General features: G+C 59.2%; 47 protein-coding genes and 1 pseudogene (1 of these 48 only partly in view). 35 read left to right on the top strand and 13 right to left on the bottom strand.

What is annotated here, in order from left to right; genetic code table 11:
- The first annotated feature begins 62 nt into the window (after positions 1-62).
- The 14 genes from VF629_RS05265 (at position 63) to VF629_RS05330 (ending at position 19,065) form a co-directional block, all read left to right on the top strand.
- Complete coding sequence (locus VF629_RS05265) at positions 63-308, top strand: FeoA family protein (protein ID WP_331057406.1); 246 nt, start codon at positions 63-65, stop codon at positions 306-308.
- Positions 309-396: 88 nt separating this feature from the next.
- Complete coding sequence (gene feoB / locus VF629_RS05270) at positions 397-2,487, top strand: ferrous iron transport protein B (RefSeq protein ID WP_331057407.1); 2,091 nt, start codon at positions 397-399, stop codon at positions 2,485-2,487.
- A 283-nt stretch (positions 2,488-2,770) separates the two neighbouring features.
- Entirely contained in the window at positions 2,771-5,188 is a 2,418-nt protein-coding gene (locus VF629_RS05275; protein WP_331057408.1) for a TonB-dependent receptor, read from the top strand.
- A 225-nt stretch (positions 5,189-5,413) separates the two neighbouring features.
- A complete protein-coding gene (locus tag VF629_RS05280; protein WP_331057409.1) occupies positions 5,414-6,556 on the top strand; it encodes a PepSY-associated TM helix domain-containing protein in 1,143 nt (380 codons plus the stop codon).
- 156 nt (positions 6,557-6,712) lie between these two features.
- Positions 6,713-7,957: an efflux RND transporter periplasmic adaptor subunit gene (locus VF629_RS05285; protein ID WP_331057410.1), complete on the top strand. Its 1,245-nt coding sequence runs from the start codon at positions 6,713-6,715 to the stop codon at positions 7,955-7,957.
- Positions 7,958-8,034: 77 nt separating this feature from the next.
- Positions 8,035-8,484 carry a carboxypeptidase regulatory-like domain-containing protein gene (locus VF629_RS05290; RefSeq protein ID WP_331057411.1) on the top strand — a complete coding sequence of 150 codons (450 nt, stop codon included), beginning with the start codon at positions 8,035-8,037 and terminating at the stop codon, positions 8,482-8,484.
- 39 nt (positions 8,485-8,523) lie between these two features.
- On the top strand, positions 8,524-10,029 hold the full coding sequence (locus VF629_RS05295; RefSeq protein ID WP_331057412.1) for a TolC family protein: 1,506 nt from the start codon (positions 8,524-8,526) through the stop codon (positions 10,027-10,029).
- A 285-nt stretch (positions 10,030-10,314) separates the two neighbouring features.
- Positions 10,315-10,983, top strand: a complete 669-nt coding sequence (locus tag VF629_RS05300) for an ABC transporter ATP-binding protein (RefSeq protein WP_331057456.1) — start codon at positions 10,315-10,317, stop codon at positions 10,981-10,983.
- 48 nt (positions 10,984-11,031) lie between these two features.
- Positions 11,032-12,294 (top strand): ABC transporter permease, encoded by a 1,263-nt coding sequence (locus VF629_RS05305; RefSeq protein ID WP_331057413.1) that lies wholly within the window; start codon positions 11,032-11,034, stop codon positions 12,292-12,294.
- A gap of 93 nt (positions 12,295-12,387) precedes the next feature.
- Positions 12,388-13,587: an ABC transporter permease gene (locus tag VF629_RS05310; protein WP_331057414.1), complete on the top strand. Its 1,200-nt coding sequence runs from the start codon at positions 12,388-12,390 to the stop codon at positions 13,585-13,587.
- Between the two features lie 146 nt (positions 13,588-13,733).
- Complete coding sequence (locus VF629_RS05315) at positions 13,734-14,438, top strand: head GIN domain-containing protein (protein WP_331057415.1); 705 nt, start codon at positions 13,734-13,736, stop codon at positions 14,436-14,438.
- Positions 14,439-14,691: 253 nt separating this feature from the next.
- Positions 14,692-16,086: a sigma-54 dependent transcriptional regulator gene (locus VF629_RS05320; RefSeq protein ID WP_331057416.1), complete on the top strand. Its 1,395-nt coding sequence runs from the start codon at positions 14,692-14,694 to the stop codon at positions 16,084-16,086.
- A gap of 180 nt (positions 16,087-16,266) precedes the next feature.
- The gene (locus VF629_RS05325) at positions 16,267-17,577 is read left to right on the top strand and encodes a sensor histidine kinase (RefSeq protein WP_331057417.1); all 1,311 of its coding nucleotides are present in this window, start codon (positions 16,267-16,269) and stop codon (positions 17,575-17,577) included.
- Positions 17,578-17,697: 120 nt separating this feature from the next.
- The gene (locus VF629_RS05330) at positions 17,698-19,065 is read left to right on the top strand and encodes an ammonium transporter (protein WP_331057418.1); all 1,368 of its coding nucleotides are present in this window, start codon (positions 17,698-17,700) and stop codon (positions 19,063-19,065) included.
- 110 nt (positions 19,066-19,175) lie between these two features.
- Here VF629_RS05330 and VF629_RS05335 read toward each other — a convergent pair whose 3' ends face one another.
- Positions 19,176-19,886 (bottom strand): SAM-dependent methyltransferase, encoded by a 711-nt coding sequence (locus tag VF629_RS05335; protein ID WP_331057419.1) that lies wholly within the window; start codon positions 19,884-19,886, stop codon positions 19,176-19,178.
- 104 nt (positions 19,887-19,990) lie between these two features.
- On the opposite strand from VF629_RS05335, the gene VF629_RS05340 reads away from it, so the two are divergent.
- On the top strand, positions 19,991-20,704 hold the full coding sequence (locus VF629_RS05340; RefSeq protein WP_331057420.1) for a TVP38/TMEM64 family protein: 714 nt from the start codon (positions 19,991-19,993) through the stop codon (positions 20,702-20,704).
- Between the two features lie 49 nt (positions 20,705-20,753).
- On the opposite strand, the gene VF629_RS05345 is transcribed toward VF629_RS05340, so the two are convergent.
- From VF629_RS05345 to VF629_RS05355, 3 genes are all read right to left on the bottom strand, one after another.
- On the bottom strand, positions 20,754-22,121 hold the full coding sequence (locus VF629_RS05345) for a hypothetical protein (RefSeq protein ID WP_331057421.1): 1,368 nt from the start codon (positions 22,119-22,121) through the stop codon (positions 20,754-20,756).
- A gap of 235 nt (positions 22,122-22,356) precedes the next feature.
- A complete protein-coding gene (locus VF629_RS05350) occupies positions 22,357-23,139 on the bottom strand; it encodes an alpha/beta fold hydrolase (RefSeq protein ID WP_331057422.1) in 783 nt (260 codons plus the stop codon).
- Between the two features lie 198 nt (positions 23,140-23,337).
- Positions 23,338-24,243, bottom strand: coding sequence for an NAD(P)H-binding protein (locus VF629_RS05355; protein WP_331057423.1), 906 nt, complete (start codon positions 24,241-24,243; stop codon positions 23,338-23,340).
- Between the two features lie 196 nt (positions 24,244-24,439).
- Between VF629_RS05355 and VF629_RS05360 the strand changes: the two genes are divergently transcribed.
- From VF629_RS05360 to VF629_RS05390, 7 genes are all read left to right on the top strand, one after another.
- A complete protein-coding gene (locus VF629_RS05360) occupies positions 24,440-24,802 on the top strand; it encodes a helix-turn-helix domain-containing protein (protein WP_331057424.1) in 363 nt (120 codons plus the stop codon).
- A gap of 120 nt (positions 24,803-24,922) precedes the next feature.
- Positions 24,923-25,648 carry a head GIN domain-containing protein gene (locus tag VF629_RS05365; protein ID WP_331057425.1) on the top strand — a complete coding sequence of 242 codons (726 nt, stop codon included), beginning with the start codon at positions 24,923-24,925 and terminating at the stop codon, positions 25,646-25,648.
- 182 nt (positions 25,649-25,830) lie between these two features.
- Positions 25,831-26,778: a ketoacyl-ACP synthase III gene (locus VF629_RS05370; protein ID WP_331057426.1), complete on the top strand. Its 948-nt coding sequence runs from the start codon at positions 25,831-25,833 to the stop codon at positions 26,776-26,778.
- Between the two features lie 82 nt (positions 26,779-26,860).
- Positions 26,861-27,265, top strand: coding sequence for an alternative ribosome rescue aminoacyl-tRNA hydrolase ArfB (gene arfB, locus VF629_RS05375; RefSeq protein ID WP_331057427.1), 405 nt, complete (start codon positions 26,861-26,863; stop codon positions 27,263-27,265).
- Between the two features lie 196 nt (positions 27,266-27,461).
- Positions 27,462-28,781 carry a hypothetical protein gene (locus VF629_RS05380; protein WP_331057428.1) on the top strand — a complete coding sequence of 440 codons (1,320 nt, stop codon included), beginning with the start codon at positions 27,462-27,464 and terminating at the stop codon, positions 28,779-28,781.
- Positions 28,778-30,328: a tetratricopeptide repeat protein gene (locus tag VF629_RS05385; protein ID WP_331057429.1), complete on the top strand. Its 1,551-nt coding sequence runs from the start codon at positions 28,778-28,780 to the stop codon at positions 30,326-30,328. Before VF629_RS05380 ends, VF629_RS05385 begins: the two co-directional genes overlap by 4 nt.
- A 25-nt stretch (positions 30,329-30,353) precedes the next feature.
- Positions 30,354-31,001 (top strand): helix-turn-helix transcriptional regulator, encoded by a 648-nt coding sequence (locus VF629_RS05390; protein WP_331057430.1) that lies wholly within the window; start codon positions 30,354-30,356, stop codon positions 30,999-31,001.
- A gap of 38 nt (positions 31,002-31,039) precedes the next feature.
- On the opposite strand, the gene VF629_RS05395 is transcribed toward VF629_RS05390, so the two are convergent.
- The gene (locus tag VF629_RS05395) at positions 31,040-31,984 is read right to left on the bottom strand and encodes an IS481 family transposase (RefSeq protein ID WP_331057431.1); all 945 of its coding nucleotides are present in this window, start codon (positions 31,982-31,984) and stop codon (positions 31,040-31,042) included.
- A 92-nt stretch (positions 31,985-32,076) separates the two neighbouring features.
- Here VF629_RS05395 and VF629_RS05400 point away from each other — a divergent pair.
- Positions 32,077-32,831 (top strand): annotated as a pseudogene (locus VF629_RS05400) (IS5 family transposase).
- 6 nt (positions 32,832-32,837) lie between these two features.
- On the opposite strand, the gene VF629_RS05405 reads toward VF629_RS05400, so the two are convergent.
- The 3 genes from VF629_RS05405 to mgtE all read right to left on the bottom strand — a co-directional run bounded on the left by VF629_RS05405 (position 32,838) and on the right by mgtE (position 36,047).
- Entirely contained in the window at positions 32,838-33,560 is a 723-nt protein-coding gene (locus VF629_RS05405) for a hypothetical protein (protein WP_331057432.1), read from the bottom strand.
- A 6-nt stretch (positions 33,561-33,566) separates the two neighbouring features.
- On the bottom strand, positions 33,567-34,484 hold the full coding sequence (locus VF629_RS05410; protein WP_331057433.1) for a CorA family divalent cation transporter: 918 nt from the start codon (positions 34,482-34,484) through the stop codon (positions 33,567-33,569).
- Positions 34,485-34,664: 180 nt separating this feature from the next.
- Positions 34,665-36,047 carry a magnesium transporter gene (gene mgtE / locus VF629_RS05415; RefSeq protein ID WP_331057434.1) on the bottom strand — a complete coding sequence of 461 codons (1,383 nt, stop codon included), beginning with the start codon at positions 36,045-36,047 and terminating at the stop codon, positions 34,665-34,667.
- A gap of 172 nt (positions 36,048-36,219) precedes the next feature.
- On the opposite strand from mgtE, the gene VF629_RS05420 reads away from it, so the two are divergent.
- On the top strand, positions 36,220-37,041 hold the full coding sequence (locus VF629_RS05420) for a cyanophycinase (RefSeq protein ID WP_331057435.1): 822 nt from the start codon (positions 36,220-36,222) through the stop codon (positions 37,039-37,041).
- Between the two features lie 59 nt (positions 37,042-37,100).
- Positions 37,101-38,135, top strand: a complete 1,035-nt coding sequence (locus tag VF629_RS05425) for a hypothetical protein (protein WP_331057436.1) — start codon at positions 37,101-37,103, stop codon at positions 38,133-38,135.
- 26 nt (positions 38,136-38,161) lie between these two features.
- Here VF629_RS05425 and VF629_RS05430 read toward each other — a convergent pair whose 3' ends face one another.
- Together VF629_RS05430 and VF629_RS05435 are read right to left on the bottom strand one after the other, a co-directional pair.
- The gene (locus tag VF629_RS05430) at positions 38,162-38,521 is read right to left on the bottom strand and encodes a YraN family protein (protein WP_331057437.1); all 360 of its coding nucleotides are present in this window, start codon (positions 38,519-38,521) and stop codon (positions 38,162-38,164) included.
- A 621-nt stretch (positions 38,522-39,142) separates the two neighbouring features.
- Complete coding sequence (locus VF629_RS05435; RefSeq protein WP_331057438.1) at positions 39,143-39,700, bottom strand: acyltransferase; 558 nt, start codon at positions 39,698-39,700, stop codon at positions 39,143-39,145.
- A 289-nt stretch (positions 39,701-39,989) separates the two neighbouring features.
- Here VF629_RS05435 and lipB point away from each other — a divergent pair, with 289 nt between their 5' ends.
- The 10 genes from lipB (at position 39,990) to gldN (ending at position 50,471) form a co-directional block, all read left to right on the top strand.
- Entirely contained in the window at positions 39,990-40,808 is an 819-nt protein-coding gene (lipB, locus tag VF629_RS05440) for a lipoyl(octanoyl) transferase LipB (RefSeq protein WP_331057439.1), read from the top strand.
- Positions 40,809-40,840: 32 nt separating this feature from the next.
- Complete coding sequence (locus tag VF629_RS05445) at positions 40,841-41,257, top strand: hypothetical protein (RefSeq protein ID WP_331057440.1); 417 nt, start codon at positions 40,841-40,843, stop codon at positions 41,255-41,257.
- 53 nt (positions 41,258-41,310) lie between these two features.
- The gene (locus tag VF629_RS05450; protein WP_331057441.1) at positions 41,311-42,393 is read left to right on the top strand and encodes an MraY family glycosyltransferase; all 1,083 of its coding nucleotides are present in this window, start codon (positions 41,311-41,313) and stop codon (positions 42,391-42,393) included.
- A gap of 58 nt (positions 42,394-42,451) precedes the next feature.
- The gene (locus tag VF629_RS05455) at positions 42,452-43,591 is read left to right on the top strand and encodes a DUF4271 domain-containing protein (RefSeq protein WP_331057442.1); all 1,140 of its coding nucleotides are present in this window, start codon (positions 42,452-42,454) and stop codon (positions 43,589-43,591) included.
- Positions 43,592-43,666: 75 nt separating this feature from the next.
- Positions 43,667-44,497: a uroporphyrinogen-III synthase gene (locus VF629_RS05460; protein ID WP_331057443.1), complete on the top strand. Its 831-nt coding sequence runs from the start codon at positions 43,667-43,669 to the stop codon at positions 44,495-44,497.
- 160 nt (positions 44,498-44,657) lie between these two features.
- Positions 44,658-45,653, top strand: a complete 996-nt coding sequence (locus VF629_RS05465; RefSeq protein WP_331057444.1) for a PorP/SprF family type IX secretion system membrane protein — start codon at positions 44,658-44,660, stop codon at positions 45,651-45,653.
- 249 nt (positions 45,654-45,902) lie between these two features.
- Positions 45,903-46,922 carry an SUMF1/EgtB/PvdO family nonheme iron enzyme gene (locus VF629_RS05470; protein ID WP_331057445.1) on the top strand — a complete coding sequence of 340 codons (1,020 nt, stop codon included), beginning with the start codon at positions 45,903-45,905 and terminating at the stop codon, positions 46,920-46,922.
- 113 nt (positions 46,923-47,035) lie between these two features.
- Positions 47,036-47,803, top strand: coding sequence for a gliding motility protein GldL (gene gldL, locus VF629_RS05475; RefSeq protein WP_414653849.1), 768 nt, complete (start codon positions 47,036-47,038; stop codon positions 47,801-47,803).
- Positions 47,804-47,853: 50 nt separating this feature from the next.
- Positions 47,854-49,431 (top strand): gliding motility protein GldM, encoded by a 1,578-nt coding sequence (gene gldM / locus VF629_RS05480; RefSeq protein WP_331057447.1) that lies wholly within the window; start codon positions 47,854-47,856, stop codon positions 49,429-49,431.
- A 77-nt stretch (positions 49,432-49,508) separates the two neighbouring features.
- Positions 49,509-50,471: a gliding motility protein GldN gene (gene gldN / locus VF629_RS05485; protein ID WP_331057448.1), complete on the top strand. Its 963-nt coding sequence runs from the start codon at positions 49,509-49,511 to the stop codon at positions 50,469-50,471.
- Between the two features lie 62 nt (positions 50,472-50,533).
- On the opposite strand, the gene uvrC is transcribed toward gldN, so the two are convergent.
- From uvrC to VF629_RS05500, 3 genes are all read right to left on the bottom strand, one after another.
- Positions 50,534-52,369: an excinuclease ABC subunit UvrC gene (gene uvrC / locus VF629_RS05490; protein WP_331057449.1), complete on the bottom strand. Its 1,836-nt coding sequence runs from the start codon at positions 52,367-52,369 to the stop codon at positions 50,534-50,536.
- Positions 52,370-52,492: 123 nt separating this feature from the next.
- Positions 52,493-54,832: a penicillin-binding protein 1A gene (locus VF629_RS05495; RefSeq protein WP_331057450.1), complete on the bottom strand. Its 2,340-nt coding sequence runs from the start codon at positions 54,830-54,832 to the stop codon at positions 52,493-52,495.
- 84 nt (positions 54,833-54,916) lie between these two features.
- Positions 54,917-57,671, bottom strand: the 3' portion of a protein-coding gene (locus VF629_RS05500) for a hypothetical protein (protein ID WP_331057451.1). 350 nt of this gene lie beyond the right edge of the window; 2,755 of the gene's 3,105 nt are visible here — the last part of the coding sequence; the start codon falls outside the window, past its right edge; it ends in the stop codon at positions 54,917-54,919.

Here is a 57,671-nt window from a genome sequence, read left to right on the forward strand (position 1 = left end):
TCTAAATAAGCAGTTAACCGTTTTCGCCCGTGGCATTATTCCGTCGTACCAGTCAAGTCCCATTGTCCGCTACCGCCGTTCGGCGCACGGCCAAGGATTTGCGGGTGGGCGAGACGGGTACCATTTGCTGCTTGGAAGACCCCGAAATGGCGTTGAAGCTCTTGGAAATGGGCTGCGTGCCCGGGGTGCAAGTGCGGCTAAGCGGCCGGGCGCCTTTGGGCGACCCGCTGATGCTGGTACTGGGCAATCAGGAATATACGTTGTCGGTGCGAGCCAGCGAGGCGGCCACCATTTTGTTGAAGGAGTAGGGCGCAGCGTATGGCGGCGATAGAAAGCAACTTAGCGACCGCAGTTCCCGCTGCACCGCAAACAGGACCAACTACCACAGCCCGGCCCTTGCGTATAGCCCTGATTGGCAACCCCAACAGTGGCAAAACCTCCCTGTTCAACCAACTCACGGGGCTCAACCAAAAGGTGGGCAACTTTCCTGGGGTCACGGTTGACCGGAAATCTGGTTTTGCGCAGCTCACGCCATCGCAGCGAGCCGAAATTGTGGACTTGCCCGGCACGTACTCGCTCTATCCCAAGAGCCTGGACGAAAAGGTGATTACCGACCTGCTCTACGACAAAACCGCTGACGGCTACCCCGACTTTGTGGTGGTGACGGTAGACGCCAACAACCTGCGGCGCAGCCTGCTGCTGTTCACGCAGCTCGGCGACCTCGGCCTGCCCGCCGTGCTGGCCCTCAACATGATGGACGTGGCCGAGCGCCACGGTGTCAACATTGACTTGCCGGCGTTGGAGCAGGAACTGGGCGTGCCCATCATCCCGATGAATGCCCGCAACGGCAGTGGAGTGGCCGCGCTAAAAATTGTGATGGCACAGCGGCTGGACGCCGCACCGGTGCGTTTCTGGGAGCCCGACGAGAAACTGCTGCCGCTAGTGCGCCAGATTCGTTACTACTTCGACCTGCACAACGATTACCTGGCCCTGCACTACGCCCAGCAGTTCCGCCAGATTAGCTTCTTGAGCGCCGACGACAAGGCCCACTTGCAGGAGCTGACTCACAAGTACAGCTTCGACGCGACGGCGCAGCAAGCGGCCGAAACCATTGCCCGCTACTCGCGCATCAACGAGATACTGCTCGAGACGGTGACGGTGACGCGCACCGAAACGCGCGAGCCCATTAGCAACCGCATCGACAAGGTGCTGACGCACCGCGTGGGCGGCTACCTGATTTTTCTGGGCATTCTGTTTCTGCTGTTTCAGGCCATTTTTGCCTGGGCGCAGTACCCCATGGACTGGATTGACCAGGGAATTTCGGCCTTGAGCGGCGTCATTCAGGACAACTTTTCGGGGCCGCTGGTGCGGCTCCTCACCGAAGGTGTGCTGGCCGGCTTGGGCGGCGTGCTGATTTTCATTCCGCAGATTGCCTTGCTGTTTGGCTTCCTGGCCGTGCTAGAGGAAACGGGGTACATGGCTCGCGTAACCTTCTTGATGGATAAGCTGATGCGCCCTTTTGGCCTGAGCGGCAAAAGCGTGGTGCCCCTCATTTCGGGCCTGGCCTGCGCGGTGCCGGCCATCATGGGGGCGCGCACCATTGAGAGCTGGAAAGACCGGATGATAACCATTTTCGTGACGCCGTTAATGTCGTGCTCGGCGCGCATTCCGGTGTACACGGTGCTGGTGGCGCTGGTGGTGCCGGACGAGGCGGCCTGGGGCATTTTCAACCTGCGCGGCGTGGCCCTGATGGGGTTGTACTTGCTGGGGCTGTTCTCGGCCTTGGGCTCGGCCTGGGTGCTGAAGAAGGTCTTGAAAGCCCGCGAACGGAGCTACTTCATCATGGAATTCCCGGTATACCAGTGGCCGCGCTGGAAAAACGTGGCCCTGACCATCTACCAGAAAGTGCAGGCCTTTGTCTTTCAGGCGGGTAAGGTGATTATTGCCATTTCGGTGCTGCTGTGGGTCCTGGCCAGCTACGGCCCTGGCCAACAGCAGGAAACGGCCGAAGCGCAAGTGCGCCAACAGGCCACCGCGCAAGCCTGGGACGACGCCGAAACCAGCCGCCGGGTGGCTTCAGCGCGCCTGGAGAATTCCTACGCGGGCTCGTTTGGGCGGGCGCTGGAGCCGGCCATTCGGCCCCTGGGCTACGACTGGAAAATTGGCATTGCGCTGCTCACGTCGTTTGCGGCGCGGGAGGTATTCGTGGGCACCATTTCCACCATTTACAGCGTGGGGCAGGATGCCGACATGGGCACGCTACAACAGAAGCTGAGCGCCGAAAAGGACGCCAACGGACAGCCGTTTTTCACCCCGGCCCGGGCGTTTTCGCTGCTAGTGTTCTACGTATTCGCCATGCAATGCATGAGCACGCTGGCCGTAACTTACCGCGAAACCAAGAACTGGAAGTGGCCGCTGGCGCAACTTGTATACATGACGGGCTTGGCCTACGCGGCGGCTTTTGTGGTGTACCAGGTATTGGCGTAAGGGCAGAAGGCTAGTCAAGCAAATCTTACTACCGATAAGAAATGACAAGGTCCCGTTCTATGCTGAACGGGACCTTGTCATTCTATTAAGGTTGCTCTAGGGTGGCGACTGTGCTGATGTTAAAGATTAGAGATTTCCTTATTTAGAATTTGTCTAAATAAAGTTGGAAATGCCGATTTACTGCCGTTGCTTTGCACCATCAATTGCAAACCAACGACCCATGACTCTGTCTCGACCTAGCCTCTGCTTCCGCGCTATTCTATTGTTTATTAGTTTGTTTGCTTTGGCAAGCACCACAGCATACGCCCAAAACACGGGTGCCGTGCAGGGCAAAGCCACGCAAGCTTCAGGCCAGCCCCTCATTGGGGCATCGGTTGTGGTAGCGGGTACCACCATTGGTGCTAGCACTGATGTTGAGGGTAACTACAGCTTGGTTGACGTACCGGTTGGGGCGCGTACGCTGACCGTGCGGTTGGTGGGTTATGCTACCCAAAGCCGCCGTGTGCAGGTGGGCGCAGGCGAAACATTGACCCAGAATTTTTCGCTGGCAGAAAATGCCGAAGAGCTAGGCGAAGTGACCGTGACTGGCGACCGCACCAACAAGTTTGCTCGCAAGAATTCGGAATACGTGAGCAAGATGCCGCTCCGTAACTTGGAAAACCCGCAGGTGTACGCCACGGTGGGCAAGGAATTGCTGACCGAGCAACTGGTGTTTTCGGTGGATGACGCCACCCGCAACGTACCCGGCCTGCAAAAAATGTGGGACGCCACTGGCCGCGGCGGCGACGGCGGCGCCTTCTACGCCAGCCGTGGCTTCGTGACCTCTAGCCAGCTGCGCAACGGTGTGGCCGGCAATGTGACCAGCGACATCGACGCCGTGAACCTAGAGAAGCTTGAAGTCATCAAGGGGCCGTCGGGTACGCTGTTTGGCAGTGCGCTTACGTCGTACGGCGGCCTGCTGAACCGCGTGACGAAGAAGCCCTACGAGAGCTTTGGCGGAGAAGTAGCCGTGTCGGCGGGCAGCTACGCCTTCCACCGCATCAGCGCCGACGTGAACACGCCGCTCAACGCTTCAAAGAGTTTGGCTTTCCGGCTGAACACGGCTTACAACTACGAGGACAACTTTCAGAACGCGGGCTACACGGGCTTCAACAAGAGCCTGGCCATTGCGCCGAGCCTGCAGTTCCGGCCCAACGAGAAGCTGACCATCAACCTGGACGCAGAAGTGTACCGCGGGACCAACGTGGGCAAGCAGATGATTTTCTTCTATGAAACGTCGCAAGCGCTGGGCGTGTCACGAGCCGATGAAGTGCCGCTTGATTACCGGCAGTCGTACCAAGGGCCGGGCCTGACGCAGGACTCGCGGAGCACCAACCTGTTTGGGCAAGTGCAGTACCGCATTTCGCCGGCCTTCACCTCGACTACCTACCTCACGTCGAGCCACAGCTACTCCAACGGGTTCGGACCCTACTTTTACCTAGTGTCGGACGCTACGGCCAGCCAGGGCGCCGTCACCACGCCGGGCACCCACTTGCTAGCCCGAGCCGACCAGTCCACCGATAACAGCCGCCGGCAAATCTTCGAGGTGCAGCAGCTCTTCAACGGCGACTTTCAGGTGGCTGGGCTGCGCAACCGCGTGGTGCTGGGGCTTGATTTCCTGCGCCTCGATTCCGACGTGGACTTCCTGGGCGGCGGCTTCGATACGGCCCCGCTAAACGTGCCGGGCTATGATTTCCGCAACTTCAGCGGCACGACGGTGAACCAGCTCTACGCGGCCACCCCGCCGCCGCATTACCTGGTCACGACCAAGTCGAATACCTACAGCGCCTTCGTGTCGGATGTGCTGAACCTGACCGAGCAGCTGAGCGTGTTGGCAGCTTTGCGCGTCGACCATTTCGACAACAAAGGCGGCATCTTCTACACGCCGACGGAGCCGTATACGCAGACCGCACTTTCACCCAAGTTTGGTGCCGTGTACCAGCCGGTGAAAGACCGGGTGGCCGTGTTTGCCAACTACCAAAACAGCTTCAACAACCTGGGCAGTTACACCGGAACCGACGGCATTGGGCGCATTGCTAAGCCTGAGCAAGCCAACCAAGTAGAGGCCGGTGTGAAGCTGGACGCGGCCGACGGCCGGGTGAGCGCCACGGTGAGCTACTACAACATTGAGGTGAAAAACCGCCTGCGCTCTACGCCAATCGGCGAAAGTAGCCCGGGTGCCAACGACGCCATCCCAAACGCCAGCACGCAAAACGGCACCCAGGAAAGCCGCGGCGTAGAGCTGAACTTGATTGCCACCCCGCTGCCGGGCCTGAACGTGGTGGGCGGTTTCGCCTACAACCACTCGGTCCTAGTGAACGCAACCGAGGACGTGAACGGCCTGCGTCCCAATACCGCCTCCTCGCCCTACCTAGCCAATGCTTGGGTGAGCTACCGCCAGCCCGAAGGCGTACTCAAGGGCTTGGGCGCCGGCTTCGGGGGCAACTACGCCAGCGACAACAAAGTCCAGAACACCAAGACCAACGTGTTCACGCTGCCGGCCTACACCATTTTGAATGCCAGCGTGTTCTACGACCAGCCCAAGTACCGCATCTCGGCGCGGGTAGACAACCTGACCGACCAAAAGTATTGGATTGGCTACACCACCATGAGCGCGCAGAAGCTGCGCAGCATCGTGGGTAGCGTGGCCTATAAGTTTTAAGCAAACAACGGTAGTTACCGGCATTAGCAAGGCCTGCCCTGTGTGTCTGGCATCGGCGTAGCCGAAGCATCTCTGCTGCACTGCGCATGGTTCGCTGCAATGAATGAGCGCAACACTTTCTTCGGCTGCGGTGGTGAGTCGTGGCGGAGAAGGGGCGGGGATGCTTCGCTACGCCAACGCCAGTTGCGTGCCACGGTAGTATTTTCTGTCATTGACAATCTTCCCATGACCATTAAGCAAGCCGTTGGTAAAGTGCATCTTTGGCTGGGCCTGGCTTCGGGGCTGGTGGTGTTCATCGTGAGCCTGACGGGTGCCATTTTCACGTTTCAGGACGAAATCCGGGACTTGACGGAACCATGGCGCAAAGTGGAAGCGCGGGCGTCGGCGCCACTGCTGCCCTCGCGCCTGCAGGCGGCGGCGCTGGCGAAGCATCCGGGCGTGGAAAAAGCCGCGACCTGGGTGACCTATTTCGGTCCTGAACGCTCGGCCACGGTGTTTTTTACCGACCCGGTCGGGGTGCCCACGCAGGTGTACCTGAACCCCTACACCGGCCAGGTGCTAAAGGCGCAGGATTTGCGCTGGCATTTCTTCAGCATCGTGCAGGCTATTCACATGACCTTGCTGCTGCCCGAAGCGGTGGCGAAATGGGTGGTGGGCGGCAGCGTCATCATTTTTCTGCTCATGCTAGGCACGGGGCTGGTGCTGTGGTGGCCCAAGCGCAAGCAGGAATGCAAACAGCGCTTCACCGTGAAGTGGGGTGCCCGCTGGCGGCGCGTCAACTATGACTTGCACAACGTGTTGGGCTTTTACGTCGCTAGCATTGCCGGGCTGCTGGCACTCACGGGCCTGTTCATGATTTTTCCGGTGCTGCTCGACTCGGTTATGTTGGCGGCCAACGGCGGCCGGACCTATCCGCAAGACACGGCGGTGGCCAAAATAGATACCCTGCAGGCCGTAACGGCCGCCGCTCAGCCGTTGCCCGATGTAATTTACCGCACGGTGCAGCGCGACTCGCCGGGGGCCGAGATGATGATTATCGGGCCGGCCGGTAATGGCAAGGCGCCCGCGCAATGTTGGGCTTACCAAAAGACGTTGCACTACTACCACCGCGACGAGTATGCGTTTCATCCGGTGTCGGGGCAATTGCTGATGAGCCAGCCGCACGCCGCCAAGAGCAACGGCAAGAAGTTGGGCGACATGAACTACGACATCCACACGGGCCTAATTCTGGGCTTGGGAGGCAAAATTGTGGCCTTCCTCGCCAGCCTGATTTCGGCCAGTTTGCCCGTGACGGGTGCCCTGCTGTGGTGGGGCCGCAAGCAGAAAAGCAAGAAAGGCGCGAAGGCTCTGCGTCCGGTGGCGCAGTAAGGAGCCGTTCAGAATGGAACAGGCTGTTCAAAAGTGGACACTTTTTGCGCAGACCTTACGGGTGTATTCTGTATATTTTATTGATAATTAATTAGTTATTGAGTTGGCACGCGGCTTGGCATTACCTGTAGGAACCTTACTACTTCCTGCACGAAAATGGACAGAGCCATACCCCTTGCCACGCAAAATCAGCGAACGCGCCGTCGATGGTTGCTAGCCGCGGGTGCCGTGGCGGTGCTGCTGGCCGCAGTGCTGGCGTTTCGCTCGGTGTTGAAGCCCGGCATCCGGCGCAGTGACTTGCTCACCGCCACTGTAGAAACCGGCGACGTAGATGCCACTCTCACAGCTGCGGGTACCGTTATTCCGGGCCGTGAGGCGGTGATTACTAGCCCCATCCAAAGCACCATCCGGCGGGTGGCCGTGGCGGTGGGCGCGCGGGTACAGCCCGGCGAAACCATTCTGGAGCTGGACAAAGAACTCGCCAACTCGGCCCTGGCCAAGCTGGACGATGAGCAACTGCGCAATCAAAACAAGAATTCGCAGCTCCAGCTCACGCTCGAGCGCAGCCTCAACGACCTCCGGGCGCAGGCCCAGGTGCAAGCCGTGAAAGTGCGCAGCCTGCAGTCGGCGCTGCGCGACGAGCAGCAGCTGTTCGAACTGGGCGGCGGCACGGCCGAAAACGTGCGCCAGGCCGAGCTAAACCTCACGGTGGCGAAGCTGGAAGCCAGCCGCTTGGAACGCCAGATTCAGACGCAGCAGCGCTCCAATGCGGCCGACGTGCGCGAACTAGGCTACACCGTTTCGATGCAGCAGCGCAGCATCTCGGAGCTGGCCACCAAGCTGCGCCAAGCCAACATCAGCAGCCAGCAGTCCGGCGTGGTGACCTGGGTGAATGAAAACCTGGGCGAAACCGTGCAGGCCGGCGACGCCCTGGCTCGAGTGGCTGACCTGCGCAGCTTCCGGGTGCGAGCCACCGTGTCGGACTCCTACGCTGACCAGCTGCGCCCCGGCGGCCCCGTGAAAGTGCGCCTCAACGGCACCGACCTGCCCGGCAGCATCAGCACCATCAGCCCGGCGGTGGAAAAGGGCGTCGTGACTTTCTACGTGACCCTGGAGCAAGCCAACCACCCGGTGCTTCGCTCCAACCTGCGGGCCGATGTATTCGTGGTGACCGATGCCCAGCGCCACACGCTGCGCCTGAAAAACGGCCCCTATTACCAAGGCGGGCGCGAGCAAGCCGTGTTCGTGGTGAACGATGGAGTGGCCACGCGCCGCACGGTGCAGTTCGGGGCCAGCAACTTCGATTACGTGCAAATAACCGCGGGCTTGCGGTCGGGCGAAGAAGTCATCGTGTCCGACATGAAGGACCACGCCGACACGCCTGAACTGGTGCTCCGCTAGCTCCCCATTCCCCTTTAGGCTTTTCTCCCTTTTTTCTGCCGGTTACCCTACACTCTTACCTTTTTTCTGACAAAACCATGAAAACGAACAACTTCCTGTTTGCCAAAATCAGAATTGGCTTGGTGGCCCTCGGTTGTGGGCTGGGAGCCGGCCACCTGTCGGCTAGTTCGGGCGAGGCCGGAGCCTTGGCCGGCACGCTGCGCGAAAAGTGCACCAACGCGCCCCTTACCCACGTGCGGGTGACCCTGGTGCGGCCCACCAACTATACCGTGGTGGCCAGTGGCCGCACAGATGCTGCTGGCGCCTTCCGCCTGCGCGGCATTCCCGCGGGCACATACCAGTTGCGCACCGACTTGCTGGGCTACGAAGCCCTGGGGGAGAGAATCAGCATTGGCCGGCGGCGGGCGTCGCAGCAATTGGGCACCGTGGCTGTGGCGCCGGTGGCCGAGCAGCAAGTGGTGGTGCGGCCCGACGTGAACGAGCCCGTGGCCCAGGTGAGCCGCGGGGTAGCCGTGGGGCGGTGGTAGCAACAAGCAGCATCCGCGAACTGGAATTCTAACGCCATCATGTCGAACACAAGCCCTTTCTTTTTCCGTCAAGCGCGGCAGCTCCTGTGCGGTGCTTGGCTGCTGGCTGGTGCCCACGTGGCCGCCGGCCAGCAGCCAGGCACCGCACCGGGGGCGACGCTCACGCTGCCCGAAATTATTGCTTTGGCCCAAGACAACTCGGTGGCGGGGCAACAGACGCGCACCGACCGGGAGCTGGGCTACTGGCAATGGCGCAGCTTTCAGGCCAACTACCGGCCGCAAGTGGGCCTAGCGGGCACGCTGCCCAACTTCAACCGGGTGGTGACGCCCGTGGTGCAGCCCGATGGCACCACCGATTTTCGGGCGGTGCGCATCAACAATTCCAACGTGGGGCTGACCGTGACGCAGAACGTGGGCCTGACGGGCGGGCAAGTGTTTGTGGGTTCCGAAGTGCAGCGCTTCGACGACTTCAACGGGCAGCTGCGGCGTTACAATAACCAGCCATTCACGGTGGGCTTTACGCAGCCGCTGGGCCAGTTCAATTCGCTGGTTTGGGCCCGGCGCATCGAGCCACTGCGCTACCAGGAGAGCCAGCGCCAGTATGTGGAAAACCGCGAAACGGTGGCTCAGCGCGTGACGGAGCTGTACTTTGACTTGCTGCTGCAACAGGTGAACGAGGCCGTGGCCGACCAAAACGTGCAAGCCAGCGCCGAGCTGCTCCGCGTGGGCCAGGAAAAGCTCAAGCTGGGCCGGCTCTCGCAAAACGACTTATTGCAACTGGAGCTCAATTACCTGAACGCCCGCCAAGCCCGGGCTCAGGCCCAGCTCGAAGCCGAAAACGCCGCCCTCGACCTGCAGACTTACACCGGACTGCCCAACTCCGAAGCCCAGCCTGCCCTGGCAGTGCCCGCCCCGGCTCCCCTCATGGCCGTGGCGCCGGAGCAAGCCCTGGCGCAGGCTCGGCAGAACCGCAGCACCACCTTGGCCTTGCGCCGCCGCTTGCTCGAAGCCGAGCGCGGCGTGGCCCTGGCCCGCGGCACCACCGGCCTGCAAGCCAGCTTGAGTGCCACCACGGGCTACGTCAACCAGGCGCCCAACTTCGGTGATACTTACCTGAACCTGCAAAACCAGCAGCAGTTGCGCCTGGCCTTCAGCATGCCGCTGGTGGACTGGGGCCGGCGCCGCGCCATCACGCGCACCGCTGAGCTTACCCGCGACCAAACCCAGCGCGCTGTGGCGCAGGAAACCCAGACCTTTGAGCAAACCGTGCGCACCCAGGCCTTACAGCTACCACGCCTGGCCGAGCAAGTGGCCCGCGCCGCCCGCGCCGACTCGCTGGCCCAGCAGCGTTATGCCATCACCCAAGCCACGTACCGGGTGGGCCGCCTCAGCCTCACCGACTTGACGCTGGCGGCTGCGGCCAAAGACGTGGCCCGGCGCGATTACGTCGCCGCCTTACGGGCCGCTTGGGTGGCGCATTACCGCCTCCGAGCCCTGACGCTGTACGATTTTGAACGCCAGGCCTTGATTGAAGCGCCTAAATAATTGACCTGCCACATCCGAACACCCTGTCCAGTTCTGGACATCATTTGCAAGGGGGTAATTTCGGTTGATTGATGCAATTTACTGATTATAAAAGCTTTATTTAATTGGCACGCTGCTTGGCTTCTGCCTAACATACTCGCCGCCGATGGCTTCAAAATCGGACACCTGCCCCACCTTTTTTCTCGCCACATCAAACCGCCGCTTGCCATGACTCCGACGACTGCTTCTTCCTCTCAACCGACTGCTACCGCTGAAGCCCTGCAGGGCCCCACCGCGGCTACGCCCGTGCTGAAGCTTACCGACATCGAGAAAGTGTACCAGACCAAAACCATTGAGACCGTGGCGCTGAACCGCGTGAACCTGACCATCAATCGGGGCGAGTTTGTGTCGGTGATGGGGCCCAGCGGCTGCGGCAAGTCGACGCTGCTCAGCCTGATGGGCCTGCTCGACGAGCCCACCAGCGGCGTAGTGGAAGTGGACGGCCGGCCAGTGCAGTCCTACTCCGACCGGGAACTGGCCCACTTGCGCAACCTGAAAATCGGCTTCGTTTTCCAGAGCTACCACCTCATAAACGACCTCTCGGTGGTAGATAACGTGGAAGTGCCGCTGCTGTATCGCCGCGGCCTGAGCGGCAAGGAACGGCGCCGGCTGGCCCTCGATGCGCTTGATAAAGTGGGCCTCAGCGCCCGTACCGGGCATTTCCCTGGCCAGCTCTCGGGCGGGCAGCGGCAGCGGGTGGCCATTGCGCGGGCCCTGGCCGGCGGCCCCGAAATCATTCTGGCCGACGAACCCACCGGCAACCTCGACTCGGTGATGGGGGAGGAGATAATGGACCTGCTGCTGGGCCTGAATAAGCGCGAAGGCGTGACCATTGTGATGGTAACCCACGACGAGCAGCAGGCCCTGAAAACGGAGCGCGTAATTCGCTTCTTCGACGGCAGCCAGGTGGGCTAAGCGCTGCGTGACCTCCTTTTTTCTGCTCAAGACTTACTGCCTGAAACCATGCTGCTCTCATACCTGAAAATTGCCTGGAAGGTGCTCATGCGCCGGAAGTTCTTCACCTTCATCAGCCTGTTTGGCGTGAGCTTCACGCTGATGATTTTGCTGGTGGTGATGGCGATGTTCGACCACTTGGTGGGGCCCAGCACGCCCACCAAGCGCGTCGACCGGATGCTGTTCGTGAACTCCATTCGGCACGAGATGGTGGACAACCACGGCTGGATGAACATGCCGGCCAGCATCCACTTCGTGGACGACTACGTGCGGAAGATGAAAACCCCCGAAAAGGTGGGCATCATGACGGCTTCTTCTAATGCCACGGCCTTCACCAAGAGCAAGTTGCTGCCCCTCGACCTTGCGTACACCGACGGCAACTTTTGGCAAATCATGGACCATGATTTCCTGGGCGGCCGGGCCTTTACCGACGCCGAAGTGAAAGCTGCGCAGCACGTGTGCGTGCTCAACGAAGCCACCGCCCGCAGCTACTTCGGCACCACCGACGTGGTGGGCCGCACCATCGAAATCGACCTGAAGAGCTACCGAATTGCGGGCGTGGTGCGCAACGTGTCGGCCGCGCAGGTGTTCGCCTACGCCGACGTGTGGGTCCCCTACACCCTCAGCCCGCAGTATTTTAAGGACAACCGCATCAGCGGCGAGTTTCTGGTGGTGCTGTTGGCGCCCTCGGAGCAAGCAGTGCCTGCCGTGCGCGAGGAATACCAGCAGATGATGAAGCGCGTGGAAATTCCGAATCCCAAGGAGGTGAAGGCCATCTACTCCCACGCCGACCCCCTGGTGGCCGGCTTCACGCGGGCCATACTGAACTTCAAGAACCAGGCCGTGGATGATGACAACCTGGACACCTTCTACCTCATCGTGAGCGGACTGGCGCTGCTGTTTATGCTGTTGCCGGCCCTGAACCTGGTGAACCTGAACGTGACGCGCATTCTGGAGCGCTCGGGCGAGATTGGGGTGCGCAAGGCCTTTGGGGCGGCGGGCCGCGATTTGGTAGGGCAGTTTTTGGTGGAAAACGTGGTGCTGGCCTTGGTGGGCGGCCTGCTGGGGCTGGGATTGGCCGCCGGGGCGCTGGCCCTGGTAAACGAGGCCCACACCGTGGCCTACGCGCATTTCACGCTGAGCTGGGGGGTGTTTGGCTGGGGTATGGTGCTCACCCTCATTTTTGGGTTGATGAGCGGCGTGTATCCCGCCTGGAAAATGTCGCGCCTCAACCCCGTAGCCGCCCTGCGCGGCGGAGGCGACCAAAAGTGAGATGGTGAGGTGGTGAAATAGTGAGTTTGATGTTTCGCTCGCCACTTCGCCACTTACCGCCGCTCACCATTTCACCATTTCACTATCTCACCCATGTTCCGCCACTTATTCACCCTCATCTGGAATCGCAAGCGGGCCAATCTGCTGCTCATTTCCGAAATCTTCTTTTCGTTCGTGGTGCTGTTTGGGGTGGGCGCGGTGCTCATCACCAACGCCAAAAACTACCTAGCGCCCCACGGCTTCAACTACGAGCAGGTGTGGCGGCTGCAGGTGCGTGCCGGCCAAGGCCTAAAAATGCCCCGCGCCGAACTCGACGACGTGCTGCGCCAAGTGAAAGCCCTGCCCGGCGTGCAAACCGTGGCCCTCACCAGCGGCAACACGCCCTTCATTTTCATGACCAATAACTCGGAGTTTCGCTACAAGAGCAAACTCACGCCTTATGCCAACGTGTACGACGCCGACGACAAGTACGCGGCGGTCATGCAGCTGCAATTGCGCGAAGGCCGCTGGTTTACGCCCGCTGACGACGCCAGCAATCATCGTCCCGTGGTCATCACCCAAGACATGCGCGAAATGCTGTTTGGCAACGAGCCCGCGTTGGGCAAAATCTTCACCTACGGCAAGCCGGGCAAGGATATCAAGCCGGAGGACGAATTCCTAGTGACGGGCGTGGTGGACAACGTGCGCATGGAAAGCGACTTCTCGGCGCCCATTCCGTCGGTGTGGAAGCGCCTCATTCCCTACGACACCACCCACTGGGAAACGGCCAACGTGCTGGTGCGCGTGGCCCCCGGCGCGGGCGGCGAGCTGCAGGAGAAAATAGCCCGCACCGTGGCCAGTGTCACCCGCCAGTGGACCACCGAAGTGCGCGTGTTGGACGACCAACGCCTCAGTCGGCGCCGCTACACGCTGGTGCCGGTGGTGGGGCTGGCCATCATCGGGCTGTTTCTCATCATCAACGTGGCGCTGGGGCTGTTCGGGGTGCTGTGGTACAACATCAGCCAGCGCCGGGCCGAGATTGGCTTGCGCCGGGCCATGGGCGCCACTGGCGCAGGCATCGGCTGGCAGTTTTTGGGCGAGATGATGGTGGTGACCACCTTCGGCGTCTTGTTGGGTGGGCTGCTGGCGGCGCAGTTCCCGCTGCTCCATGCCTTCGACCTGCCCGCGCAGCCCTACTTGCTGGCCATTGCGGCGGCCACCGCCGCGGTGTATTTCATCACGGCACTGTGCGCCTGGCAGCCCAGTCGGCTGGCCGCGGCCATTCAGCCTGCTACCGCGCTACGGGAAGAATAAGAGCGGAATAAACCAACTTTTGATTTTATTTTATGAGAAACTGTAACGAAGCGCCGAATGGGCGGTAACCCGGGCAACCCCGGGCAGTCGAGACGCATCTGGGTAAAACGCTGTTACTTTTTCTCATCCCTTTCTCCTTTTTTCTCATGAAAAACATCACTGCACTCGCCCTCGTCTGGTTGTTGGCCCTGGTGCCCGCCCTGGCCCAAACCGCTCCCGAAGTCCGCTCCGTGGGCAACTTCACCTCCGTGGAAGTAAGCAGCGGCATCGAGCTGCGCCTTGCCGCCGGCCAGCCCCAGCGCGTGGAAGCCAGCGCCGACACGCCCGAGATGCTGGCCCGCATCAAAACCGAAGTGCGTGACGGCGTGCTGAAAATCACCTTCGAGCACAAGCTGAACGAGGCCTGGAGCAAAGACAACCGCCCCCGTGGCCTCAAAGTGAACGTGACGGCCGCCGCCCTCAACGGCATCAAGGCCACCAGCGGCGCTCGGGTGGAAGTAGCTAACTCCTACGCCACCACCAACCTGGAAATAGAAGCCTCTTCCGGGGCTGTCCTCAAAGGCAGTTTCACGGCAGATGACGTGAAAGCCCGCGTGAACAGCGGCGGCGTGGCCACAATGGCCGGCACCATCAAGCGCCTCGACGTGAAGGCCTCGAGCGGCGGCATGTTCAAAGGCGACGATTTGAAAGTCACCGCTTGCGAAGCCTCGGCCTCCAGCGGCGGCAACGTGGCCGTGGCCGTGCAAGAAACCCTCACCGCCGATGCTTCGAGCGGCGGCGACGTGCGCTACAGCGGCTCGCCGAAAGTTACCAAGCACACCAGCAGCGGCGGCAGCGTGAAGGGCCGCTAGGCCGGAGCACGGCAAGCCAATGCTAGGTTTTTGACAAATAGAATAGACCGTCATGCTCATCTGGCGTCCGCGCAGCCGAAGCATCTCGCGTGCCACCACTAATCCTTTTCTAACGATTGGGTTACTACCACACGCGAGATGCTTCGGCTGCGCGGACGCCAGATGAGCATGATATTTTCATCATGTCCCGTTGCTTAGTCTTGTGACGGTTTCTTACCCCAAACGTAGCCCTTGTAGCTGCCAGTACTTTCCCATGTTCCTTATCGTCGACGACGACGTGGCCATTCGCACGTCGCTGCAGTTGCTGCTAAAGCAGGCCGGCTACCCCACCAAAGCCGTGGCCACTCCCGCCGAGGCCCTGGCCACGGTGCGCGCCACGCCCCCGCGCCTGGTGCTGATGGACATGAATTTCTCGCTCGACACCAGCGGCCACGACGGGCTGGCGCTGCTGGCCCAGGTGAAGCAGCTGGCCCCGCAGGTGCCGGTCATCCTCATCACGGGCTGGGGCAGCATTGCGCTGGCGGTGGAGGGCATGAAGGCCGGGGCCGCTGAGTTCGTGACCAAGCCCTGGCACAACGAGGCCTTGCTTCAAACCATCCGCACGGTGCTGGCTGTGGGCGAAACCGTGCCGGAAACCGACGCTGCGGATGCCCCCGCCCGTCAGCGTCGGCACCTCGACCAGCAGTTTGAGTTTCGGGACATCATTGGCCATGACCCGCAGCTGTTGCAGGTGTTGCGCAGCGTGGGCCAGGTAGCCGCCACCGACGCCTCGGTGCTGATTGAGGGCGACAGCGGCACCGGCAAAGAGCTAGTAGCCGAGGCCATCCACCGCAACAGCCAGCGCCGCAAGCAGCCGTTTGTGAAAGTGAACCTGGGCGGCATCTCGGCATCGTTGTTTGAAAGCGAGATGTTTGGTCACCGCCGCGGCGCCTTCACCGATGCCAAAACCGACCGGGTGGGCCGCTTTGAGCTGGCCAACGGCGGCACCATTTTTCTGGACGAAATAGGGGAGCTGGAGCTGGCCTCGCAAGTGAAGCTGCTGCGTGTACTGCAAGACCGCACCTACGAGGTACTGGGCGACAGCAAGCCCCGCCGGCTCGACATTCGGGTGATTTCGGCCACCAACCGCAACCTCGCCGAGATGGTGGCGCAGGGCCGCTTCCGCGAAGACCTGTTCTATCGCATCAACCTGATTTCGGTGCGCCTGCCCGCCTTGCGCGAGCGCCCCGCCGACATCCCGCTGCTCACCCAGCATTTTCTCAATCAGCTGCGCGCCACTTACCACCGGCCAGCCCTCAAGGTGAGCACCCGCGCCCTGCACTGGCTGCGCGAACAACCCCTGCCCGGCAACATCCGCGAGTTGAAAAACCTGGTAGAACGGGCCGTGCTGGTGAGCGGCAAAGAAGAGTTGGGCCCTGAGGATTTCCAAGCCAACGCCCAACGGCTGCCCGCCCGCGCCGTGGCTCCTGGCGAGCTGCCCACGCCCGGCACCATGACCCTCGATGAACTAGAAGCGCAGGTTATCCGGCAGGCCCTGAGTCACTATGATGGCAACATCAGCCGTGTAGCCAAGGCCTTGGGGCTCAGCCGCGGGGCGCTGTATCGGCGGCTTGAAAAGCACTCCATTCCGTTTGAGGAAGCTGGCTGACTGGCTGAGTAACAGAGAATGCTACACCGTCTGTCATCCTGAGCGCAGCGAAGGACCTTCTCGCAGTCGAACGATGGGTAGTATTTCCAGCTGGTGCAAACGTGAGAAGGCCCTTCGCTGCGCTCAGGATGACAGATAGGGTGGTATGACGTTCTTTCGATTCGTACCCATCTTATCCTTATGACGCTTCGCACCAAGTTTATCCTATTCGTGGTCATCATCCACGCCGTGCTCATTGCGTTGGCGGCGCAGGTGCGCACCACCAATCCCGTGTTGTTTCTCGGCGCTGAAGCGCTGCTGCTGGTCAGCATCTACCTCACGGTGCAGCTGTACACGGGGTTTGTGCGGCCCTTCCAACTGATTGCGGCGGGCACGGCGGCCATCCAAGCCAAAGACTTCACCATGAAGTTTGTGCCCGTGGGCCAGCGCGAAATGGACCAGCTCATTGAGGTGTACAACCAAATGATTGACGCCCTGCGCGCCGAACGGGTGAGCCAGCACGAAAAAAGCTTCCTACTTGAGCGCCTCATCGAGGCCTCGCCGGCCGCCATCATGCTGCTGGATTTTGAGGGCCGGATTGAAAGCCTAAACGCGGCCGCCGAACGGTTTCTGGACCTGCCAGCCGCGGCCGTGCTCGGGCAGCCACTGGCCGCGCTACCCGGCCCCTGGGGCCCCGCGCTGGTGGCCCTCACCGAAAACCAGCCCCAAGCCCTGCGCCTCTCGGGCCTGAAAACCTACCGGGCCCACGCGGCGCACTTCATCGACCGGGGATTTACGCGCCGTTTCATCGTGCTCGAGGAATTTACCCAAGAACTCATCAAGCAAGAGAAGGAGGCCTACGGCAAGCTCATTCGGATGATGTCGCACGAAATCAACAACTCCATTGGCGCCATCAACTCCATCCTCAACAGCTTTCACCACTACGCTCCCCAACTGGCCGCTGCCGACCAGCCAGATTTCACCGAGGCCCTCGACGTGAGCATTGCGCGCAACACCCAGCTGGCCAACTTCATTGCCAACTTCGCGCATTTGGTGCGGCTGCCCCCGCCCGTGCTCGCCGCCACCGACTTGCACGTGTTGCTGCGGGGCATCTGCCGCCTGCTGCAGCCCCAAAGCGAGGAGCGCGCCATTCGCTGGCACATGGAATTCCCAACCACGCCGCTGGTCTTGCGCCTCGATGCCCAACAAATGGAGCAGGCCTTGCTCAACATCGCCAAGAATGCTTTGGAGGCCATTGGCCGCAATGGCAACATCTGGGTGCGCACGGTGGCCCACCCGCCCACGGTCATTATCGAGAACGACGGCCCGGCCATTACCCCCGAGCTAAGCCAGCGCCTGTTCACTCCCTTTTTCAGCACCAAGCGCGACGGCCAAGGCATTGGCCTCACCTTGATACGCGACATTCTGCTTGCCCACGGCTTCCAATTCCATTTAGAAACTGGAGCGGCAAAGCGCACAGCTTTTACAATTAATCTAGGGGAGCAGGTGTGAATTTAAAGGGGATAATTCGATAAATACCTGATAATTTTCCAAAAATACCCTTCGAGTTGATAGAGTATAGAAAGTCTTGTTACGTAATTTCGCAGGGTAGCCATTAAAAATACCTGCCTTATGTCTCGCAAACAATACTTAGCTACGGCCTGCCTGGGCGTTATTCTATTATTAGCTGGCCTGGCGGCTTTCCTGCCTCAGTCACACCCCGACGCCAAGCCTGATGCCTTCAATCCCGCTGACTTGGCTTGGATGCTATCGGCCTCCGGCCTTGTGCTCTTGATGACACCGGGCTTGGCCTTCTTCTATGGCGGCATGGTGAGCAAGCGCAACGTCATTTCCACCATGTTGCAGAGCTTCATCGCGTTGGGGGTGATTTCCATACTGTGGTACGTGGTGGGCTTTTCACTTTCTTTCGGCGACAGCATCGGCGGCATCATTGGCAATCCGATGACGTTTTTCATGTTCAACAACGTGGGCACCGCACCACACGCTCGCTTGGCCACCAATTTGCCACTGGTTCTTTTCGCGGCGTTCCAACTCAAGTTTGCCATTATCACGCCGGCGCTCATCAGTGGCGCTTTCGCCGAACGCATTCGCTTTTGGGGCTACCTGCTGTTCATGTGCCTCTTTAGTTTGCTCATCTACTGTCCCTTGGCGCACTGGACCTGGCACCCCGATGGCTTCCTGCTGAAGTGGGGCGTGCTTGATTTTGCCGGCGGTACCGTTGTGCACATTTCGGCGGGCTTTGCGGCGCTGGCGGGTGCGCTGGCGCTGGGCCGCCGCCACTCCCACCTCGAAGGCCACATCCACGTGCCGCAAAACGTGCCCTTTATCCTCATCGGCACCGGATTGCTGTGGTTTGGTTGGTTCGGTTTCAACGCCGGTTCGGCACTGGCCGCCAACACGGTAGCCGTGCAAGCCTTCTTTACTACGCACATGGCGTCGGCCGCGGCCATGCTGACCTGGATGATGATTGAGGCCGTGCGCGGGCAGCGTCCGTCGGCTGCGGGTGCGGCCATTGGCGCTGTGGTGGGCTTGGTGGCCATTACCCCAGCGGCGGGCTACGTGGGCTACGGGCCAGCGCTGTTTATCGGTGTGGTTTCGGCGGCCATCAGCGCCGGCGCCGTGGGCTTAAAGAACAAGACGACACTTGACGATACGCTCGACGTGTTTCCCTGCCACGGAGTGGGCGGTATCGTGGGCATGATTCTCACGGCCGTCTTTGCAAAAGAAGGTGGTTTGGCCACCACAGGCACCTGGACGCTGCTGCTGCACCACGTGGGCGCGCTGGCGTTCATCTCGGTGTTCACCTTTGGTGGCTCTTACCTGCTGTATAAATTCACCAACCTGCTCATTCCCATTCGGGTAAATGCCGTGCACGAAGCCGACGGCCTCGACATGAGTCAGCACGGCGAAACCGTGTTACCAATCATACCGGAACCAGTACCCGAGAGCGAGCTGCGTTACGTAGTGCGGGCTTCTTAGAAAGTCGACAGCCCGTTATGCAGAGCACAGCGAAGCATCTCACGTGGAGTAGTAATTAGTGGTGGCACGCGAGATGCTTCGCTGTGCTCTGCATGACAGCTGGTCTTGCGCTACACGCCTAGAACGAATACGGTGGGGATTTTATGTAGCTCCGGCGCGGGCAGGCGGCGCCAGTCCTTCACGGGCAGTGTCTTGATGAATTCGCTGGCGCCCGTCACGTCGGCGGCCACGCACAGGCGGGTACCGGGCTGCAAGTGCGCCAGCAAGTCGGCGAACAGCGCACCATTGCGGTAAGGGGTTTCGATGAAAAGCTGCGACTGCTGCCGCTGCTGGGCCTCGCGCTCCAGGGTTTTGATGGCCGTGGCTCGGGGCGCTTTTTCGATGGGCAAGTAGCCGTGAAATGCGAACTGCTGGCCATTCAGGCCTGAAGCCATTAGGGCCAGTAGCAACGACGAAGGGCCAACCAGAGGCACCACCCGCAGGCCCAGGCGGTGAGCTTCGCGTACCAGCGCTGCGCCGGGGTCGGCAATGCCGGGACAACCCGCTTCGCTCAGAATGCCGGCGTCGAGGGCTTGCTGCACTAATGGTTCGAGGGCGGCGCGCACTTCGGCATCGGTGCTGTCTTTGTCGATGACAGCGAAGCGGATGTCCTCAATTACCCGGCTTGGCGCCACGCTTTTCACGAAGCGCCGCGCCGTGCGGGCGTTTTCCACCAGGAAATAGGGGAGGGCCGATACCGCGGCCACCACCTGCGGCGGCAGCACTTGCGGAGCCGTGTCTTCGGCGAGGGGCGTGGGAATGAGGTACAGGGTGGCGGGCATGGCGCAGCGGGATGAGAGGCGCAAAGGAACGGCACGGTTGGGTTGCATCCCGAACCGTGGCCCGGGCGCCGCGTAGAAAACGCCTCACCCATTCCTCGCCCGCCGTGTCTGATAAACCGCGCTCCAGCCGCTTGCCGTTCTACATTTCTTTGGCCATCATTCTGCCGCTCGTGGGCGCTTACTTTCTGTGGCCTGCATTTCAGGAAGGCGTGCAGGAGGGCTGGAAGGTGCTACGTACCGGCGACCAAGCCAAGGTGGCGGCTTGGGTTCAGCAGTTCGGCTATTGGGGGCCGGTGCTGATTGTAGTGACCATGGTGCTGCAAATGTTCCTGGTAGTCATCAACAACGCCCTGCTGATACTGGTGTCGGTGCTGGCTTACGGGCCCTGGTGGGGCTCGGTGCTGGCCTGGGCCGGTGTGCTCACCGCCTCCACGGTGGGGTATTGGTTGGGCCGGGCCTTGGGCGAGCCGGTGGTGCAGCGCTTGCTGGGCGAGAAGAGCGAAAAGAAGGTGGCCGGCTTTGTGGAGGAGTACGGCCTGGGGGCAGTGGCCGCGGCGCGCCTCACGCCGGTGGTGTCGAACGACGCCATCAGCTTCGTGGCCGGGGCGGCGCGCATGGGCTACCTGAAGTTTATTAGCGTGACGGCCGTGGCCATCGTGCCACTTATTGCCCTGCTAGCTTACTTGGGCCAAGACAGCGGGCGCCTCAAAACCGGCTTGCTCTGGGTATCCGGAATCGGGCTGCTCTTCTTTGGGGGCTACATCTGGTGGAGCAAAACGCACAAAAAACGGACCGCCCAGCGTCGGACGGTCCGTTGAACAAGTAGCAATAAGGCGGCGTCGCGACCACCGAATCACGCGCTGGTATCTAGCGAGGGCTTTCGCTGGCGGGCGGCGACTGAATCCAGAAGCTGGATGATTCGGGTAGCTCTTTCAGGAGCCGGTCGTCGTTTAGGCCCCATTCCTCTGTCGAGAAAGCAGCGCGCTTGCTGTAGCCGGGGCCCGTCTGGTCGGAGGCCGGCGCTGCCGTGGTCAGGATGGGGTCTTGCCCTAGGGGGCGGTACTGGTCGGTGGTGGTGCCGTCGCCCAGTTGGCCATACTTGTTGGCTCCCCAGGCGTAGAATTGGCCCGTGGTCGTGGTGGCCAAGGCGTGAAACGCACCGCTCTCTATTCGAGCCCAGGCGCCGGCATTTTCGGGTGCGGCAATGGTTATGGGCTTCAATCGGAGGTCGGTGGTGCCGTCGCCCAATTGGCCCGTGCAGTTGTTGCCCCAGGCCAGCAAGCGGCCATCGGCGCTTAAGGCCAGCGAGTGCGCTTCGCCGGCGGCTACTTGCTGCCAAACAACATTGGCCAGCGCGGGTGCCAGTTGCAGCGGCGCAGGAGTGCTCTGCTTCACTTCGCGGTCGCCGGCCAACTGGCCGAAGCGGTTGGAGCCCCACGCGTACAGGCGCCCGTTGGTGGTGACGGCCAGGGTGTGGAAGCTGCCCGCTGCCACCTGTGCCCAGCGCAAGCCGGCCAGCTTCTTGGTCATGCCCACCGGTACGGGCACCAGTGAGGTCATGCCCGAGCCGTCGCCCAGCTGCCCGTAGTCGTTCGAGCCCCAGGCGTACAGGCGGCCATCGTTGGTCAGGGCCAGCGTGTGGTTGTTGCCGGCCACTACTTGCGCCCATGAGGTATTGGCCGCGCTGTGGGGCAGGGCCACTTCCACGGGCGTGGCGCGGTCTATGCTGAAGCCGTTGCCCAATTCGCCGTGGTTGTTGTTGCCCCAGGCGAAAAGGCGGCCGTCAGTAGCCAGCGCCAACGAGTGCGAAGTGCCGGCTGCAATCTGCTTCCACCGGGCCCCCGCGGCCGACGGCGGAAGGCGAACCACGGCCGGGCGATGGTGCGGCGTCTTGGTGCCGTCGCCCAGCTGCCCATCGGTATTGCTTCCCCAGGCGTAGAGGCGGCCGTCGGTGGTGAGGGCCAAGGTGTGCGAGCTGCCCACGGCCACCTGCGCCCACTGCGTGCCGGGCGCCTCGGTGGTTACCCGCACCGGCAGGGCGCTGCACTCCGTGGTGCCGTTGCCGAGCTGGCCTTCGTAGTTGATGCCCCAAGCCCAGAGGCTGCCGTCGGGCCGAATGCTAACCGAATGATTGTTGCTGGCCGCGAACGTGTTGACCGGTACTTGCGCGCTGGCAGTACCGGCACTGAAGAGCAGGCAGAGCCCGCCCCACAGGGGGGTGAAATTGAGTCTCATGGCAATTTGCAGAAAAGGTGTAAAGAGGTTGTATGTGTCTTACGCAGACATGGCTATAGATGCGCGGCACCCACCGACCGTTGTCTGAAAGCAGACAAAAAAGTTGCGAAACCCCGTTTTTGGCCAGCCAAGGCCCAATAAAAAAAGCCGCCTCACCCGAAGTGAGACGACTTTTATGCTATGCTTGAGCTTAACCTACTGAAAATAAGTCCACTTGAAGACGGGTCAGCGGGCGCTATTGCTGGGCAAAGGCCTGCACCATCCCGTAGACCTCCTCCGGCTTTTCGGCGTGCACCCAGTGGCCGGCATCGACCACAGTGGCCACTTCCGAGTTGGGGAACAGGGCCGGAATGCTGTGGAGCTTGTCTTCGGTGGTGATGTAGTCGGACTTGCCGCCCCGAATGAACAAGGCCGGTTTCACAAACGGCACCGGGCCGGTGGTGGCTTCACCGATGTCCGCCAGCTCGGCGGCCAGCACGGGCAGGTTGATGCGCCAGGCAAAGGAGTTGTCCTCTTTGCGGTACAAGTTCTTCAGTAAAAATTGCCGGGTGCCCAGGTTGCTGATGTGGGCCGCCAGCGCAGCATCGGCTTCCTGCCGGTTGGTGATGCGGGCCAAATCCACGGCGTGCAGGCCCGCCAGGATGTCGTCTTGGTGGCGCATGTCGGAAAACCCCGGGGCAATGTCGACGACAATGAGCCGGGCCAGGCGGTCGGGGTGGTCGAGCGCGAAGCGCATCGCCACCTTGCCGCCCATGCTGTGGCCCATCAGGGTGGTGTCGGGGCCCAGACCGAGGTGGTCGAAGAGGGCCAGCACGTCTTCTGCCATCAGGGCGTAGGTGTGCTCGTCGCTCTGGAAGGAGCGGCCGTGGTTGCGCAAGTCCACGCTTACCACGCGCAGGCCGGCCTCAGTAGCCCAGCGGCGCGCCAGCGTCTGCCAGTTGTCGAGGGTGCCAAACAGGCCGTGGAGGATAACCAGGGGCCGGCCCTGGCCTTGGTCGAGGTGATGAAGCAAAGGCATGCGACAAAAATAGGGCTTGCCCCGCCCTCCGTCGTCTGCCACCAACTCAGGCGGCCGCTAACGGGAACGAGGCAAGCTGTATAAGTAGGTAGCAAGTAGAAAGTAGCGAGTCGTAAGACCGTGGTGTTGTGCTGTCAATCAGCGAAACAAGGTCTTGCTACTTATTACCTACTACTAAGTACTCAACTACTTACTCCCCTACGCCGTGGCCCGCTGGAATGCGGGGGCAAACACTTCCTGAACAAATTCTTCCAGCGTGGTGGGGGTGGTGTTGGCGGGGGTGCGCGCTTCGTGCACCATGGCCTTTTCCTCGTTCATGGTGCGGGTCATTTCGTCGTACAAGCTGGCCATGTTCTCGCTCAGGCCGGCTTGCATCATGCCCTGCTTGGCGTCTTCGTAGGGAAAGGGCACGTAGGGCAGCTCGGGACGGCCAATGGCTTGGGCGATGGCCGCCGTGGCTTCCTGTTGGGAGTAGTTGCGCGGGCCCAATAGGTAGTGCACCGAGTGGTTCTCCAGGTGCTCACTGTTCAGCAATTCCGCTGCTTTGGCGGCAATGTCCTTGGTGGCCACCATGGGAAACTGCAGGTCGGGGCGCATGGCTCCGCCAGTGATGCCCATGTGCTGCACCATGCCCACGCTGCTGAGCAGGTTGTCCATGAAATAGGCCGGCCGCAAATGCGCAACCGTCAGCCCGTCGATGGCATTGAGGCGTGCTTCTTGGTGTTGCAGGCCAACGACCGGGCCGGTGCCGGCGGGCTGGTCGGCCCCGATGCTGCTGAGGTGCACGGCCACTTTCAGGCCCGACTGGCGCACGGCTTCCGCAGTGGCTTCGCCGATTTGCTGCATGTGGGCCAGCACATCAGGGGCCGTCCCGTTGGGCGGAATCATGAGGAAGGCGGCATCGGCGCCGCGCAATGCGTCGGTCAACAGCGCGACGTCGTGGGCATCGCCGGCTTTGATGGTGGCGCCGGCCTGCTGCAGGGCGTCGAGGCGGGCGCTGGGCCGGGCCAGGGCCACCACGTGGTGCCCCTGGCCGAGTAACTGATGAACCAGAGCCGTACCGATATTGCCGGTAGCGCCGACAACGGTGATTTTCTTGGACATAACGCGAAGAAGTAAGCGAGGACGACGTTGCCAGCCCGCGCAGCAAATGTTTACCTTTAACTTCGCTTATAGCAAGTACCTACAAAAAAGTAGGGTACCTACTTAAAAGTAAAAATCGTTGACAATCAACATAATAAATTATATGGTTAAGGGCACAAAACAGCAACACGCCGAATTATTCTGGAAGGCAAGCGCCATGGAACGCACCTTAGTTTGCCCCGTGCGCACCACCCTCAACGTGTTAGGCGGTAAGTGGAAGCTGCTCATCTTGTCGTATTTGCTTGAGGAGCCGCGTCGCTACGGCGAACTGAAGCGGCTGATGCCCGAAATCACCGAGAAGATGCTCATTCAAGAGCTGCGCGACCTGGAGGCCGACGGCATTGTGGCCCGGACCGTGCACCAAACCGTGCCCCCGCGCGTCGACTACAGCCTCACCGAACAGGGGCAAAGTGTGCGGCCGTTTTTCTCTGCGTTGCTCGATTGGGGCTTCCAATACCTGGACCGTGATGGTGCCTCGGCCCCAGGCCAAGTGCCAGTGCACGAGCAAATAAGCCGCTAACCAGACAGGCAAGGGTTCTCCGCAAGTGCTTGTCCGCTTTCGCTGGGAGTAAGTACGGGCAACCGCGAGCCTTCGTGGTGCATCTTTGACGTCAACACCTCACCACTTACCCTTTGTCAGATGAACAAGCTGCGTGTGAAATCGATGAGCGCCGGACTGGTGCTGCTACTGGCCGGAGTGCTTACTTCCTTTGTGAGCAGTCGGGGGGTGGCCGACCGCGAAACCCGTTCAGTGGGCGCGTTCACCGAAGTCAACCTCAGCGGCTCGTCGCGGGTGGTGCTCAAGCAGGGCAGCCCACAAAGCGTAGTGGTGGAGGGTCGGGCCGCTGATATTGCCGCGTTCGAGACCGTGGTAACGGGGCGGAGCCTGCGAGTAGGATACCCGCGCACTAACAATGACGACTCGTGGAAAAACCGCGAGTCCGTAACGGTCTATATCACCGCGCCAACCCTGACCGCGCTGCGAGTAAACGGCTCGGGTAGGCTCAACGTGGAAGGGGCGTTGAAAGCCGAAGAAATGGCCCTGACCGTGTCTGGTTCGGGCGACCTGCAGGTGCCTCAGCTCACCGCCACCAGCCTCAGAACGGAAGTCGACGGCTCGGGCAGTGTGCTGGTAGCGGGCCGCGCCCCCCGCCACGACGTCACCATTACCGGTTCGGCCAACGTGAAGGCCCGCGACCTCAAAGCCGAGAGCTGCAAAGTGCGCATCAGCGGCTCGGGCAACGCCAACGTGTACGCCACGAAGAACGCCGAAGCCAGCATTTCGGGCTCGGGCAACGTGGCAGTTGCCGGCGGTGCCCAGCTCAGCAGTTCGGTTCGCGGCAGCGGGCGCATGCACCAGGAATAGCTTGAGGACTAGCTGGCCACGTGATGTTGTGGCCGGCTGTTGAGCCAGGACTTTTGACGCGGAATAGCACCTGATGGTGTAAAATTCGGGCATGCGGGGGGCTAATCCGAACGCCGGCGGCCAAGCCCCGTACCTTTGCTTGGCCGCAAAGCGCGCGTTAGTACCCCACCCAATACCGTTCCGTGTACCTTCACCATGTGGCTGCCTACCTCCCGGAGGCAGTCGTTACCAATGCTCATTTCACCCGCCTGAATGGCTTGGCCAATGAGTGGATAATTGAGCGCACCGGCATTCAAGAGCGCCGCAAAGCCGCTCCCGGCGAGAACGCCAACACCATGGCCATTGCCGCAACCCGTGCCGTGCTGGCTGCCGCGCCTGCCTTTGCCCAAGCTAGCGTCGACCTTATTGTGGTGGGCACCTACACGCCGCACGACACCATCTTCACGGCGGCCCACGCCGTGCAGCGCGACTTGGGCATCAACGAAATCCCGACGGTCAGCATTTCGTCGGCCTGCTCGTCGCTGCTGAATGCGGTGGAAATCGTGGAAGGCTACTTTGCCATGGGCAAAGCCACCCGCGCCGTGGTCGTCGTGACCGAGCACAACACCGCCTACAACAACGAGGAAGACACCATTGCGGGCCACCTGTGGGGCGACGGCGCCGCGGCCCTGCTCATTTCCAAAGAGCGCATCAGCCCCGACGACCTGCACATTGCCGAGGTCATTACCGGCGGCGCCGCGCCCGTGAGCAAAGCCGACGAGTCGGTGACCCTCAAGCCCGTGGAAAAAGGCATTGTGATGCCGTTCGGGCGCGACGTGTTCCAACAGGCCTGCATCTACATGGCCCGCGTCACCCAGACGTTGCTCGACAAGCACCGCATCGCCACGCCCGACCTCACTTACCTCATTCCGCACCAGGCCAACCTGCGCATCTCCAACAACGTGGTGAAGCAGCTCGGCCTCGACCCCGAGCGTGCCGTGAGCAACATTGAGCGCCTCGGCAACACCGGTTGCGCCGGCGCCGCCATCGGCCTGGCCGAAGTATGGGATACCTTGAAAGCAGGGAATAAGGTCATCATCACCGTATTTGGTGGTGGCTATTCCTACGGCGCTATGCTTTTAACTAAATGAGGAATGAAGAATGAGGAATGAAGAATTACCCAACAACATTTTTTCATTCCTCACTCTTCATTCCTCATTCCTCATTCGACCCATGCTGCCGCCCGCCGAAGCCTTTCTGCCCGAAATCATCACGCAAACCAGCCGCTCCAGCGGGCCGGGCGGGCAGAACGTGAACAAGGTGGAGTCGCGGGTGGAGCTGCGCTTTCACGTACAGAACTCGCAGGTACTCACAGACCAGCAAAAGGTCCTCATCCTAGAGAAGCTGGGTAACCAGCTCACTGCTGAGGGCTGGCTCTTGGTGACGGCGCAAGACGACCGTAGCCAGCTGCGCAACCGCGAAATTGCCTTGGCCCGCCTCCACGAGCTGCTACAACGCAGCCTGCGCCGGCCCAAGCCCCGCAAAGCCACCAAGCCCAGCAAAAGCGCCGTGCGCAAGCGCTTGAAGGGCAAGAAAATTCAAGGCGAGAAAAAGGCCAGCCGGCGCAAGTTAGAATAAGGGAGGTTGGTAAGTTTTTTTGATGGCGAGGAGAGTTTCTTACCAAAATTGGTAAGAAACTCTCCTCGCCGCTGTTTTCTGCTACCAACCCGATTGGTGGCCTAACGGCGCTGGCGAGTTTTCGGCTGCCAACCCACGCTCGCCAAAACCAGCAATATTTGCCTGCGTTTACTCCCTGCACTTGATTCCTTCTCCTATGCCGACTTATTCTTATCCCGTCAGCGACAAGCAGCAGGCTCGCACCGTGACCGAGCCCCGGTTTGAGCCTGAACTGTCCGGCAACGAGCACCAGTTGTATGTGGACTTTGATAAGGTGCGTGATACCGAATTCGCCTCCAAAGTGTTTTTCCCCTTTGGCATCGATACGGATACGAACCGCTTGGAAGCGCCAACCGATGACTACATCAAAATCATCTGCTCGGGGCATTTGGGCTGTGGCAAAACCACGGAGCTAAAGCGGCTGCACAGCGAGCTAAACGACCCGGACCGGTACTTTTCGATTTTCCTGAGCATTGAGGAAGAAACGGAGTACGGCTCCTTTCAGCCCGAAGACCTGTTTGTCTGGATTCTGGTGAAGCTGGTGGAGGCGATTGAGGAGCGAGGCATTCCAACGGGCCATTCCGATTTCGAGGCCCTGACCCGGCAGCTGGTGACCACCGAAACCATCGAGACGGAAACCAAAACCCGGCGCGGGGCCGAGGGCAGCGCCGAAACCAGCGGGGGCTTCAACCTGCCGGGCTTTTTCAAGGTGAAGGGTACCGCCAAGGCCGTGCTGGCGAGCGACAACACCACCGCCCGCAAAATTCGGGAGGAGGTAAAGAAAAACCCGCTCGATATCATCCGCAAAATCAACGCAGCGCTGGTGGCCATGCGCCAAGCTGTACACGAAGCCGGGCAAGGGGCCGACATTCTGTTCATCATCGACGGCTCAGAAAAGCTGCGCTTCGAGGTGTACGAGCACCTGTTCATCCAGAACGCCAACCTGCTGCAAAGCCTGAGCTTGAACATGCTCATTGCGGTACCCATCAACGCCTATTACAAGATTGAGGCGGTGCCCAGCCAGAACTTCTCCGACAGCCTCATCATCCCGATGATAAAGCTGACCGGTCCCGACAGCCCCGCCAACCGCCTGTTCAAAGAGGTGATTGAGCGCCGCATCCAGGCCGACCTGTTTTTTGAGCCGGGCGTGCTCGATGAGTGCGTACGCTACTCGGGCGGCTGCATCCGGCAGTTGCTGCGCATCGTGAACGGCGTGATAAAAAAGGCGCTGGGCAAGCGAGCCTCGCTGGCCCAGGCCCGGGAGGCCATCCGGGCCGAAGGCAATTCCCTCAACCAGGTTATCACCAGCAAGCACATCGAAGTGCTGAACCGGGGCCTTACCACCCTACGGGCCAGCGACCCCGAGGTGCGCGAGATGCTGCTGCAACTAGTGCTGCTGAAATACAACGGTCACTTTGAGCTAAACCCCCTGCTGGACGGCATCGTGACGCTGCCCGCGGCCCCCGTTACCCCATGAGCCCCGCCGCCCCCTCCGACCTGCCCCCCTACGACGAGGCGGCCACCTTCGACGAGCTGGTGTTTGCTTTGGGCCAGCGTGACCAGCCCACCGTGGCCTTGGTGGAGTGCGCCAGTCTAGCCAAGCGTAGCGAGCTGGAAGCGCAAATGGCCGAGCGCATGCCCGAGTACCAATTTCGCGTCCTTGACGTGACGCCCTACCAGGTCACGTCGCTGCTGCAGACCTTGAACGAACATCTGCCGGAGGAAGTCAAAACCTCGCCGGCCGTGACTTATCTGGTGAACGTGCACGGCTTGGAAAACAGCCGCTACCTGAGCCAGGATGGGCAACTAGTGCCTTCGCCCCTCACCGCCCAGCTCAACCTGGAGCGGGAGCTGCTTTTCCGCAGCGTGCCCTACCTCATCGTGCTCTGGGGCGATGCCGACTTCTTCCGCACCCTGCAACGCGAGGCCCCCGACTTCTGGCACTGGGTCACCTACCGCTTCCGCTTCGAGGACCACACTGCCCGGCCCGTGGCGGAGTTGCCGCCTTTGCCGCCCGAGCGCCTGCCGGGCCGGGGCAACGTGCCCGAGCGCCAAGCCCGCATCGCAGATTTAAAAGAGCGCTACGACCATTTGGCACTCGACGACAGTGATAAGAAGCGGCTGTTGAAAGATAAAATTGATATTCTGAGCTTGCTGGGGGCTGAGTATACGCAGGCTTTCCTATATAAAGAAGCGGAGCAGTCGTACAAGTCAGCTATTGCGCTGCAAGAAAGATTGCGAGAAGATGACGAGTCGAAGGGCGGATTGTGGTTTGAACTGGGATATGTATATCTCTGCCAAGAACAGTTGCCAGAAGCGCTGGATGCTTATGAGCGGTGTAAATCCTTGACATCAAGAATGAATACGGGGGCCATATTTCATCAACTCGGACGAGTGTATCAGGAGCAGCAGCAATGGGATTTAGCACTGGAGAACTACCAACAATCAGCAAAGTGGGAGCAGCAAGCAGGTGATGAGCTTGAAGTTGGCAAAGCATATCACAGCATCGGTATGCTCTATGAAGAACAGCAGCAATGGGCACTGGCCTTAGACAACTACCGTAAGGCGTTGGAATGGAAACTACGTTCAGGTAATGATTCTACAATCGGTAGCACATATCACCAAATAGGAATAACTTACCAAGAACAGAACCAATTGGCGCTAGCTTTAGAAAATTACCAGCAAGCACTTGATTGGAAGCAACGCACAGGTAACGAATTTGGGATAGGTGGGACCAGCTTTCAGTTTGGACAAGTTTATAGCCAGCAACATCGGTTTGCGGAAGCAATTCAATGGTACGAGAAAGCAGTCGCTTGTTTTATCAAATACGGCGACCCCTTTCTTGCACACGCCGAAGCGGTTCTAGCCGATGTACGACAACTTGAACAAGCAAGCCGCACAGCGGCGGCAGCCATTACAAGAAAAAAGATAGAAATTTCGGCTCATCCTAATGCCAAAAAGGGGCAGTTAAAACAAGGGAATTACATAGCCAAAAGCAAAACGAAACCTGGTAGGAAAAAATGACGGCAACGAAAGTTTCCTACCACTTTTGGTAGAGAAATTTCGTCGACAGCAACTTTTCCTACCACCCCATGCCGCCCCCCTATTCCCCCGCGACCCGCTGCTCACGCGGCTGCGGCGCTACTTCGGCATCTCGCAGGAGGAACTGGCCCGCTACCTGGGCGTGAGCGGCCCCCAACTGAGCCGCCTCGAAACGGGGCAGCGAGGCTTTGCTGCTGATGTGGCCGAGCCGCTGGACGCCCTACTGCAACTGCTGCCCGCCACTGCGCCCCCAGCCGACGCGGCCCCTGGCCCTGATGACCTGGCTGCCCCCGACCCCGTACCTCTCGAAGCCCGCCTGGACTATTGCCGGCACCACGCCCGCCGATTGCGCCGGGTCCTGCGTCCGCTTGAGGACCAGGCCGTATGTGCTGCCCGCTGGCGAGCTGCCCTGCCTGTGTTGCGTGCTGGCCTGCCTCCCGACCCCGACGACGAGCCGCCTCCCGTCTCAGCTGGTGCGGTTCCCGTTGGGCGCTGGGCGGCGTTTTTGGTGTGGTACCGCTGGCGCTGGTTGGAGGAGCGCCCCACCGCTCTGCCTCCCGACCAGGCCGCCCGCTACCACTTGCTGCGCCTGCAAGCCGAAGCCCTCGAAACCGAAGCCGACGCACTGGCACGCCTGCTAGCCGAGCCGTCCTAAGCGCGGGGTGCGGCCAAGCGTTGAAGAAAAAACACCTCCTAGCTGTATAGTCCCAGGGTGAGCTGGGTGGGGTCGCGGATAAAGATAGCGGGGTTGAGGAGGCACTGCTGGCAGATGAATTCGTGCGGGGTTTTGCCGCGCAGGCGCTTAAGACGTTTCCCGTGGTTATAGGCCAGCAAAAAGGCTTGCAGGTGCTCGTTGAGTTGGGCCGTGTTCTGGTGGTGGTAGCGCTGCACGGTCGCCTCTTGCAGGGTGCGGTTGAAGCGCTCGACCTGCCCGTTGGTCCAGGGGTGCGCGGGTTGGGTAAAGCGGTGCTCGATGCCGTGCTCGTCGCACACGCGGTCGAAAATGTGCCGCCAGGCGTACACCTGGTGCGGCATATTGCCGAACTGGGCACCGTTGTCGGTCAGTACTTTATGCACCTTGTAAGGGATGGCGGCCAGCACCCGGCGCAGAAAGTCGGCCGCCAGCATTTTGGTGGCCCGGGGCTGTAATTCGGCAAAGGCCAGTTTGCTGGTGCGGTCGATGGCCACGAATAAGTAGACCCGGCCTTGTTCGGTGTGGACTTCGGCAAAATCAACGTGCAAGTAGCCAACCGGATAGTCCTTGAATTTCTTTTTCTTTTCCGCTGGCTCTGGAGCCGGCAGGCGACTGATGCCGTGGCGCTGGAAGAGGCGGTGCAGGGCCGAGCGGGAGAGGTGGGGGATGGTTTCCTGCAACGCATACAGGCAGTCATCGAGCGGCAATTGCGTGTGCTCACGACAGGCCACGGCAATGGCCTCCTGCTCGGCTGTGAGCACCGTGGAGGCCGGTTTGGGCCCCATTGGCGCGTCCGCCGTCGTGGCCCGGCCACGCCACTTGGCGACCGTTTTGAGGGTGATGCCGTGGCGGGTGGCTAAGCTTTGTAGGCTTTCCGGACTTTGTTGGATAAGGCGCCGTATTGCCGGAGTGGTCCGGGCGCTGCCGTGAAGTACTTGTCCCATAAGTGCTGGCGAAGTTCGCTGGTAAAGACCACACCACTACTCTCTGGGACTATACACCTAGGAGGTGTTAACAGTAAGTATTATGTTTGGGCATGGAGTATTTGCTGACAGCTGGGCAGTGGGGGCGGATTGCGCCCCTACTGCCGGGGCGGGAAGGGACGAAAGGCGGCCGGGGCCAGGACAACCGGCGCTTTGTGGAAGCGGTGCTGTGGCTGGCGCGCAACGGCTGCCGGTGGCGGGCCTTGCCGGCCGCGTGGGGCAACTGGCACACCACGTACACGCGCTTCCAGCGCTGGACCGCCTCGGGCGTGTGGGCCCGGGTGCTGGCCGCCGTGCAGCAAGACAACGACTTGCACACGCTGCTGGTGGACTCGACGACCGTGCGGGCCCACCAGCACGCGAGCGGGGCACGCAAAAAAACGGCCCCCAAGCCCTCGGCCGCAGCCGCGGCGGGCTGACCAGCAAGCGGCACGTCGTCGCCGATGCCCGGGGCCGCTTGGTGCGCTGCCGGCTCACGGCCGGCCAGCGCCACGACGCCCCGCAGGCCCTGCCACTGCTCGAACGCCTGGCCCCGGTCTACCTCATCGCGGACCGGGGCCACGATTCCGACCCGCTCGTGGCCGTCTTGGCCGCCCGCGGCACCTGTGCCGTGATTCCGCGCCGGCGCCCGCGCCGGCACCCGCGCGCCTACGACGCCATGCGCTACGCCCAACGCCACCCCGTCGAGCGGCTCTTCAGCCGCCTCAAGCAGTTTCGCCGCGTGGCCACCCGCCATGACAAGCTCGATGCGCATTTTTTAGCCTTTGTGCACTTAGCCGCAACCGTCCTCTGGCTGCGTGACTGTTAACACTTCCTAGTTCAAATCCAGCCCGAAAAGCACCCCAAACCACGGTTTGTGCCGGTATACCCAGTACGGCCCGTCGGGGCCCATGAGCTGGTCGATGCCCGCCGCTACCCCAATGTTGAAGGCCCGCGCGTCGTAGATGGCGGCCAGGCCCCCGTGCAGCACCAGCCCTTCGTACTCGGCAATGTTGGCCCGCTGGCGGGTCACATCGGGGTTGACGATGGTGGACCCTGCTCCCACGAAAGCCCCATAGCCAATGCCCGTGGCCCGGATGTGCGGCGTGGCTCCGAACGGCGTGCTGCGCTTGGTGCGCAAGGAGTAAAAGTCGAGCCGCCGCCCCACATAAATCGCCGCATTGAAGTTGGTGTTGAGCTGCACGGGCACCCCACCCCGCGGCGGCCGCACCTTAAACGGGATGGTGAACACGTCGAGGTCGAGCCGGCGGCGCAAGAGCAGCACCCGTTCGTTGGGCTGCAGCCGGTAGCGGTAGGTGAGGGGCGCGTCGGCGCTGGAGGGAGGCGTCAGCAGCAACGTGTCGGCCCGCTGCTGCACGTAGAACTGCCTGCCCGCGTGCAGGGCCGCCACCAACGAGTCGGGGGACTCGCGGCGCACCAGCCGGTAGTGGTCATCGTCGAGCCGGCCCACGTTGCCAATCACGGCGCAGCCCGCCAGCCCGCCGAGGGCCAGTGCCAGGCAGATAAGCAGCAGGCCAAGCTTCGGTGCGTTGCTCATAGGGGGTCAAATCCAATTCTTGCGCTTGAACCACACGTAGATAGCCGCCGCGATGACCACCATGCTCACCATCACACCGGGGTAGCCCCATTTCCAAGTCAACTCCGGCATGTAGTTGAAGTTCATGCCGTAAATGCCGGCAATGAAGGTGAGGGGCAGGAAGAAGGCCGAAAACACCGTTAGCACCCGCATGGCCTCGTTGGTGCGCTGCGAAGAGAGCGAAAGGTACAGGTTCATCAGGTTGGTGGCCGCACCGTCGAGCTGCTGGTAGAGCGTTTCCACTTTGGTTTGCAGGTCCTGCGTGTCCTGCATGAGCATGGCATCGGCCGTGCCGGCGGCGGTTTGCCGGCGCAGCATGGTCAGGATGTCGCGCGTGAGCATCAGCAGCTGCCGGGCCACGGAAGCCTTGCGCTTCAGAAAGTACAGGCCCTGCAGCGCGTTGGGTACTTCCTTTTTGAGGAAAATTTCGGCCTCGTAGTCGTCCAGCTCCTTAGTGAGGGCCAAGGCCGGCTGCACGAAGCTGTTGAGGGCATAGCGCGCCAGGTGAATGCTCACTTCGGCCGGTGTCGTGCATTCCTGGCCCGGCGCCAGGGCCACGTTTTTCAACTCGTTCAACACCGGATGGGCGCGCCGGTGCACGGTAATCAGGTAGTCTGCGGTGTAGAACACCGCAATTTTGGTGGTCACCTCTTGGATGGTATCGGCCTCGGTGGTTCGGGGTGTGGCGTACACCCGCAGAATCACGAAGTTCAGCCCGTTGGTGGCTTCGAACTTGGGCAGGTGGGTGGGTTCCAGGCAGTCACGTACCAAGGCATCGGGCAGGTCGTACTGCGCGGCCACGGCCTGCAGTTCACCTGCTTCCGGGTTGGTGATGTCGAGCCACGTAAAGTGACAATTCTGCTGGGCAATGAGTTGTTCAGTCATAAGAAGCAGTTTGGCGGCAAGCCACACAAGCAGGCAGTTAACGGGGCCGCGAATCTGGATTCTAAAACCGCGCTGCGTTAGCCGGTACTGCTGCGGCGGGTGTTCCTGCCGCCACCGATGAGGGCTCAATCAGACGCGGCCACGACTGCCGCCCAGAAAAAATGGCATCGTCACGGCAAGCTAGAGCAGCGTCCCGTTGAGCACCGCCGTGGCCACCGAGAAGTAAATGATGAGGCCCGTCACGTCCACTAGGGTGGCCACAAAAGGAGCCGAAGCCGTAGCCGGGTCAAGGCCCAGACGCTTGAGCAACATCGGCAGCATGGCTCCGGCCAGGGCGCCCCACAGCACAATGCCGAGCAGCGAAAAGCCCACCGTCACCGAAATTAGTTTCCAGTACGGCCCGAAATAACCGGGGTCCACCACGGTGGCCCACAGCACGATGCGTAGGGAACCCACCACCCCCAGAATCAGGCCCAGCAGCAGCCCCGACTGCAGCTCGCGCCGCATCACCAGCCACCAGTCGCCCAGCCGAAACTCGCCCAGGCTCATGGCCCGGATGATAATGGACGTGGCTTGCGAGCCAGCATTGCCGCCAGCCGAGATGATAAGCGGGATAAACAGGCCCAGCACCGCCGCTTTCGCCAGGTCGTCCTCGAAGTGGTGCATGGCCGAGGTGGTGAGCATTTCGCCGATGAGCAGAATAACCAGCCAGCCGGCCCGCTTCTTCACCATGCCCCAAATGGAGGTGGCCAGGTACGGCTCGTCGAGGGCTTCGGAGCCGCCCAGCTTCTGCATGTCCTCGGTGTCTTCCTGCTCGCGAATGCTCAGGATGTCGTCAATCGTCACGATGCCCAGCAAAATGCCCTGGTCGCTGACGACGGGCAGGGCGTTGCGGTCGTTGCGCCGAAACACGTCGATGGCTTCTTCCTGGTCTTGGTCGGCGGTGAGCTGCACGAAGCGGCGGTCCATCAGGTCGCGCACCCGGGCCGTGGGCGCCGACAGCAAAAACTCCCGAATGCGGATGTCGTCAATCAGCACGCCGGCGTTGTCGGTGACGTAGAGCATGCTCAGCGTTTCGGACTGGCCGCCGTGCTGGCGAATGTAGTCGAGCACCTGCTGCACGGTCCACGTCTCGCGAATGGCGATGTAGTCGGGCGTCATCAGGCGGCCCACCGATTCTTCGGGGTAGCCCAGCAGCTGCAGGGTCACCCGGCGCTCTTCTTCCGACAGGCTCTGCACCAACTCGGCTACGAAGTTGGCGGGCAGGAATTCGAGCAGCGTGGTGCGGTCGTCCGGCGACATCTGGTTGAGGATGTCGGCCATCTTGTCCTGGGCCAGGTTATCAAGAAAGTGCTTCTGCACTTCCAGGTCCAGGTATTCAAACACTTCCGTGGCCAGCTTCAACGGCAGCAGCCGGAAGATGATGAGCTGCTCTCGTTCGTCTTCTTCCTCAATAAGCGCCACCAGTTCCGACGGCTGAAAGTCGCGGAGCACCTGCTTCAGCTTGAAAAATTCGCCCTCCTGAATCAGGGACGTGATGGTTTCCACGGTCTGCGGCTGCATGAAAAGAGGGGGCGGGAGGTGCTTCGCTAGGCAAGCGGGGTTGAGAGAAAAAACAGGCCCCACAAAAGTAGGGCTAAAGGATAGCTTCGCGGCAAGAATCCTCGTTAAGGATGAGGGTTGGACATGGCATCTCTACCGAAATCCTCATCTTGCCCCTTCAACTACGTAATTTATGACGGTTGCTGCTGACTCATCCGTTGCCTCGCCCCGCGGCACCCTGGTGGTGCTTGGGGGCGGCGACGACGACCCTCTCTTGGCCCGCCTAGCTGCTATGCTGCCCGGTCCGGAAGCGGCCATCGAAGTGCTTACCACGGCCACGCGCCGCCAGCCTGCTCGTACTGCCGCGGCCTACGCCCACGCCTGGCACCAGCTGGGCCGCCCGCACGTGCGTCACTTGCAGGTAGATGAACGCAACCCCGCCGACGACCCGGCCACCCTCATGCGTTTGCGCCGGGCCTCGCTGGTTTTCATGAGCGGCGGCGACCAGGAGCGCCTCACCGATTTCCTGCTGGGCACCGAGTTTCTGGCGCTGCTCAAGCACAAGTACCAACAGGACGAAGGCTTCATCATTGCCGGAACCAGCGCCGGGGCCTCGGCCGTGGCCGAATTCATGCTGGTGGACGGCTATGGCTGGCGCAGCCTGTTGGGCGGCCGCATCGAGGTAAAGCCGGGCCTGGGCTTGCTGCCGGGCGTGTTGCTCGACCAGCACTTTGCCGAGCGCGCCCGCTATCCGCGCCTACTGCACGCGGTGCTGGCCCAGCCCACGCTGCTCGGCATCGGCCTGAGCGAGGAAACGGGCCTCATCGTGCGCCCCGACCAGCCCATTGAAGTATTTGGCGAGGAAGCCGTGGTGGTCATCGATGCCGGGCAAACCACCCACAATAACTTGCCGGAGCTGGCCGACGGGCGGGTCATCAGCGGGCACAACCTGTGCCTGCATATCCTAATCGCAGGCCAGCAGCTTGACTTGGCCACGCGCAAGGTGCAGAGCTAGTTGGGCACCAAACCGCCCTACCTTTGCGTTGATGCCGCGATAATCTTCTGTGCGATTCAATGCGTAATTCTCGTTTGTGGCTGCAGCCGCTACGCTTTTTCGGTTTGTTGGTGGTGATGCTCACGCTGTTGCCGTGGGCTTGCACCCGCAAGGCTATTTCCTTCAACAGCAGCCCGGAAGAGCCGGTGGCCCTGGCGCCCGACACCCTTACCCGCACCAGCGACACCCTGGGAGGCAAGCCTTCGCTCAGCACCGCCCGCAAAGTGGTGCTCACCGCAGAGCAGGAAAAAGCGGCCAAGGATGCCGACAAGGATGCCCAGCGCAAGTCCAAGAAAAAGAAGAAAAACATCTTTCTGGGCGAGAAAATCAAGAAGGCTTTCACCAAAACCGGTCCCAAGGGGCGCAACCAGAAAATTGCGATTTTCTACTTCCTGAAGTCCCCCGCACTTCTGAACGATTACGCACCGGCCCACTACTACTACGACACCAAGAAGCACAAAATCCTGAAGCTGGCCGAGATTCAGGAGGACCTGTCGACCCTGAAGATTATGCACGGGCCCTACAAGTTGCTGCAGAACGGCAAAGTGCTCGAAACCGGCTATTACGCGTTGGGTACCAAGCACCTGCGCTGGGAAACCTTCGATAGGAACGGCGTGCTCCTAGCCAAGACGCATTACGAAATGGGGTTCCCCCGCGACGCCAACGTGAGCTACTACGGCGAGGACCGTTCTAAAATCAACGAGGTGGTGCCCTACGTGAACGGCAAGCTGGAGGGCGACTACGCCAAGTTCAACGTCAACGGCCAGCCCGAATGGCGGGGCCAGTTTGAGAACGGGCGCAAGGTGGGCGTGTGGGCCAAGTACTGGGGCTTCCGCGGGCGGCGGCGCTACGAGTACCGATACGCCGAGTCGGGCTACGACCCGGAAGTGAGCGAGCCGGAGCTCATCCGCGAGTACAACCGCAACGCCACGCTCATCTACGACAAGGAAAAGAACATCGACAAGCGCGGCCAGCCCGAAGCCGAAGACCGCCCGGGCATGCGCCGGCCCGTGCCCCGCGCGGCCCCCAAAGCCACGCCGAGACGGTCGAAGTAGAAGTCTGGCCAGAGGTGGCGCCACTCTCAGCAGAAGGCGTCTTCAAAGTGTTCGAGGCGAAATCCCTGCCCGAGCAGCGTCACGGCCACGATGTCAAATCGAATGTCGCCGCGCCAGTCCAGCTCCTCCTGCAAATGAGTGGCCGCCAGCCGGAATAGCTCCTTCTTTCGCGCCGACACAAAGGTTTCGGGCGAACCGAACTGGCTGGAGGAGCGGGTCTTGACCTCCGCAAACACTAACAGGCTAGTCCCCTGCCGCAGCACCAAGTCAACCTCCGCTCGGCCGTGCCGGTAGCTGCGCGCCAGCACCTCGTAGCCTTGGGCAACGAAGAAGTCCGCGGCGGCTTGCTCGCCGGCCTGGCCTAATTGGTGCGGTGCGTGGGGCATCTAGGAATTTGTGAGTTGCGCTTGTCACGGGTGGGCTTCGATAGCCTTGATACGCGTTTTCTCCGAGGCACTCCAAGACGAGAATCGTTTCTTAAGCTTCAGAAAATTTCTCTCGATATAAGTATAACTTAACCAACCAATTATAATGCTGGCGATAAAAGAAATCAAAGTCTGAACTATAATAACCTGGTAGAGATGCGTGTTGAGCTTAAGAATATCCAGTACTTTATTAACCACATAAATACACATGAAGTGCAACATATATAAACTATATGTATATAAACCTAATTTAGAAAAATTCTTAAAATTAGAGACTTTATAAAAAGAGTTAGTTGAATAATTTTGCTCCACTATTATGAACGCAAAAAATACACATAACAAGCTACGACTGAATATTGCAAAGAAAAATGACAATTCATTAAGATTATACATTGAAAAGGTAAATACGATACCTGAGATATACACTAGCACTATACTTAATTGGCTGAGGTTACACAGGAAATTTCGCAATTTTTCTGAGTTGAAAATTCCGTAGGCCCACCAGCCCCCCATGGCTAAATCAGCCATGCAGACAAAAGGGCTCGACCATTGTAGTGAACCATCGGGTGAATACGACACAAACTAGGTGGGGATTGAGATGGCAATAATCAATGGAAACAGAAATTTGTAAAAGCGGGGCGAAGTAAGGCTAAAAATAATGGGCCAAACCAAATAAAACTGCTCTTCTACTGCAATAGACCACAGTACACCTAGAACGGCCGAAGTCGGTTTTACATCAAAATTGCCGATGAACGCTAGGTAATAAATCAAATGCCCTTTTTCCGGAGTAGGCTGCCCTAATAAGCTTTGGACAGTAGGCACAACTACAAACCCAATAAAAACTACTAGATAGTACAGCGGCCATATCTTAAGAATGCGGCGTATGTAGAATGCCAGAATATCTATCTTATTGGAATTAGCCTGTTCCTCAAGCAACAAATACGTAATAAGAAAACCGCTGAGGACGAAAAAAAAATTTACGCCTAGTACGCCGGTATATGCAATATGCTTTAACAGAATAAATGCCTCATTATTCCTGATGTAATCAAATTCAGCCCAGAAGCTATGCGCAAAAAAGACAGCTAGAAAGGCAAAAAATCTTAAGCCATCTAGATTGGGAAAATACATCCTGTTTCTCATAACTAGTGCAACTAAAAAATTCTTTTATAAGCAATTGAACTTATAAAACGAGGGGTTAATAGCTTAGCATAAAGGTTATTTGTAGCAGCTTCAATCTATTGGAACAATGCATATGTATTATATTAAGTTTTGATAAGTATATTTATATTAAACTACTTTGGTTATGCTGCGGGTGCTGCGCAAACAACTGCGCAAGTTAGCTAACTATGGGAGATGGCCCCAATGGCCGAGCAAAGGCAATACTTACGCAGGTTAGTACCTTTGCGTCCCGTTTCATCAACCCGCGCTCATGGCCTCTTCCGTAGAACAGTTTCCCGCCCAGCTGCGCGACGCCACCCCGGCCGAAGCCACGCCGGCCGTGCCCAACCGCGCGGTGCAGGTGCAGCGCCTGGGGCTGGTAGATTACGTACCCACGTGGCAGCTGCAAGAAGCGCTGATGGACGCCACCCTGGCCGTAAAGGTGCAAAACCGCCAGGCCGAAACCACCGGCGCCCGCCCGCTGCCCACGCCCAACCACCTGCTGCTCTGCGAGCACCCGCATACCTACACCCTGGGCAAAAGCGGCAAGCCCGAACACCTGCTCCTCGACGAAGCTGCCCTGGCCGCGCACGAGGCCAGTTTCCACCGCATCAACCGCGGCGGCGACATCACCTACCACGGGCCGGGCCAGCTCGTCGGCTACCCCATCCTCGACCTCGACAATTTCCGGCCCGACATCCACTGGTACCTACGCACCCTGGAGGAAGCCGTCATCCGCACCTTGGGCGAATACGGCTTGAACGCCGGCCGCATTCCCGGCCTCACCGGCGTGTGGCTCGACTGGGAGGCCGACGCGCCCAACGCCCGCAAAATCTGCGCCCTCGGCGTGAAGTGCAGCCGCTGGGTCACGCTGCACGGCTTTGCCTTGAACGTACACCCCGACCTCACGTATTTCGGCCACATTGTGCCCTGCGGCATCACCGACAAAGCGGTTACCTCGCTCGCCCAAGAACTGGGAAGCGGCGCTGCGGTCTCGGTAGGTGAGGTACAAGAACGCCTCCTGCCTCACTTGTTAGAACTACTTGGTGCCCAGGAAGTAGAGCTGCCAACTGTCCGCTCGACTAAATAGAAAGCGCTTAACGGCGAAAAGTTGATTAGTAGATGAAACAAGACATTTCTTTTGACCCGGTAGAAGGCGTTTCGGTGGCCGTCATTCCCGACGCTGAAGCCCAAACGCCCGAAGGCCAGTCCGTCTGGCAAGTGTATTTGCTCAACCACAACGCCTTTCCGCTCACCAACGTCATCGTCAACGCCAACGGCTACGGCCAGCAGGAAGATGGCGAGAAGGTCCGCACGTCCACCCTGCGCTACTTATTCGAGGAGGTGCCGCCCCGCACCGCCGTGCCCATCGAAATCATCGACCCGGCGCTGTTTCACCTCAACAATCAGTACTGGGTGAGCTACTACCGGGGCCCCCAAATTTTCGATAAGAAATTCATTTTCGTGCCCGATTCCATCGTGCCCGACAATTTCACCCACATCGCCCTGCTCGACCAGCTGGGCGTGTTGCACGGCTAACCCTTGCCGGCGGCGCCGCTGCCGGGCTTTGTGTTCTCCATAACTTATTTTCTATGTCTCATTTCGATATTCCGCTAGGCCTGTCCTGGATGTGGGCGATGCTGGTGTCGCTGTTCGCGGTGCCCTCCATCATCTACATCGCCCACCTCAAAAACATGCTCGACACTCCCAACGGGCGTACCGTGCACCAGTCGCTTACGCCGCGCTTGGGCGGGGTGGCGGTGTTCGCGGGCTTTATGTCGGCCCTCACCATTTTTGCGCCCCTCCAAAACGGCGTCAAAGAACTGCTGGCGGGCTGCATCATCCTGTTTTTTGTGGGATTGAAGGACGACTTAGTGGGCATGTCGGTATCGAAAAAATTTGTGGGCCAGCTCTTGGCCACCGGCATCGTGATGATAATGGCCGATATCCGCATCACCAGCTTTCAAGGCATTTTGGGCATCGGCACCTTGCCCGTTGGCATCAGCTATGCCTTCACATTGGCGGTCATCGTCGGCATCACCAACGCCATCAACCTAATCGACGGCCTCGACGGCCTGGCCGGAACCATCGTGCTAATTATCTGTGGTACATTCGGTTATTACTTCTACATGTACGGTGGCCCAAGCTATAGCAACTACGCCTTTGTTGCCATTTGTCTCATAGGAGGACTGTTGGGCTTTCTGCGATACAACTTTCATCGCGCCCCCATTTTCATGGGCGACACCGGCTCCTTGGTGTGCGGGTTCATCGTATCGGTGCTGTCCATTCAGTTCATTGAAATGGGGTTGCGGGTGGGGCAGCCCTTTGCCTCATCGGCCCCTTCGGTAGCCGTCGGCATCTTGTTCGTGCCCTTGTTTGACACGCTCCGCGTTTTCCTGTTGCGTATGCTGGCCGGCCGCTCGCCCTTCTCGCCCGACAAGAACCACATCCATCACCGCATTTTGGCCATGGGTTTTCAGCAAATCAGCACCGTGTTGCTGCTGGGCTTGCTCAATGTGCTGGTCACGCTGTTCGTCATTCATTTCGCTTACATCGGCAACACGCTGATTATCGTTGCGCTGGTGGGTTTTTCGGTTGCCCTGAGCATCTTCTTTGGGGTGTACCAGAGTCGGATTTCGCGTCGGCAATTGCTAGCTTCCGAAAGCAGCCGTTAACTATCGCATGGCACGCAGGAATTCGGTTGGCCTGTTGCGGCTCCTTCTCCTGGGCTCGGTGTTGCTTGCAACTGCCGTGCTGTGGCCCGTCGAGGCCAGCGAGTACCGCCAGTTGCCGCCGGCTGCGCCCGCGTCCCTTTCAGCCGATTGGCTCATTCACGACGTCGCGCGTAATCGCCTCATCTTCTATCTGCCTGGCTACCATCAGCCGGCGCACGTGTATTATCAATGGGTGCGGGTCGGGCGCACCCAGCCTTTTCCGCTTTCTTTCGCCGCCCAACCGGGGCTGAGCTTGTTCATTGACAACCAGCTGGTTTTTACTGCCCAAGCGGCTACTACCTATTCAGTAGATTTGGCGCAGCTCCTGCCGCCTCAGCTGCCCACGGGCGCGCATTTGCTGGCCGTGTGGCAGCCCGACGGCTCGCCGGCGTTGGCCTCGTTCTCCGGCTCGGCTGTTGCCAGTAACGCTTCGGGTCAGCCGTTGGCCCAAGTAGGGTGGGCGTTGCCTCGGCTTCCGGGGCCTCAAGGCCAGAACGTATACCTGGGGTTTCTGCTGGTGTTGGGGCTGGCCTATGGCGCTGTGCGCACCACCTACCAGTCCGGCCTGGCCCGCATCTTTCAAATCGAGGAGTTGTTTGGCAACGGCAGCGACCAGCAGGCATTTCTCATCAAGCCGGCCTTCACCTTGCTCAACCTGCTGCTGGTGCTGCTGTTTGCCTTGTCGTTTGCGCTGCTCCTGACGGCCATTCACACCGACCTGCAAAACCTGCCGCTGCTGCGCCGTTTTTTCAACGTGCCCGAAACCGCTATCGTAGCCAGGGTGTTGCTCTACACAACCATCATCACGGTCTTCGTATTCGGGAAGTACGTGTACGTTGGGCTGATGAGCTACATTTTCGGGCTGCAATCACTCATCGACGTACAGTACCGTGAGTTTTTGCGCACCACGCTTTTGGCCGGATTGTTTTTGCCGCTGGTCCTTCTCCTGTACCTCAGCCTCAACAGTAGTTATCCGCAAGCAGTGGCTTGGTCTGCCAGTTCAGCAATTGGCGTGGTGCTGGTGGGCACGGTGCTGCGCGTCGGCCGCACCTTGCACCAGCATGCTTCGCTGCTGAATCTGCATTTGTTTGCCTACCTTTGCGCTACTGAAGTATTGCCTTTACTGGTTTTACTTAAACTTATTGTCTTTACATACTGATAAGCATTTCTGACGCATTTGCTCCAGCTCATACTAAGCTTCTTATTGTCCTAGCATTACCCTTTTTTTTCCTGTATGGCCGAGAGTGCAGATAAGCCGGGGACAGGCCGGCATGCCAAGCGCATCAGTAGTATCCTGGTTACCCAGCCCAAGCCCACCAACGATGTATCTCCCTACTTCGCCATTGCCGAGAAATACGGCATCAAAGTAGATTTTAGAGAATTCATCGAGGTGCAGCCCGTATCCTACAAGGACTTCAGGCGCGATAAAATCAATATATTGGATTTTACGGCTGTTATTTTTACCAGCCGCAACGCCGTCGACCATTTCTTCCGCATTTGCCAGGAAGCCAAATTGGAGATGCCGGCCGAAATGAAGTATTTCTGCATCTCGGAGCAGACGGCCAACTACCTGCAGAAGTACATCGTGCTGCGCAAACGCAAGCTGTTTGTGGGCGAGCGTACGGCGGCCGACCTATTCGACGTCATCAAAAAGCACAAAGGCGAGAAGTTTTTGTATCCCTGCTCCGACATTCGCAAGGACGACCTGCCGGTGTTTATGCGCGCTAACAACCTCAAGTTTTCAGAGGCCGTTATCTACCGCACTGTGGCCAGCGACTTGTCCGACTTATCGGATGTGAAGTACGACTGCATTGCCTTCTTTAGCCCGTCGGGCATCAGCTCGTTGTTCATCAACTTCCCTGATTTTGTGCAAGATGGCACTCGCATAGCCGCTTTTGGCCCCACCACCGCCAAAGCCGTCATCGACGCCGGTTTGATACTCGATATTGAGGCCCCGCACCCCAATGCGCCGTCGATGACGGGCGCCATCGAAGCGTACATCCGCCGTCATGCCCAGCCAGACGTGGGAAAGACGAATTCGAAAAGTGCGAATCCCAACGTCTGATTACTGTAAACCACTGAAAACCGGCGCCACTCACCAGGGCGCCGGTTTTTTTATGTGAATTTTTTGGAGACCGTTTTTGACTTACATTTGGAAGCCAGTCTTCTCTGTGCGCCCCCACCCCCTCCCTCTTCTTTCTTCAATCATCACCACCCCCTCTCCTATGAAAGGAACGTTACTTGCAACGCTGTGGCTGACTGCCATGGCGGGTTCGGCACTTGCCCAACAGCAACCACAGTTTACCCACTACGGTCTTAACGGAATGTCCCTGAATCCGGCCTATGCAGGCATCAAAGGGCAGGGAGAGGCTAACCTCATTGGGCGCTATCAGTATTACAATTACGGGACGTACGGCGATGCAAATGGCTCGCCCCGCACGGGGATGCTCACCTTATCGCTGCCCATTCTGGCGGTGAGCGGGGGAGTGGGATTATCGGTGTATTACGACCAGGCCGGCATGGCGAAAATGACCAACGCCGCCCTCTCGTATTCGCAGCACATCAAACTCGGCTCGGGCAAACTGGGCATTGGCATTCAAGGCATCTACACCTATCTCGGCAAAGGCACGTACATAGCCATCGACGAAAACGACATAAACGTGCCCCAAGACGCTTCTGACAACAAATTTGACCTGGGCGCGGGCGTGTGGTACGAGTCCCCAAAGTTCTACGCCGGCGTGAGCTTGAACAACCTGATGCGTTCGGAGTATTCCTTCAAAAGCGGCGGCACCGAAGGAACCCCCAGCCAATACCTAGCTGAGAACCACGCCTACTTCACCGCTGGATACAATATCGACGCGACGTCGTCCGTTGTCGTGACGCCCATGGCCCTTGTGAAGGCCGTATTGCCCGGAAACTACTCCAGCATCAGCAAATTTGACAATTTAAAGAACTACTCTTTCGAAGGCGGTGTTCGAGCCACTATTGATGACAAGTACTGGATTGGCGCCAACTACCGCCACGAAGAATCGGTCTCGGGCCTTTTGGGCTTGGGTTTCTCCAAAGACAATAACATCCGCGTTGGCTATGCGTTCGATTTCATCGCATTCAACCAAGACGCCCGGGCCTTTAGCTCGCACGAAATTATGCTCTCCTACCGCTTGCCGAAGCCGGGCCTGGTTACCCGTCCCGCCATCCGCACACCGCGCTATAGCTTCTAATTTTCCTATTTTCTTATTATCCTCATTAGAGGGTCATTATCCTATTTGGTTAGGATAAATTTTAGTCTGACGAAAAAAATATATAGCGGGTTAACCGAGTTTTTTGCGCTATTCAGCGTGTTTAACCGTAATTTGGTGCCGTTAAGAAAAAAACGACTATTGCACCGCATCTTAAAATAGTGTAGATTTGCCAACCCTTCTAAATGTACTTTAGCGGTATCGGCAATTAAAACAGAATTTTTAACTCTCATGAACAAGCTTCTAGCATTATCACTTTTCGCTATTTCCGGGGCATTATTAGGTGGGTGTGGATTTGGCAAGGGACCACAGGGCGACCTGATTGGCTCGGAAGACCGGCCCATTTTTAACCCGCAGGAAGTGCCTTTTGGTATGGTTCCTTGCCCAGGCGGAACCTTCCACATGGGCCAGACCGACCAGGACATTTCGGCTTCCATGGTCAACATGAATAAGCAGGTGACTATCGCCGGCTTCTACATGGACGAAACGGAGATTACCAACAACGAGTACCGCCAGTTCATGGACGCCATCAAACTGGACTCGCTGGATGTGTTGGGCGAAGAGTACGTGATGACGGAGCTGTATCCCGATACCACGGTTTGGGTGCGTGACTTCACCTACCACATGGGCGACCCGCTGTTGGAGTACTACTACACGCACCCCGCGTTCGACGAATACCCGGTGGTTGGTGTTGACTGGTTTGCTGCCAAATATTTCTGCAACTGGCGCACCAAGTTCCGGAATGCGGCGCGCGAGGAAAGCGGTTACGCCAACGACCCCAACTTCCGTCTGCCCTCCGAAGCTGAATGGGAGTACGCCGCTCGCGGTGGTCGCGACCTGGCTACCTACCCTTGGGGCGGTCCTTACTTGCGCAACAGCAAGGGCTGTATGCTGGCTAACTTCAAGCCCGGCCGTGGCGACTACGCTTCCGACGGCTTTGCTTATACCTCCGAAGTAGGCTCCTTCTTCCCCAACGACTTCGGCTTGTATGACATGGCCGGCAACGTGTCGGAGTGGTGCGACGATGCTTACATGGAAGCTTCTGTGCCGGTGGTGTGGGACTTGAACCCCACCAACCCCGACGACAACGAGCCCCGCAAAGTAGTGCGCGGCGGTTCGTGGAAGGACATTGCTTACTTCCTCGAAACGGGCACCCGGAATTTTGAATACCAAGATTCGGCGCGGTCTTACATCGGTTTCCGCTGCTCGATGATTCAGATTGGTATGGGGACTAACAGTTCACTCAACTAATATTTATTAAAACGGCTAACGCCACAATCAACTACCCCCCACACCTTCTTCAACCCCTTTCAAAAAATTAAAATATCATGGCAGCTAAAGGAAGTTTTCTCTATGATTCGCTGATGCCCAAAATTTATGGCATCGGTGCAGCCGTTGTAATTGTTGGTGCATTGTTTAAAATTGAGCACTGGGCCGGTGCTGACATTATGCTAATCGTAGGCTTGGGCACGGAAGCCGTTATCTTCTTCCTAAGCGCATTCCAGCCACAGGCCAAAGAGCACGACTGGTCGTTGGTTTACCCCGAGTTGAACGAAGGCTACGACCCTTCCACGGGCACCAATAATCTCGACACCAGCAGCAAAGGTCTGACGATGAAGTTGGACGACATGCTGAAAAACGCCAACGTTACCCCCGAGGCTATCTCGAACTTGGGCCAGGGCTTGAACCGCCTCAGCACCACCACCTCGCAACTTTCGCAGCTGGGCGAGGCCACCAACGTTACCGACGAGTACACCAAGAAAGTGCGTTCAGCCGCCGATTCGCTGGAAAAAATCAACGTGGCTTACTCCAACACGGTAGATGCTATTTCGGCCATGTCGAACGCCACCTCCGACGCCAAGGAGTACCACATGCAGGTTCAGAACGTGACCAAAAACCTGGGCGCCCTGAACGCTGTGTATGAAATGGAACTGCAGGATGCCAACACGCACCTCAAGTCCATGAACCAGTTCTACGGCACGCTGAGCAAGGCCATGGACAACATGACCCAGGCTGGCAAAGACACCGAGCAGTTCCAGAAGCAAGTGTCGGACCTGACCGGTAACCTGACTTCGCTCAACCGCGTGTACGGCAACATGCTGAACGCCATGCGGGCTCCGGCCCAAGCCTAGTTGCTAGGCAGCAAATTCAGTTCTTCACTCACTATTAGAGGAAACAGATAATGGCAGGCGGAAAAGAAACCCCGCGGCAGAAGATGATTGGCATGATGTACCTCGTGCTAACCGCTCTTCTGGCGCTTCAAGTGAACTCAGCGATTCTGCTGAAGTTCAAGTTCATTGACGACAGCTTGCTGAGCGTCAACGACAAGACGTCGGGAGCTGCTGACAATACCGTAAAAGGTATTCAGGCAGCTGTGGTGAAAAACCAGAACCAAGCCCGTGATAAAGCTGTGTTGGCGCAAAGCGAGGAAATTCGTCAGAAGACGAAAGACATCGTGAGCTACTTGCGCGGCGTGCGTGAGCAGTTGTTGAAGGCCACCGAGAACACCGGTGCCGAAATGACCAACATGAGCAGCGAGGACAAGGTGGCCATCACCATGCTCGGCGGCAAGAAAAACGGCATTGCTTACACCACGCTGAAGCCGAAATTGAACGAGTACGCTCAGTACATGAAGCAGTTCGTTCCCGAGGCCGCTCCTCTTGCCCTCGATGGCAAAGAAGACAAGCGTGTAACCAAAGACCAGCGCACCAAAAACTTTGCTGAGCTAAACTTCGAAAACACGCCTGTGGTGGCTGCTTTGGCAACCATTTCGCAGAAGGAAACTGAGATTTTGGAATTGGAGTCGGCCGCGTTGCAAAAGCAAGCCGAAAAAGTAGGTGCCAAAACCATCGTATTCGACAAGATTGGCGCTTTCGCTAGCGCTGAGTCGAACACGGTAGCTGCTGGTACCAAGTATAAAGCAGAACTGTTCCTGACGGCTTCGGCTTCGAGCATCAGCCCCCGCATGACGTTGAACGGCAGCCCGCTGTCGGTGGGTCCTGACGGCAAAGGCAAAGTGGAATTCACGGCCCGTCCTGGTGGCTTCGACGCTTCCGGCAACGCCAAGTCATCGTGGACCGGCACCATTCGCTTCAACCAAAATGGCCGCGACACCACCTTCACCGTGAAAGTGCCTTACACCATCACCAAGCCGGTGATGCAGATTCAGTCGGCTTCGGTGCAGGCTCTGTACTTTAAGTGCGGCAACAAGCTGAACGTTTCCGTACCCGCTTTGGGTGCTCAGTACAAGCCCAGTTTCTCGGCTTCCGGTGCTTCTGTGATGTCGGGTGCCAAGACCGGTGACGTAACGCTCGTGCCTAACTCGAAAGAGGTGACCCTGAATGTAAGCAGCGGAGGCAATGCCATCGGTTCGCAAACCTTCTCGGTCCGCCCCATTCCCAAGCCTGAGATTAAGTGCTTTGTAGGTGGCCGTGAGGCTAACGAAAAGCAGGGCACTCCTGGCACGGCCGTTCGTTCAATGACCCTGCGTGCCATCCCGGATGCTGGCTTTGCCACCTTCCTGCCGGATGATGCCCGTTACCGGGTATCGCGCTATGAGGTGACGCTGGTTCGTGGCAAACGCCCCGCAATTCCTACCAGAACTGTCAACGGCCCCGAAGCTAATTTGAGCGACGTAGTGAATGCCTACCGCGAAGGCGACCGTTTGTATGTGGAAGTGAAGGATGTACAGCGTCTCAACTTCCAAGGCAACGTTGAAGCAGTTAGCGTTTCCAAGCAGTTCAACGTGCCCCTGTTGTAATATTTTAGGCTTCGGCCACGTTAGCGAACTATCCTACAGTCAATTTGCATTTGCTCGTTATGAAATCCATCCACACTTTGGCCGCCATTGCGGCGGGCTTGTCGCTTTCGCTGACGGTTTCTGCCCAAGAGCAGGCCACGACGGCGAGCAGCACTGGTTCGCACCGGCCTATTCCCCCTTCCGACCAAATGTTCCGCAAGAGCATCTGGCGCCAGGTTGACCTGCGCGAGAAGCAGAACAAGCCAATGTTTTCGGAGGGCAAAGAGATTAGCCGCATTATCCTCGAAGCGGTAAAACGCGGCGAGTTGCAAGCTTACAAGAATGACTCGCTGACGTCGACCTTCAGCCCACAGGAAGTTTCAGGCAATGCTTCCTATACCGACCAAAAAGTTGAGTTGAGCGCCGAAGAAAAAGCCGCTGGTTTCAGCGAGCAGGACCTCGGAGGCGGTGGCAGCGACGACTGGGGTGCACCCGCAGCCGGAAGCAAAAGCACTGCTGCCAAAACCGTGCGCCAGCCTAAGTTAGGTGCCAATGGTAAGCCGTTGAAAGACAAAAAAGGCCGTGTGGTTATGGAAACGGTGGCCGTTACGCCCCCGCCGCCGCCCGCTCCGGCTGCCAACGAGTACCGGCCGAAGGACTTATATGAGATGGAAGTGAAGGAAGATATGATTTTCGACAAGAAACGGTCGAGAATGTATCACGACATCAAATCCATCACGCTGTTGGTGCCTTCTACACTGGCCTCGAACGTATCGGGCATTGAAAAGCCGATTGGTACATTCAAGTACAGCGACTTGGTGAAGGTGTTCCGCAACAATCCGCAGAATGCCATCTGGTTCAACGCCGAGAACGATGCGCAGCACAAGAACTTGGCTGATGCATTCGAATTATGGTTGTTCAACTCGTACATCACCAAGGTTTCGAACGCCGGCGATAGCCGTTTGGACGACATCTACGGCGGTGCTCAGCAAGGCATCTTGGCTGCTCAGCAAACTTCAGCCGACTTGATTGAGTATGAGTACAACTTGTGGAGCTTCTAAAGCATCAGGAGTAGAAACAACAAAAAGGCCACCGTGAGAACGGTGGCCTTTTTGTTTGGCCATTATCCGGGCAACTGTCGGGCGGGCATGGGATGGGAAGGGGCGTCGTGCTGAGCGAAGTAGTTTTGGAGAACTTTGGCTTTGGCCTTGCCCACCTCAGCCACAAGTTCAGCATCGGTGAGTTCACGGATTTTCTTGACGGACTTAAACTTGTTCAACAGCTTGTCGGCGGTGATGGGACCGAGGCCTTTCACATCGGTTAGCTCCGTTTTGAGGGTGCCGGCATCGCGGCGGGAGCGGTGGAAGGTGATGCCGAAGCGGTGAACTTCGTCGCGCATGCGCTGGAAGAGGCGCAAGGATTCGCTCCTTTTGTCGATGTAGATGGGCAGCGGGTCGTTGGGAACGTAAATCTCTTCCAAGCGCTTGGCGATGCCGATGACGGGAATTTGCCCCCACAGGTTGAGGTCCTTCAGTGCCTTAACTGCCATGCTGAGCTGGCCCTTGCCACCGTCGACAATGACGAGTTGGGGTAAGCTGGCACCTTCGTCAACCAAGCGGCGGTAGCGGCGGGTGACTACCTCGTACATCGAGTCAAAGTCGTTCGGACCAATGACGGTTTTGATGTGGTAGTGCCGATAGTCCTTCTTGCTCGGCTTGGCGTTGCGGAAGCACACCATGGCAGCCACCGGGTTATCGCCCTGGAAGTTGGAGTTGTCGAAACACTCGATGTGCTTGGGGAGCTCGGTGAGACGCAAATCCTTTTTGATGGTCTCCATGATGCGCACCTCGTTCACGTCCTTGCTTTTCTCGTTCATGCTCTCTTTCTCCTTACGGGCGTAGAGCACGTTTTTGATGGCGAGTTCGAGGAGCTTGCGCTTGTCGCCGATTTGGGGAACGGTGAGGGTGGTGCCGGGTAGGGGGAGTTCGACCGCGACGTTGGTGAGGATTTCGCGGGACTCACTTTCAAACTCCTGACGCAACTGCATGATAAGCGGCGCGAGAATTTCGGCGTCTTCCTCGTCAAGCTTTTTGGTGACTTCGAGGGATTGGGTGAGAATGATGCTGCCGTTCATCACCTTCAAGTAGGTGATGAAGCCCGATTTCTCGTTGCTGGCGATGGCGAACACATCGATGTTGGTGAGGGTATCACTCACGATGGTGCTTTTGGCTTGAAAGGCGTCGAGCTTGTCAAGTTTCACCTTGAACTGATGCGCTTGCTCGTACTGCATTTCCTGCGCAGCCTTGGTCATCAGCTCCCGGAAGTACTGCTTGGGGATGCGCAGGTCGCCGTTGAGAATCTGGCGGATTTGTTGGATGTAGCCGTTGTAAGTGGATTCGTCTTCGCGGGCCACGCAGGGGGCATTGCAATTGCCTAGCTGCAACTCAAGGCAGGGGCGAAACTTGCCTGCTTCTACGTTCTCGGGGGTGAGCTTGAAATTGCAGGTGCGCAACGGGTACAAGGCCCGAATGAGTTCCAGCAGCACGTTCAGGGCCGTGCCATTGGCATAGGGGCCGTAGTACCGCGAGCCGTCGTTAATCTTGTTGCGCGTGGGGATGAGGCGCGGAAACCGTTCGTTGGTTAAGCAGAGAAAGGGGTAGGTTTTGCCGTCCTTGAGCAGGATGTTGTACTTGGGCTGGTGCTGCTTGATGAGGTTGTTTTCGAGTAAGAAGGCATCCGACTCCGAATCCACGATGGTGAATTCGATTCGCTTGATGTTGCGGACCAGCTGTTGGGTTTTCTTGTTGTGGTCCTGCTTGGTGAAGTAGCTGCTCACGCGCTTGCGCAGGTCAATGGCCTTGCCCACGTAAATGATGCCCTCGTCATCGAAGTACTTGTACACGCCGGGCTTGTGCGGCAAAGCGTTGATTTGGGCTTGTAAATGCTCTTTGGCGGCCATATCCGGGGAGTAGTCAAATGGAGGAAGTGCGCGGCATAAAAACTGCCGAGTTTCCCATCAAGAATAACGAAAAATGGCCGGCGAAAGGTCGCCGGCCACCGTCGTAAACGCGAAAAATTACGGTTAGATGTCTTCTTCGCTCAAGTCAACCGGGTCGGGGCGGGCCATCTTCTGGTCGTCGGGGATGGTGTCGCGCTGGCCGCCGTAGTACTTCGAGCAATCGGTTTCAATGCTGAGCGATGCCGCAGGCTTCTCAAAGGGCGTTTTCTTGATGTCTAAACTTTTGTCGGCGTACACCTTCTGCATGAACAGGCCGTAGAGCGGCAGCGCCAGGCGGGCGCCCTGCCCATACGCGCCGGTACGGAAGTGAATGCTACGGTCCTCGCCGCCTATCCACATGCCGCACACTAGGTCCGGCGTAATGCCCATGAACCAGGCGTCGGAATAGTTGGAGGTGGTACCGGTCTTGGCCCCAATCTCGTAGGGGAACTTGAAGCCCGTGTGCAGGATGGTGCTGGTGCCGCCGGGCTCCGTGGTGCTGGCTTGCAGCATGTAGGTCATCAGGTAAGCGGTTTCTTCGCTCAGCACTTCTTTGGTGCGGGGCACGAATTCGCGCAGCACGTTCTTGTTCTTATCCTCTATGCGCGTGACCATGATGGGCGAAGTCCACACGCCCTTATTGACGAAGGTGGCATAGGCCCCGCACAACTCAAAAATGCTGACATCGGAAGAGCCGAAGCCAATGGCCGGCACTGGGTCGACGGGGGATTCAATGCCCATGCGTTTGGCATAGCCGGCAATGGTTTCGGGCGTGAGCTTCATTACCAGCCACGCCGTGATGGAGTTCATCGAGCGAGCTAGAGCTTGCCGTAGAGTGAAGACACGACCCGAGAAGCCGCCCTCGAAGTTCTTGGGGGTGTAGGCGGCGCGGCCGGCCTCGGCCGGGAAGGTGGTGGCCACGTCGGGCCGCGGGAAGCAGGGCGAGTAGCCTTGGTCGATGGCCGCCGTGTACACAATGGGCTTGAACGTGGAGCCGGGCTGGCGCTTGCCCTGACGCACGTGGTCAAATTTGAAGAACTTGTAGTTGGGGCCGCCCACCCAGGCTTTTACCTGGCCATTCAGGGGGTTCATGGCCATGAAGCCGGCGCGCAGGTAGCGCTTGTAGTAGGCCAGCGAGTCGAGCGGCGACATCATCATTTCCTTCTCGCCCTGCCACGTGAATACCTGCATCTTGTACTTCTTGCGCAGGTAGTAGTTCACCGAGTCGCGGTTGCCATCGTAGATGTTCATCAGCGACTTGTAGCGCTGGGTACGGCGCATGGAAATGTTGAGGAAGTCAGGTATGACTTTGCCGTTCTCATCGCGCCAAGGCAGTTGGCCTTTCCAGTGCTGAGAAAACCATTTCTGCTGCAAGGCCAAGTGCTCGGCCACCGACTTCTCGGCGTAAACCTGCATGCGCGAGTCGATGGTGGTGTAAATCTTCAGGCCGTCGGCGTACAGGTCGTGGTCGGTTTCCCGGGCCCAGGCCAGCAACGACTTGGCTACTTCCGAACGGAAATAGGGCGCCAGGCCCTTGGTCGGGTTCTCTACTGAGTACTGGAGCACAATGGCCTTGGCGGTGTCGGCGGCCAGTTGCGCATCGGTGATGTAGTTCGACTTGGCCATTTGGCGCAGCACCCAGTTGCGGCGCTTGCGCGAACGGTCGGGGTGCGTGACGGGGCTAAAGCGGCCGGGTGCGTTCACGATGCCCACCAATGTTGCCGACTCAGGCGTGGTCAGGTCCTTGGGCTTCTTGTTGAAGAAGGTTTTAGCGGCTGTATTGATACCGAACGAGTTGGAGCCAAATTCTACCGTGTTCAAATACATGCGCAGGATTTCCCGCTTGGTGTAGTTGCGCTCCAAACGAATGGCCAGTATCCACTCCTTGGTTTTGGTGATGAGCAGCCCCAGTTTGCCGTTGCCATTTAGGGTGCCGTCGTTGAGGTCGGCCCGGGTCCGGAACAGCACTTTGGCCACCTGCTGGCTCAGCGTCGAGCCACCGCCGTTATGATTGAACGTGACCACGCCCACCACAGCCCGGAACACACTTTTGAGGTCGATGCCCGAATGCTGCTCAAAGCGCACGTCCTCGGTGGCAATGAGAGCATCGATAAGGTTCTGTGGCAAATCTTTGAACTCGGCCGGCGTGCGGTTTTCGCGGAAATACTTTCCCAGCAGCACGCCGTCGGCCGAGTATATCTCCGAAGCCAACTCTGAGCGTGGGTTTTCCAGCGTTTTGAGGTTAGGCATGCGCCCAAACAAGTTCAGGAAGTTGCCGCTCACGGCCAGCACAAACAGGCACAGGCCCACCACACCCGCGCCAAACAGCAACCACATGGTGCGCGTGAAAGCCGTAAACCGGCCATTTCGCGCGGGCTTTAAGGGCGTCGGCTTGGGGCGGCGGGCAGGAGAGGAGGTCGGCATAAGTGGCAAAAACGAAATAATAATGCAAAAATAAAGCCTCCGGCGCGGCCGGAGGCTCTAAGCCAGTTCCAGCCCTCTAAGAACTTACTTGTACACGCGCTGATAAAAGGTCAAATACCCGGCCAAATCGCCGGTAGCTTGCAGCAACGCTAGATTTTCCATGCTGATGACCAAGGCTTGGTAACCCGCCCCGCGCAACCGCGCCAGCGGCGATTGGGGCCCCCGCAGCTTGGTGGCGTAGCTCTGCGCAACTTTCGCCCCCGGCAGGGTCCGCACCACCACAAGGCTCTGGTCGGCACCAAGGGCCGGCGTTTCAATCTGCAGGTTGTTGGCCCGGAAAAAGCGGTTGTTGTACGTGCCCAACTGGGTGGGCAAGTCGGCGGCGGGCGGCGTGGTTTTCGGGAACACGAGCACCACCGCGTGCGCTCCGCTGAGCTGGGTGACGTAGGCGGTAGCCGGAGCCGCTGGGGCTGGCGCCGCGGGTGTTCCCGCGCCCGCTGGCGTCGTCGTGGGAGTGGGAGCGGAAGTGGGCGGTATAGCAACCGGTGCCGTGGCAACGGCTGGCGCGGCACCACCCGGCTGCGGGTTCGGCGCGGGGGCTTCCGTCGCAGCCTTTACTTCAGTTGAGGGAGAGGGCGTGCCGGTAGCGCCAGCAGCGGGGGCCGGTGCCCCTTTAGGCGCGGTCTTTGGTGCCTCTTTGGGCGCATCTTTAGGCACTTCTGGAGTTGTGCCCGAGGGGTTGAGGGCTTTGGCCGGCGTTTGGTCTTCCCGGAAGAAAATGCGCATTCGGTTGTCCACTTCGCCGGGGCGGAATACGGAGATGGTTGGCTTTTCAGTGGAAGCCAGTGCCCCCGCTATTTGTCCGGCATCCTGCTTTTTGTAGGTCTCGGCCAAAGCCCGGGCCTGGGGCACCAAGGGGCTGTTGGGGTAGTCCTGATAGAATTTCTCTACCGAAGTCCGGGCCGTGAGCGGCGGTTGCGTGCGAATGATGAGCAGCGTCTTGACGTAAGCAACGATGTCGTTGATGTCACTCTTCGGGTATTGCTTTTCTGTGCGAGCCACCACGGCGGCCGCTTTCTTGAACTCTTGGTTTTTATAATAGGTAAAAGCCGAGTCGACCCGCGCTGCTACGGCGTTGTGCAGCGCCATTTCGTGCTCGCGGTACAACGGGTCGGCAATCAGCTTGGCGTACACCGAAGTGGGGAATTCCCGCTGCAAGGCCGCCGCGTACTGGGCCATCTTACCGGCATCGGGCTTGTTCTTGTAGTGGATATACAGCAGGTAGTACGCCTCGGGAGCATGCTCGCCGTGTACGTAGCGGGTTACTTGCTTCTCGTACGTTTCGATGCCCTTGTCAACTTCCTTGAGCTGCTCTTTATAGATGGTGCCCAGCTCATACAAGGCCGCCTCTACCTGCTTATCCGACGCCTCAAGCTGCGCTGGCGTAATAGGCAGGGCACTGCGGTAGCTGGCCACCAAGGCGTTTTTTTCGGCCGCCGGATTGGGTGCTCCGCCAGCCGCCGCCGAGTCGGCCTGGCCGCCGTTCACGCGGTTTTGGTCATTGCCGGTCACGGCCAGGGGCGCACCGCCGTTGGCGGGTGTATTGGGCGAGCTGCTGGCTTGCCGGCTGGTGCGCCAGTTGTCCTGCAACTGCCGGTCGCCCCATTTTCGGATGAAGTCGGCGCGGGCCACGCCCAGCGCGGCGGGGTTATCGAAGTACCATTTGGCGCCGGAAGCCACGGCGGTGGGGTCAAAGTCGCGCAAGGGGTCTGCTGCTGCGGGTGCGCCAGTACTGCCGGGCAAACCACTGCCGGGCAAGTCGCTGCCTATGCTGCTCGATGTCGGCCGCGCAGCTATTTCAGCCGCCCGGGCATTTACTTTGGCAAGCGCCGCCAGCCGGTCGGCTTCCGCTTTTTTAGCCGCCAGCTCGTTGTCGGCGTACAAATTCAGCTTTTGGTCCAGCGCTTCTTTCGGCAGCTTGGCCAGGGCCTGCAGACTGTCCTGCGTCTCGATGATGGTGTACTGCTTGGCAAACTCCTTCAGAATGTCGCTGCGCTCCTTGATGGCGGCGTAGGTCTTGGCCTCCTTGGCCAGGTTTTGCACGGTGCTGTCGTAGTACGCCGCGGCCAAGCGGTACTTCTGCAGGTCTTCGTAGTAAATGCGGCCGGCCAGCAGGTAGGTATAGCTTTTCTGGAGGCGGTTGGTAGTCGTGGATTTGATGGACTGCCGCAGTAAGTCCAGGGTCTCCGGGAATTTCTTCTCGCGGTAGTTCAACCGCGCCATCTGGTAGTAAATCTTGTCGCGGTAGTCCTTGTTTTTCGGGTCTTTCAACAAGCCCGCGAAGTACTTGTCCAGGCGGGCGCGGTCCTTGGCATTAAGGTCCGACACCTCGGCCAGCAACAGCTTGCTTTGCAGGTCTAACTCGTAGGGCGGGTTGCGCGACAGAATCTGGTTCAGCTGCTCGTACGCCTTCTTGGGTTCGCCTTCGTTTTGGTACAGCTGAGCCAGCACGTAGCGCGTGCGCGACCGTTCGTTCTTGAACTCAATCAGCGGAATGGCCCGCTCCAGCTGCGGAATGGCCTTGGCCGGCTCGTCGATGCGGATGTAATAGTCGGCGCGGGTCAGAAACAATTGGCGGGCATCCTCCGGCAAGCCGGTTTCCTTATCCAGTAAGTCCGACACGGCTTTAGCGCTTTCCATCTCGCCCTGCGCTACAAACGTGCGCATCAGCCCAATCAGGGCCTCGTGCTTGGCGTTGGCGTCCTTGCTGGTCGAATTGACATACTTAAAGGTCAAGGCCGCCTCATCAAACTGCATTTGGTAGAAGCGCGCCCAGCCC

The organism is Hymenobacter sp., from assembly GCF_036388155.1.
In the GTDB taxonomy this organism is placed as follows: Bacteria; Bacteroidota; Bacteroidia; order Cytophagales; family Hymenobacteraceae; genus Hymenobacter.

Excerpts from the sequence above, each read along its gene's own strand:
- VF629_RS05280 (WP_331057409.1), top strand. The coding sequence starts at position 5,414 with ATGACCATTAAGCAAGCCGTTGGTAAAGTGCATCTTTGGCTGGGCCTG.
- VF629_RS05285 (WP_331057410.1), top strand. The coding sequence starts at position 6,713 with ATGGACAGAGCCATACCCCTTGCCACGCAAAATCAGCGAACGCGCCGT.
- VF629_RS05290 (WP_331057411.1), top strand. The coding sequence starts at position 8,035 with ATGAAAACGAACAACTTCCTGTTTGCCAAAATCAGAATTGGCTTGGTG.
- VF629_RS05295 (WP_331057412.1), top strand. The coding sequence starts at position 8,524 with ATGTCGAACACAAGCCCTTTCTTTTTCCGTCAAGCGCGGCAGCTCCTG.
- VF629_RS05305 (WP_331057413.1), top strand. The coding sequence starts at position 11,032 with ATGCTGCTCTCATACCTGAAAATTGCCTGGAAGGTGCTCATGCGCCGG.
- VF629_RS05310 (WP_331057414.1), top strand. The coding sequence starts at position 12,388 with ATGTTCCGCCACTTATTCACCCTCATCTGGAATCGCAAGCGGGCCAAT.
- VF629_RS05315 (WP_331057415.1), top strand. The coding sequence starts at position 13,734 with ATGAAAAACATCACTGCACTCGCCCTCGTCTGGTTGTTGGCCCTGGTG.
- VF629_RS05320 (WP_331057416.1), top strand. The coding sequence starts at position 14,692 with ATGTTCCTTATCGTCGACGACGACGTGGCCATTCGCACGTCGCTGCAG.
- VF629_RS05325 (WP_331057417.1), top strand. The coding sequence starts at position 16,267 with ATGACGCTTCGCACCAAGTTTATCCTATTCGTGGTCATCATCCACGCC.
- VF629_RS05330 (WP_331057418.1), top strand. The coding sequence starts at position 17,698 with ATGTCTCGCAAACAATACTTAGCTACGGCCTGCCTGGGCGTTATTCTA.
- VF629_RS05335 (WP_331057419.1), bottom strand. The coding sequence starts at position 19,886 with ATGCCCGCCACCCTGTACCTCATTCCCACGCCCCTCGCCGAAGACACG.
- VF629_RS05345 (WP_331057421.1), bottom strand. The coding sequence starts at position 22,121 with ATGAGACTCAATTTCACCCCCCTGTGGGGCGGGCTCTGCCTGCTCTTC.
- VF629_RS05350 (WP_331057422.1), bottom strand. The coding sequence starts at position 23,139 with ATGCCTTTGCTTCATCACCTCGACCAAGGCCAGGGCCGGCCCCTGGTT.
- VF629_RS05355 (WP_331057423.1), bottom strand. The coding sequence starts at position 24,243 with ATGTCCAAGAAAATCACCGTTGTCGGCGCTACCGGCAATATCGGTACG.
- VF629_RS05360 (WP_331057424.1), top strand. The coding sequence starts at position 24,440 with ATGGAACGCACCTTAGTTTGCCCCGTGCGCACCACCCTCAACGTGTTA.
- VF629_RS05365 (WP_331057425.1), top strand. The coding sequence starts at position 24,923 with ATGAACAAGCTGCGTGTGAAATCGATGAGCGCCGGACTGGTGCTGCTA.
- arfB (WP_331057427.1), top strand. The coding sequence starts at position 26,861 with ATGCTGCCGCCCGCCGAAGCCTTTCTGCCCGAAATCATCACGCAAACC.
- VF629_RS05380 (WP_331057428.1), top strand. The coding sequence starts at position 27,462 with ATGCCGACTTATTCTTATCCCGTCAGCGACAAGCAGCAGGCTCGCACC.
- VF629_RS05385 (WP_331057429.1), top strand. The coding sequence starts at position 28,778 with ATGAGCCCCGCCGCCCCCTCCGACCTGCCCCCCTACGACGAGGCGGCC.
- VF629_RS05395 (WP_331057431.1), bottom strand. The coding sequence starts at position 31,984 with ATGGGACAAGTACTTCACGGCAGCGCCCGGACCACTCCGGCAATACGG.
- VF629_RS05405 (WP_331057432.1), bottom strand. The coding sequence starts at position 33,560 with ATGAGCAACGCACCGAAGCTTGGCCTGCTGCTTATCTGCCTGGCACTG.
- VF629_RS05410 (WP_331057433.1), bottom strand. The coding sequence starts at position 34,484 with ATGACTGAACAACTCATTGCCCAGCAGAATTGTCACTTTACGTGGCTC.
- mgtE (WP_331057434.1), bottom strand. The coding sequence starts at position 36,047 with ATGCAGCCGCAGACCGTGGAAACCATCACGTCCCTGATTCAGGAGGGC.
- VF629_RS05420 (WP_331057435.1), top strand. The coding sequence starts at position 36,220 with ATGACGGTTGCTGCTGACTCATCCGTTGCCTCGCCCCGCGGCACCCTG.
- VF629_RS05425 (WP_331057436.1), top strand. The coding sequence starts at position 37,101 with ATGCGTAATTCTCGTTTGTGGCTGCAGCCGCTACGCTTTTTCGGTTTG.
- VF629_RS05430 (WP_331057437.1), bottom strand. The coding sequence starts at position 38,521 with ATGCCCCACGCACCGCACCAATTAGGCCAGGCCGGCGAGCAAGCCGCC.
- VF629_RS05435 (WP_331057438.1), bottom strand. The coding sequence starts at position 39,700 with ATGAGAAACAGGATGTATTTTCCCAATCTAGATGGCTTAAGATTTTTT.
- lipB (WP_331057439.1), top strand. The coding sequence starts at position 39,990 with ATGGCCTCTTCCGTAGAACAGTTTCCCGCCCAGCTGCGCGACGCCACC.
- VF629_RS05445 (WP_331057440.1), top strand. The coding sequence starts at position 40,841 with ATGAAACAAGACATTTCTTTTGACCCGGTAGAAGGCGTTTCGGTGGCC.
- VF629_RS05450 (WP_331057441.1), top strand. The coding sequence starts at position 41,311 with ATGTCTCATTTCGATATTCCGCTAGGCCTGTCCTGGATGTGGGCGATG.
- VF629_RS05460 (WP_331057443.1), top strand. The coding sequence starts at position 43,667 with ATGGCCGAGAGTGCAGATAAGCCGGGGACAGGCCGGCATGCCAAGCGC.
- VF629_RS05465 (WP_331057444.1), top strand. The coding sequence starts at position 44,658 with ATGAAAGGAACGTTACTTGCAACGCTGTGGCTGACTGCCATGGCGGGT.
- VF629_RS05470 (WP_331057445.1), top strand. The coding sequence starts at position 45,903 with ATGAACAAGCTTCTAGCATTATCACTTTTCGCTATTTCCGGGGCATTA.
- gldL (WP_414653849.1), top strand. The coding sequence starts at position 47,036 with ATGCCCAAAATTTATGGCATCGGTGCAGCCGTTGTAATTGTTGGTGCA.
- gldM (WP_331057447.1), top strand. The coding sequence starts at position 47,854 with ATGGCAGGCGGAAAAGAAACCCCGCGGCAGAAGATGATTGGCATGATG.
- uvrC (WP_331057449.1), bottom strand. The coding sequence starts at position 52,369 with ATGGCCGCCAAAGAGCATTTACAAGCCCAAATCAACGCTTTGCCGCAC.
- VF629_RS05495 (WP_331057450.1), bottom strand. The coding sequence starts at position 54,832 with ATGCCGACCTCCTCTCCTGCCCGCCGCCCCAAGCCGACGCCCTTAAAG.